The following is a 57,671-nucleotide window of genomic DNA, read 5'->3' as shown; positions in this document are numbered from 1 at the left end:
AAGATCGGGCTCGGGACTTCCGAGACTGAGATTTATAACGTCTGCTTTGAGCTTTGCAGCGTCTTCCATTGCCGCAAGGAGGGTATCGGACTCAACAGTGCTCATATATATACCGCTCATTTCGTCAACGGCGATACGTTCAAACACCTTCATCATTATGATCTGGGCGTCTCTTGCGATACCGGAGAGTTCAGAGCCTTCATCATCGCTTATCATATTTCCGGCCGCAATACCTGAAACGTGGGTGCCGTGGTAATCCTCAGGCTCATAGTAATCATAGGGAGTATCATCGGAATAATCTATAACATACGGCAGCTTACTGCTGATATAGGCCTTTTCAGGATCGATCCGTACGTTAAGATCATCTGATACGGCTATGATATCGTCCTTTGTGAGCTTGTTTTCCTTATCGTCGATAGGAGCGAACATACTATGAGATATGTCAAATTCCGAATCGATCACAGCGATGACCTCGCCCTCGCCGAAATAGCCTGTTGTCTCGCCGAAATAGCCTGCCTCTGCGAGATCGGGTGCGGTGTAGAGCTCGGGTTTCATAACGTTCACAGTCTCTGTTTTCGTTACACCTTTTACCCACCGGCAGGATCTTGCATCGTTCAGAAGGCTTTCAGGCAGCTCGCAGGAAAAGCCGTTCATGAGCACATCATAGCGGTAGTCTATTTCGAGATCGGGATAGAGGTTACGGAGAGAGGCTTCCGCTTCGCTGCTGATCTGACGGAGAGCTGCGGTCTTTGCTTCTGCTTCGGCAGTATCGAGATAATCAGTTCCCAGTTTTGCAGCTTCTTCTCCTGCAAGCACAGCGTCTCCGTTCAGACTGATAATGACAGGAACGAGCTTTTCTGCCTGCGCTGCATCATATTCAGCCGCTGCCAGTGCGGAAGCGAGTCCGCAGTTCATTACAGCGGAGCCCGAGAGCACCGCAGCAGTAGTCATGCTGAGTAAATGGCGTGTGAATTTCTTCATTTTTTCATCGACCCTTTCTGATTGGTATTTGGACATAAAGCGCTTAAAATGTACATTTTGAGTTTCTTTGTCTTTTGTGTGGAATGAATACCTCTATTTCCAACACACCTGATAGGGTAATATTTTTGCATATTTTTTTCAGAAAGCCATAGTTTTGTAATGTTGCATATATATGATGTGCAATTATTGTATGTTTTACCCAACTTGCTTAGCTTCTGTCAGTATACTCCTTAACGGCATAAAAGATCCCCTTTGAGTTTTCACACTTTTGTGTGTCTGCTCTAAGGGGATCATATCAAGATGTCCTGTGCGTTTTTAACCGGTGGTAACTGCTGCGGAAACAGAAAGCAGGCTTTGAACTGCGTCAAATATCCTGTGGGCTACATACGGGTCGTTCATGGTATAAAGGTGGATACCGTCCGCGCCTTCGGCTATGAGATCAGTGATCTGATCTATGGCGTAGGCGATACCTGCGTCACGCAGAGCGGTTTCGTTATGCTCGTATTTTTCAAGTACACGGACGAATTTCTTTGGCAGCTCAACTCCGCACAGCTTCACCATACGCTGTATCTGCCGCTTGTTGGTCACAGGCATTATTCCTGCTTCTATGGGTACATCTATCCCTGCGATACAAGTCTTTTCGCGGAAGTCATAGAAATAGTCGTTGTCAAGGAAAAGCTGAGTGATAAGGTGATCCGCACCGCAGTCAACCTTGTACTTCAGCCATTTCAGATCATCCACCGCATTTCTGCTTTCAGGGTGGACTTCGGGGTAGCAGGCAGCGATGATGTTGAAGTCGTAGTTCTCCCTGATAAATGTGATGAGATCGCTTGCATGGCGGAGGTCGCCGCCTGCTTCCGCACCGTCAGTCCTGTCGCCGCGGAGCGCAAGGATATTTTCTATGCCCGCTTCCTGCATACGGTCAAGTATCTCCCTTGCCTGAGCTTTTGTCAGGCCGATACAGGGCATATGAGCGACGCTCTCCACGCCGTATCTGTTCTGTATGTCGGAAGCTATCCGTATAGTCTTGCAGCCGTTCTTTCCGCCGCCTGCACCGTATGTCACGCTGATAAAATCAGGCTTTATATCGGAAAGCTGTTCAAGGGTCTGATATATCACTCTCTCGTCCGCGTCAGGTCTGGGAGGGAAGACCTCCAGCGAAAAAACAGTTTTCTGTTCAAATAGCTCAGCAGTTTTCATTTCGCACCTCTATTGCTGCGTTCACAAGATTTTTAAGGCTTGGAACAGTTTCTTCATTTCCTCTGGTCTTGAGTCCGCAGTCAGGATTTATCCACAGCTTTTTGGCAGGTATGCGCTCAAGCATCTTCTTGATCGCTGCCTTTATCTCTTCCTTTGACGGAACTCGCGGTGAATGTATATCGTATACGCCCGGACCTACTTCGGTGCGGAAATCGTTCTCCTTCAGCACGTCAAGTATAGTCAGATCGGACCGAGACGCCTCAAATGTGATGACGTCGGCGTCCATATCGTCGATATCTCTGATTATATCGGCAAATTCACTGTAGCACATATGAGTGTGTATCTGTGTTTCGGGCTTTACGCCGCTGTGTACGTATCTGAACGCAGGAATGGCCCAGTCAAGATAATCCGAGCGCCAGTCAGACTTCCTGAGAGGCAGCTTTTCACGGAGCGCAGCCTCGTCCACCTGAATGATACTGATGCCGTTTGCTTCAAGATCAAGGACCTCCTCGCGGATAGCAAGAGCTATCTGCAATGCGCTCTCCCTGAGTGAAATATCCTCGCGGGGGAACGACCAGTTCAGAATAGTTACGGGCCCCGTGAGCATACCCTTCATCGGCTTATCCGTCAGGGTCTGAGCGTATACCGACCACTTTACGGTCATGGGCTTTGCACGGGAGATATCTCCCCAAATAACAGGCGGTTTTACGCAGCGTGTGCCATAGGACTGCACCCATGCCTTTTCCGTGAAGATATAGCCGTCAAGGCATTCGCCGAAGTATTCCACCATGTCGTTGCGTTCAAATTCGCCGTGAACGAGAACGTCAAGTCCGATATCCTCCTGCAAGGCAACGCACTCTGCGATCTTCTTTTCGATGAAGAATTCATAATCGCTTTCGGATATCTCACCGCTGCGGAATGCCTTTCTCTTTGCCTTTACATCGGCTGTCTGAGGGAACGAACCAATTGTTGTGGCAGGTAAGACGGGCAGTCTGAAGCGCTCCTTCTGAATGCGCTCGCGCTCTGAAAAATCGGGGAAACGTACAAAATCCCCATCTGTCAGCTTTGTCACCTTTTCTCTTACGGCGTCGTTCCTGCCTGAACGGGTCTCGCTGTGAAGCGCCGAATTGCGGCGGTATTCTTCGGTCAGAAGAGGGTACTCCGAATCGGTTATCTTCTTCAGCCCGGCAAGCTCCGCCAGCTTTTCCTCTGCATAGGCGAAGTGCTTTTTATAGCTTTCCGCCAGCTTTGTCTCGTTTGCAAGAGTACAGGGAACGTGCAGGAGAGAGCAGGATGTGCTGAGTACTATGTCCGTGGTATGCTTTTTCAGCTCATCTATGACAAGGAGAGTTGAGGCATAGTTGTTGCGCCAGATATTCTTGCCGTTCACAACACCTGCGAACAGTACCTTATCCTTCGGGAAGCCGTTTGCGTTTATCAGTTCAAGAGTTTTTTTGCCCTCAACAAAATCAAGTCCGATACCGTCAAAGTCAAGAGAGCAGAGCTCCTTGAAGCAGTCGCGTACATCGCCGAAATATGTCTGTGCAAGGACCTTTACAGCGCCTCTGTCTGGCAGTATCCTTTCATAAAGTGCAGAGAAGAGCTGTATGTCCGCGGCGTTCATGTCCATGACCAGCGACGGTTCGTCAAGCTGGACCCATTCCGCTCCGAGTTCGCTGAACCTTTTCAGAAGCTGGGAATATGCAGCAGCAGTCTGCTCAATGAAATCCGACGCCTTTTTTGTGCCCTTGTATCTTGCCAGCTTCAGGAAGGTATATGCGCCGATGATGACGGGCTTTGTCTTCACGCTGCTGCCGAGAGCTTCACTGAACAGGTCAAAGGGCTTTGTGCCAGCAAGGCGGATATCTGTATCGTCATCGATCTCGGGCACCATGTAGTGATAGTTCGTATTGTACCATTTCTTCATTGCAAGGGCCTTGACATCGCCGTTTTTGCCCTGATAGCCCCTTGCGGCTGCGAAATATGTATCAAGCTCCGAAAGGCCGAGGAAGGTGTATCTTGCAGGTACGGCGTTCAGGAGAAAAGCCGTATCCAGCATACCGTCATAGAATGAAAAGTCGTTTGAGGGGATAAGATCGAGACCGCTGTTTTTCTGTAAGGACAGATTGTATGAGCGTATCTCTTTTGCAGTTTTTTCAAGCTCTTCTGCGGTTATCTCTCTGCGGAAGTATTTCTCGCTTGCGAATTTGAGTTCACGAAGATTTCCTATTCTCGGGTATCCGATGATTGATGTGTTCATTGCCTGTTCCTCCGGTATGATTTATTGCAAGGTCTATTATATCATATCCTTTGGCAATGTGTTAATATCAAAAAGAAATGCTGTGCCATAGCTAAAAGCTATGTCAGAGAGTAGTTTTCGATGTACTCTTTTAGGTGCTCCAGATATCTGCGGGTGATATCGTTCATGGGACGGTCTGTCGTGGTGATATAGCCTATTTCCATTGATTCATGGCTTTCAAGCGGGATAGATACTATATTGCTTCCGTTGAGATCCTCGCTCAGTACGCCGGAGGATATGGTGTAGCCGTCAAGACCTATCAGCAGATTGAAAAGCGTGGCTCTGTCAGAGACAACAATGTTTTTCGGACTTTCAGCCGTGATATGCAGCTCCTCGGCAAAGTAAAACGAGTTTCTGACGCCCTGGTCGTATGTAAGTCTGGGGAACGCTTTCAGGTCATCGAGTGTAACGGTCTCTCTGCCCACAAGAGGATTGTTCCTGCTGACAAAGACGTGAGGCTTGGCGGTAAACAGCGGCTCAAATCTCAGTTCCTCGTTTTGCAGTATATGACGGATCACCTCGCGGTTGAACCTGCTCAGGTATAATACTCCGATATCGCTTCTGTGGGTGCGGACGTCCTCGATGATCTCGGCGGTTTTCAGCTCGCGGAGAGTGAATTCATATCTGTCCCTGCCGTATTCCCGTACAAGCTCCACAAAAGCATTGACTACAAATGCGTAATGCTGTGACGACACAGCAAAGGCTCTGTTTGGGGGAGGGGCGGATTTGTATTCGTTTTCAAGGAGCTCTGCCTGCTCTACTATCTGGCGTGCATAGGACAGGAATCTCGTGCCTTCTTCCGATAGGTACACGCCTCTGTTGCTGCGGTTGAAGATGGTTATGCCCATTTCCCTTTCAAGCTCCGCAACGGATTTGGAGAGGCTGGGCTGGGCGATAAAGAGACGTTCCGCCGCCATTGTGATAGAGCCTGTTTCTGCTATCATAATGATGTATTTTAATTGCTGAAGTGTCATTGTGACCTCCCTGAATATCATTCTTTTTCCTTCTTAACGATATGTAAGATCAGGAATACAATAAATGCCGCGGCGAAGCCTGCTGCAAGTGTAAACAACAGACTCGGCATATCAATTGATATTCTGGTGCTGCCTGCATGGGTATCATGCGCCGTATCCATAGGATAGATCCTGGTCAGGAGCAGGCCGAAGCCGCATTGTTCTACACATTCGCCGCCGTATAACTTCTTTGCAAGTATGAATGTTCCGTCTGCAAAGTATGAGACAAGATTAATGATCGCTCCTGCCAGTTCGATGACCGAAGCGGTTATAAGTGATTTTAATAATATCTTCTTCATGCATCCTCCGTATATGGTATTTTCCCTAATTATATCACAAACCGTCTGAAAAAGCAACGCTCAGGAGCATTATTGCTCCTGAGCGCTGCATTATTAATAGCTTTTCAGATATAGGATCAGTTCTTATCCTCTAAAGATACTTCGGGGAAATTTATATTTGATGTGGTTATTACGTCCTCAGCCTCGAACCTGTGTATTTCAAGTTCGGGAGTAATATATTCATTCATGTTTATATTCTCCTTTTTTATTTGAGTTTATCGGCAGCTTTGCCGTAGATTATCAGTGCCTTCATAACATTTATGAGCTTCTCGTCATCGTATTGTTCCATTGCAAGCTTCGCATAGGAAAATGCGCTGAAATCGACTTCGGCATATGCTGAGCTTCCGTCTGTCGCTTCTGCTCTGAAGGTATGCATTCTGCCGTACATATCAGGTGAGATCTTGTCAAGGGTTATGGAAGCGATATTGCCTTCCTGAACAGCAAGAGCCTTCATGCCGTCAATGGTAAAGTCATAATCGCTTATGGATTTGCCCTCCTCAAGTTTGAATTTGACTGTAAGACTTATACGGTCGCTCATGCTCATTGATGCATAGGATGCTCTGAGGTCGCTGCCGAAGCTCCTTGAAACGAGCTTGTATTCATCTCCGAGAGAAGCGTCACCATTTACAGTGATATCGTCCTTTTCGTCAATTATTTCGCCTGTATACTCCTTCAGACGCTCAGCATAATTTATAAGCGAGTCAATGAAGTGAACAGAGTCCTCGTCAAGGATTTCCATGCCTTTAAGAGTGTTGAGGTAGTTTCTTACGCTGTATGTCAGCTCAGAACCCGTTGTACCGTCAGAATAATGTATCTGAAGTCTGAAATCGTTATCGATATATATGGGCTTGATTTCGCATCTGAAGGTATAGGTGCCGTCGCCGTTATTCGCAGCGTCGGAGAGTTTCTGTATGTATACCTTATCGTCTGAAAGTCTGAACTCGGCATAAGCTTCCTTATCTGCAGCTGCTTCGGGACTGAGAGCTGCAATGAGACTGATAGTTACGGTATCACCTATTGATGCACCGGCCTTGATGAAGGCGTCTCTGCCGTTTCTTATCTCTCCGCAATCGCTGCATCTGCCGCGGTTGTTGAAGTGGTGGTGGGTATCGGCATAGAATACATAGTAATTGCTGTGCTCGCCGGCTATGAATGGTTCAAATGCAATAGTATGCTCACTGTCTTTGAACCAGCCGCCGAATGAACACTGGTCATTGCCGAGCTGAGGCAGGCTGTCAATAACTGTTCCGTTTTCAACTTCCATTACCTCGCTTCTGCCGTCCCAGTAGTTGAGGCGTATCTTTACTGTGTCGCTTTCCGTGTCTCTGTAATCGTTCAGAGTGCCCTGAGTCTCAAATTTGCAGTTTTCAGCAATATTGAGAAGAGTATCGGGAACTATCCATACCTCAACATTTTCGTTAAAGGTGATATCTTTGTTAATGTTTATCTCGCCGAAGAGATACAGTCTGACAGCTTCATCGGAAGCATTTGCAGCTTCTGCTGCATCATAGATATTGTCGAAGTTTTCGCCTGTGCTGAGCATTGCTACTGCATCCTCGGGGAGGTACTCACAGCCCATGAATGCGCCGCATACTGAACAGAATGTAGCTTCAAGAGCAGTGTTTCCGTCGTGCGCAGGTGACATTACAGCGTGTCTGCCGCAGCATTCATGCTCGGGAACTGTTGCGAATGTTCTCTCTGCATTGATGGTGCCGTCTTCGTTTGTAAGGCTTACTGTTGCACAGATACCTGCCTTCTTGGGAGTTATTCTGATAAGGGCAGGACCGTCAAGGTAGATCTTGCCGTCCTTTTCGGTGTAATCGCCGTCCTCGATAGAAATATCGAATAGGTCGTATATACTCTCGGGAGCAGCCTTTACCTTGTGCTGTCCGGGTGCGCCCTTGGGTGCTGGAGTTGTGTCGTTAAGGATGATTCCGAATTCAACAAGACCGCCGGTGGTCGGAGGACTGTAGAAGTATTCAAGATCCTTTCCGATCTCCATCATTTCACTTATCGGCAGGCTGACATCCATATCGAACGCACCGTATACATCTCCAATGATACCGTTTGTGACATCACCTACATACTGTGCCTGCTGATACTGGTATTCGTCCTCTGAATAAGAATCTCTATCCTGTGAAAGAGCGAGCGCCTGACCGGCTGCAAATCCTGCACTGTATCCGGGGAGATTTGATAACGCACTCTGAATACCTGAGTTCATGACGCTGATAAGCATATTGCCGCTCTGATACTTCATCTTCATTTCATCAGAAATATCCTCATAAACTATCTCATAGGGTATCTCTGTAGTTGAGCCCGCCAGAGTAGTTACTGCTACATCTTTGAGATAATGCTCTGTCTTCAGATTTGCATAGAAAGAAGACATCATTGAGGCCAGCATATTTGGACCTGCAAGAAGGGGATTGGGGACAAGACTGGTCATAAGAACCGCAAAATCACTGAGGAGCTTGTTGTATTCTGTTGTGAGCTCAAGCAATGATCTCCATGAGTCCATTATGTATACGGTAGTAACAAGAGTGTCTCCCGGGTTCAGAACGGGCAGTGTGATACTGTCGTTCATGGGCGTATTGTAAAGCTCACCGCCGAATTCTCTTGAATCGGTTATATTTCCGTTTCTGTCCTGTTTATACAGAGTGCCATGATAGGACTGCTCAATTTGTTTTATAGTATGCTGGAGTCCGTAAATAGGCTTGGGAGAAACGTTTTTAAGCTCTATGGTAAGCTTGTAAGGCTCTCCGTAGTATGAATAAATAGGTGCATGGACAGTCATTTTAAGGGCATCTCCTGCATATACATGGAGGGGATTTTCTGTCTTGAATGTATATTCGTTGTAATTACCTGCATTGTTTCCTGAGAATTTTGCTGTAAGGTCATAATCACCTGCTTTATCACCTCTTGCGTACCATATAGCGTTCATATACTCACCGGGTTCAAGATCGCCCAGATGCTGAGTTATATCGCTGTTTACAAGGGTAAGACCTTCCGGCATGTCTATGGAAGCCTTGCAGTCCTTGAGGGTGAAAGCATCATTATTGACAACGATGAGCTGTACCTCATAGAATTCCTTGAGCCATTTGCACTCACCTGTGACTATCATGTACATTTCTTCGTCAACTAATGTGCAGTGTCCGATGATAGGAGCTTCTACTCCGTTGTATATTACTTTCTTTCTGACGACCTGGGTGTTGCCGTCTTCGTCCTTGGACACATAGTTGAGCATGAAGTACTGTTCTGCACCGAATGTAAGCTTTACCTCATACTTGTAAACGTGGTAATTAGCCGGATCGGTAACATCGATACCTGCCTCAATTATCTCGGGAAGAGACATTTCCTTGACTACGACTTTTCCGTCTATTTTCAGCTTGCGTGGCGGAACCTGAGACGGGATCGTAGTAGTTGTTGATGTAGTAGAAGAAGTTGTTGTAGTAGATGTGGTAGATGTAGTAGATGTGGTAGATGTGGTAGTCGTAGTAGTAGTAGTAGTTGTTGTTGTTGTTGTTGTTGTTGTTGTGGGTTCCGGATATGGCTTTGAAATGGGAGCGTCCCACTCGCAGATAAAGCCCATATTGTTTACATTGCTCATCCAGCCATTGTTGGGATTGTCATTCCATCTGCCGTTTGAACGGAATACCATTATACGGTCTTCGCTGCCGCCGTCATTGTCGGGCTGATTTGAGGACCAGTTTGTATATTCCATTGCTTCATCGGTTATCCACTTGAATACGCGGTCTTCTCCGCAGTAGCCGCCGACCCAGAGATATGCTTTTTCAGCATTGCTTGCCTGGATGACGCTGTTTACCAGTGTCTGCTCTTCAGGAGAAGTGATAACAGCCAGATGACCGCCTATGCTTTCGCAGTAAGCCTTTGCATCTTCCCATGAAAGACCTGTATTGAAGACCTGATACATATCCTTTTCATTATCGATAGTAAAGTACAGCTCTCCGTTTTCATTTACAGTCATTACGCCGTTTACGCCTGCTTTGGATATATAAGGAGATATATATCTTGTGTCAACATACTGTGACAGTCCGTTTGTTATAACGCCCGAAGTTTCGGAATAGATAGTTGTATCAGCGCCTGTTACAGAGCCTGTTATGTTTATCTTCTTCCCCTTGGGTATATATATACCGCCTTTTTTTCCTTTTATGGAGATCCTTCCCTGAAGGTTTATCGTAGTATCTCCTTTGATATATATACCATATTCATTTGCACTGCTTATATTACCGCCGGATATATTGATGGAACCTCTTGAACATTCTCCATAGATAGCACAACTGATATCAGAACTGATATCTGTACCGGAGATATTGAGATTACCGGAATAATTTCCGTTCATCCATATTGCACAGCCTACTGAATAAATACCTGTTGTGCTTTTGCTGTTTTTCTTGAGAGCACCGCCGATGAGGTCGGTAGTGCCGTAGCTTGATCTGAGAGAGAGGGGGTTGCTGTAATATGAGGTAACAGTGCCGCCGTACAGTGTGAAACAGCCTCTGCCGTTTACTCCTACTGTAGCGGAATCATTGCCTGTATCATTACCGTTGATGGTGCCGCCGTATATCGTAAGCTTACCATCAACATCGAGGAGAGTTCCCGATGATGTGGCATTCATGATACCGCCGCCGGCAGTGTCTCTTATGATAACTTCTTTGTCACAGTTTATTCTTTCTGCATTTAAGGTATGACCATTGAGATCAAGATCAAGGAACTTGTTTACACTTATTCTCGAAATTGTTACGTCACAGCCAAGCTTGTAGAAACCTGCTGTGGGAAGACTTGTCTCGTCGGTCCATATTTTGTACTTCGGAGCCTTTCCGTCCTTCTCCATAATGAAGCCGAAGTTCTCCATATCACAGAAAGAAGAACCATTTTCGCAGTTTGCATCCATATCATCCCATTTTCCCACTTGTGCTCCCCACGGGTCATAAGGATTGCCGAATAGTGAAACGGCTTTCTGGCTTTCGGTATTGGGAGCGCCGGGATTCCAGTTTGTATAATCAACAGCTTCGTCGGTTATCCAGCTGAAATCAACACTATTGTCTCTGAGCATACCGATCCAGTAATTGTTTTTGATCTCGGACTGTGCTCTTATGAGAGACTCGATCATTATCTGTTCCTTATCGGAAGTAATGACCGCAAGGTGTCCGCCGTTTTCTTCGCAGTAGATCTCGGCTTCCTCCCAGGTCATGCCCTTGTTTACAATCTGATAATTGGAAGGATCAGGATAAGTCTTCCATTCGAGTTCACCTTCAAAGGGAAAAACGAATCCGGTTGCTCCGGTGCAGAGCAGCGCATAGTGCTGCATTACTATCTCTGCATCACGAAGATCCACCTTGCCGCTGATGTCAACGTCTGCGGCGATAAGATTGATACCGCTTTCATCACCGGTGCGTGCATATTTTTCGATGATCGAAAAATCCTTTGCGTCGATAATGCTGTCGCCGTTAGCGTCGCCGCATATTATTTCGGGCGAATCTGAGATACCGGTGTCCGGATCACTTTCAGCTGCTGTAGCCTGCATTGGCATTACAGTTATGATCTGACTGAATGTCACGGCAGAAGCAGCAAGTAATGACAGAATTCGTTTGTTCAGGTTTTTACTAATATCCTTGTGCATAAAAAACTCCTTTCTGCTCTGTTATAAAGAGCGGTAAAATACATCCTGCCATTATTATTATATATACTTCTTATATATAAATCAACGGAATTGACAAAATGTATTTTTTCTTCGGGGAAATGCACATATTAAACGCGCCTGAGATAATCTGAATATAACTATCCGACAATAATATGGATTATTGTATACTCTGCGAAGACATAAAATTGTAAGCCTATGGAACGGCCATAAATATATAATATATTTAGTTTATCGTTAATGATAAAGCCCTTTCACATTACAGATCTGGTCTGTCCGTGAAAGGGCTTTTTGATTATACTGTGTTAAGGGTCAGATAACAGGCATGACCTGTTTATTGCGGGATCTAACGCATATTGCTGAATTCGTCGTCTGTCATCACGGTGAATAAAGAGTATATTTTCCCTTCATTCAGCTGAAGTACATTTTCGTTCGGATAAAGCAGGAATTCCACAGTGTCCTTTGGAGTATTGACGCTCAGTTTCACTGTTTCGGAGCTTCCGTATATGCCTTCGATCAAAGACAGCTCCTCGTCGCTCTGCGGGGACTTCAATGCTAAAATGTAATTATAGAGTTTTTCCTTCCGGCTGTCGTCAAGCTCAAATTCTTCATCATCTATGGTCATACTCTTTATGTCCTCCGCCGAGCCAATGGCGAAGACATTTTCAGCGATCCATTTCATGTTCTTGTCATCATTATCGTCAAATGAATAGCTTACAAATTTCCATTCGGTGATATCATTTCCGTCATCGCGTATCAGGGTCTTAACATCGTCCGAATCCTTCAGTTTATACCAGCTGACTGTCTCGTCGCTGAATTCATCGATCTTTTCGCCCTTTTCGTTTTTCAGCATAAAGTCCTTGAGCCGTATGAGTTCTTCCTGCTCATAAAACATATTGACGCCGTCGTGTGAGATACATACGCCCAGCTGCTCCTTGTTCCTGCCGGGCTTACCCGTGAGATATACGGAGCCTGCGATCAGGCACATACACGCTGCGATCGAACCGATCACAGCGATTTTTCTGCCTTTTCCGCTGCGCTTTGCCGCAGTATCATCCTGTATAGCTTCGCTTATGAATCTGTCATCTATGCCGTTGAGCATTTTGTTAACCTCGTTTCGTTTCATAATGATCACTGTTCCTTTCTAAAGGCCGATAAAAAATTTATATACGTTGAAAGGTTCGATATCTTCCCTTTGCTCTATATGTACGAAAACAGATATATATATTTTGGCTCCGGCCGAGAATTCACAGAATGTTAACAATTAAAATGGTTGACGTAACGATATTACCATGCTATAATGACGGTGTTATACGCGCGAATAACATCTTCAACAATAATCACACCACTACATCACAACAAACTAAGGAGAATTAAATGAAAAAATCAATTTCAACTATCGCATCAATGGTTTACGCGTTAACTATGGTCGCTCCTATGATGGCATCTGCCGAAACAGCAGAAACAGGCGGCGATCTCCTCATGGCAGCTTATTCGGCAGCAGAGGCTCCCGAGCTGGATGCAGAAGCAATGGAGCAGCAGCTGGAAAGCAATTCTATCTACACTGAGCTTTCGACAGCATTATCAGATGATGAGGAAACTCTTTCCTTTGATTATGCAGGCGGATATATCAACGAGGACAATAATCTCGTTGTTTGCGCAGCAGATGCTGTAGGCTCTGATGAAGATATCACCAATGAAATAGACAGCATTTGTACTACAGACATTTCTGATATAGTTATTGAAAGGGTACAGTATTCGTATGAAGACCTTCAGCAGGCAAGAGAGGAATTCGAGGCCGCTCTTGCAGAGCAGCTTGCTCAGGCTGAGGCAAACGGTGATACTGACCTTTATGAGTTCCTTTCATCGATCACATCAAATTCCATCGATGAGGAATTAAACAAGATCGTGGTTTATGTTCCCGGACTTGACGATGAAACACAGGCAGTTCTTGACGAGCTCTTCGATTGCGGCGATATCGTCGTATTTGAGAATGAAGACACTACCGATAACGAACTGAAGGTGACTGTTCGTCCCGGAAGAGCTATATATGGTATAAAGTCAAGAAACGGCAATTCCATTACATACAGCCGTTTCAGTATCGGATACAGAGCCCGCTACAAGAAGAACGGCACTATGTATTACGGCTTTACCACAGCAGCACACGGTACCCAGGGCTTAGAGTCCGGCAAGTATATTTATTCTTCAAATTCATTCAACAATTCCGATCGTATCGGCAACGCAATGATCGATCAGAATTCAGGAAGCTGTGACGCTGCATTTGTACGCCTCTACAGCGGAAATACTTTCTCCAACAGCTATGGCAGCTATTCATTTGTCGGATATAAGTATATGACAAATGTTGCAAAGAACTCAACTATCTATAAGGTAGGTTCAACTACAGGCCTGACAACAGGTACAGTAACATCCTCTGACTGCTCTGTTACGATCAGCGGAGTAAGCCATACTCATCAGGTAAAGTGCAAGATAAAGGCTGAAGGCGGAGACAGCGGCGGACTTTTCTTCACATACTTCAATCCTGACGGTGAGGGCGGATACCTCGTTGCAGGTACACTTGTAGGCGGTAACGACACTTACAATTACTATACAAAGTGCCCTTACATCCTCAGCGATATGGGCGTTGAGCCGTATTGATCCCATGACTAAAAAACGTGCTTTTTCAGCTGCATTACCGATAAGTATAATTCTTATACTTACAGCAGCAGTGATCTGGCACTGTTCTGCTAAGAATCCGGATGAAGTCAGACTTCATCCGGATATCAGCAGAATGATGGGATATCTCAATGTGGATAAATGCAGGATCACTGAGCTTAGCGGCCTGAACGAGATCGGAAAGATAGATGTTTCTGACAGCTCGGTAAGTCAGAAGGAAATAGATGATTATGTTGCCGATCAGCTTGATATGAACCGTTCATTCAGGGCTGACCCTTCGGCAAAGCAGATAAAGGAAAATGACTGTGTAAACTTTTCCCTCGTAAAATACGAGGGAGATGAAGAAATATTCTCAGGTGATGATGAATACCTGTGTATTGACGAGAACGATCAGTCGGTGGTTACAAGATCACTGACAGGACATATAAAGGGCGATACTTATGAGGTCCATGAGAATGTTGAGGGACATGATTATCGCTACGAAATTACTATAAAAAGAATAGGAAAAATGGTGGCTCCCGAGCTGAATGACGAGGTCGTCCGTGAGTATTTCAACGCGGATTCGGTCTCGGATTACCTTGCCAGCCTCCGGGATTCACTGAATAACGAGAATAGAAGCGCTGCTATATTAGGCGCACAGGACGACATTTTAGAGGAACTTATCGATAAGTGCAAATTCGATATGGATAAGCAACAGGTAACGGATTATTCTGTTTCTGTGGTCAACAGCTATGTTGATGAGGCTTATCTTTACAATAAGGACCTGAAGACGTATTATACAGAGGATCTCCATATGTCGGAGAAGCAGTTCTTTGACAGCTGTTATAAACAGGGAGAGGACTACATCAAGAAAATGCTGGTGGTCGGCGCTCTTGCGGAACAGGATAAGTGTTCCATAGACGAGAAGGAAGTGCTGGAAGCATTTGATCTCAGCAAGCGTCCCGACGATGAAGCGTATACCTATATGGAGTATCAATTGCTTACAAGCGCCGTTACTGCACCATACATAATAAAAGATGATGAATAATATTGATGAAATAAGCGATGATCTGATAATCGAACTCTACAGGAATGAGCCCGACAAAGCATTAAAGTTCACGGAAAACAAGTACGGCAGGCTGTGCCGCAGGCTCATTTCAAACTTTCTGCGCGTTCCCGAGGACGCCGAAGAATGCTACAATGATTTCCTGCTGAATATGTGGAGATCGGTGCCTGAACAGCAGCCTGACAATCTCAAGGCCTTCAGCTGCAGAGTAGCACGCAATCACGCAATGAAAAAGCTGGAATACAATCATTCGCAAAAGAGAGATTATCCCAGGACGTCTTTTGACGAGCTCTGCGAGTTCATTTCCGATGTGGGAAATGCTGAGGAAGAGTATGACGGGACTTATCTCAGGGAGCAGATAAACACCTTTTTATCGGGATTGCCCGAGCTTGAAAGACAAGTCTTTGTAAAGCGCTTCTTCTTTGGCTACAGCGTTAAGGAGATAGCCAGAAGCCTGGATATCGTTTCTTTCAGGATATCAAATATGCTTTTCAGGAGCAAAAAGCAGCTTCGTGCTTTTCTGGAAAAGAATAACTGTATCTGACAACAGATAAAAAAGGAGCAGGTCATATTGACCTGCTCCTTTCTGCGTTTATTTATTCTGTTAGCTTTTGTAGTTTACAGCTGCCTGATAGTAGTCATAGAGAGCGCACATTGCGTACACCTCCGAATCGTCATAGGGATCGTTTATAGCGTCGTTTGCGTAGGACAGAGCCGACGCCTTGAATGTAGACGTGCCGTTTGTGGTCTTGACTGTCACGGAGTAGGTATCGCCCAGCTTATGAGCAGAAATGCCCGGGATAGTCAGCACATAGTTATTGCCAACCTTCTTGGGAGTAACAGACTTTCCGTCGAGAGTTACCTTTACATTGCCCTTGTAGTTTGACTGTGGCTTGATAGTGATATTGAGAGACGTATCAGCGTCCAGTGTAAGTGCGTAGCTGATATTGCTGAGGTCTGCGCTTACGATCTTCTTGACCTTGGCCTTCTTGGAGAGCTTTTCCTTGTAGGAAGCAAGGTTCTTCTTATATATGGGTACCTTTGTATAGTTGGTTTCCATAGCGGTATGGTCAACGCCGAGAGTCCACGGCTTTCCCGAATTAACGGAGAGATACTTCTGCATATAGTAGCCGTAGTCGTTGATAGACTTTATAAGGCCCCAGAGCTTTTCGCCGTCGCCCTCGTTGAACTTCTGGAGGTAGGTTTCCGCAGTTGATGTAGTAGTAACTGTCTGCTCATTACCTTCATCGTCGTAGTAGTGGAGGGTAGCCTTTACGTCGTCGGCCATGGAGACAGAATTGAGCATACAGGTGAAGCCGTAAGCGGTCTTTGCCTGGTTCATATTCTTGGGGTTGAATTCTGCTGTCTGCTTCTTGTCGCCCACTTCAAATTCAACCCATGAAAGGTCGCGCCATTCCTCGTTGACGGATGACAGGTCAACATAGAAGTTAAGGCTGATAGCGCCGCCCAGTGTCATTGAGTTCGTGGTGAACTTAGGCGTTTCCACATCTTCCCATACAATATCCAAATACCAGATGAAGCTGCTCCTGAATTCGTAAGGAAGGGTCAGACCCTCGGGCGGGAATTGCTCTCCGGGGAGCAGAGTGCCGATACAGAAGGGGGCTTCATATCCTGCGAATTTCTTTCCCTTGGGAGCAGTAAAGGGGCATTTCGGTAAGGTAAAAGCGTCGTCCTCACAGAAATAATTGGCTGATTTTCCGCTTATGGGATCAACAAGGTTTATTTCGGCACAACTGTCGGTCTTCTTCCATGTGGCTGTAACAGTATTTATGCCCTTCTTTATAGTTATGGTCTGTCCGGGCTTGTAAGGTTTTGAGTCGTATTCCCAGCCGCTGAACATATAACCGGGATAGTACCATTCAAAGCAGCACTGGGGGAGCTTGTATGTGGTCACATCTGCATCCAACTGTATTGTTTCTTCATTACCGTAGCCGTAATCACCTTTTTTTAACTGGATAACGGGATAGTTTTCATAATCGTCCTTCCACAGGGCTTTTATCTCGGTATCCTTGTAGATATTTATATAGATTCCCACAGCACCTTTATCCCACTTATCAAACGTCTTGTATTTCGGTGGTGTAAAGGTACATTCGGGCAGCTCATAGTATCCTCCGGGGTTAATATAGGCCGTATCCATTGTGCCTGTGCCGCCGTTTGCATTGAAAGTAACGGCATAAAGGTTTTTCCATTCAGGCGTCAGCTCGAACTCGGTAAGGTCTGAAATATTGACAGACTCGCCGGGATATCCGGTAGTTTTTGACGTTCCCGGTATTTCAAATTTCCAGTAATAGAATTCCTTTCCCACAGGAGGAGTTAATGTGCATTGAGGAAGTACATAACTATCTTTAGTAATAGTAACAGGATCCATAGTACCTGTACCGCCGTTATTGGTAAAGGTTATGGTCTTGGGATAGTTTGCAAAAACAGCATATACATAATTCCAACCGGGGTTCAGAGATATAGTATCGCCGACATTATATTTTATGTCGTTGTAGCGCCAGCCGGTAAAGTATTTTGCCGCAGGCAGTTCATATGTAAATTCGGGCAGTTTATAATATTTTTGCCCCTCGGGAAGTGTCACATCATTTAGTTGAGTGTTATTTGCGCCATTAAATCTTATTTTACATTTCGCATCTTTCCACTGAGCCGAAAGGGTTATTTCAGAGATATTATTTCCAATCGGTATATTTTCTCCTGCATTATAATACTTACCATTATACAGCCATTTATCAAATGTCTTACCATTAGGAGGAGTAATTGTACATTCAGGAGCCGTAAAGATACTTACTTCAAAAGGAACAGCAATCGGAGACATATTGCCGGTGCCGCCGTTGGCATAGAACGACACTTTGGTGTAACCCCTTTTCCATTGTGCCGAAAGGCGAACGTACTCGGTATTATTTCCAATTTCTAAATACTCGCCGGGACGGTAAAAATATTGATCTTCACTATACATCCATTTATCAAATACCATATAATCAGGAGGAGTAAATGTACAATCAGGTGCCATAAAGCTGAGTGTACCAGCAGGAATAGTTCTACTAGGCATACTTCCTGAACCTCCGTTAGCGTCGTAATACACAAAACAAGAACGGTATACACCTGCGTCCGCAATAAGACCGTTATCAAAAAGATTAAGACCGCCCACATTTGCAGGCAGAGCTCCCCCTAAAAGAGCAAAAGACAGCGCCGCCGCCGCTGCTTTTTTCCATAGATCTCTCATAAAAACATCTCCCTTTAAATTATTCGGATATAACGTATATCCGTACATTAATACTATCATATACAGGCAGAAATGTCAACCTATTCCGAAAAAAACTGTATTTTTCTGTAAGATGATATTATATTTAAAGACTTTTTAAACTATTATATGCTACGATATTATTAACAAGAAAGGCGGACGACTGTCCGCAGAGAGGGGGAACGGCATGGAAAAGGGAAAGGGTATAATGCTTGGTATAGCCGCTGTATTGCTTATTTCAGCTCTCAGCCTTTTCGCAGCTGCCATAGTCTGCGGCAGTGCTGCGGCTCTGTATTTCGGTATCGCACTGGCTGCGGCTGCTGTGTTTGCTGGCCTGACCGCCGTCTTCGGCAGGCAGATACCGCTGATATGTCTGTGCCTGGTTCTTCTGGCAGCAATTATTGTCTCCGCTTCGGGCTTCAGCAGGTTCCGCTCTCCCCGTGTGGGAGTCTGCCTCCCCGTGGCATATTTGTACTGACACAATAAGAAAACGCCCCGACGATAACCGTCAGAGGCGTTTTTTCACAGTCCCGGCAAAGAGTGGCCGCAGTTTATAACACCTGCATATGCTTCAGATACTCCTCATAGCCCTTGCTGGTGAGGTCGATAAGACGGAAATCCTTTTTCTGAGCAACATACAGCACCTTAATGAGGTCGCGTGACAGAAGTATGTGCAGAGCGCTGAAAATAGCCTCTCTGGTGCATTTCTCGGATTCATGCTCCTTTATGAATTCACCGAGCCAGACGTTTTTGTCCTCAGAGGTGTCTATGTTTATGAGCTCGCTGGGGCTGATACAGTCCTCCTTGAACTTCAGATTCCTGAATATATAGTCCATGATGTTCCAGTATGCGTCTTTATTAAGTATCATAACAGTCACTCCTTTGTTTGGGAATTACATATAAAGTGTTTATTTACGAACATTATATCACATTAATCTGCTTTTTTCAACCCTTATGCCGAAAAAATCTGTCATTATGAGGAGCTCCTGCGGTCTGCGGAGCTCCTTTCTTGACTCATTGAGCCGCTGATAGTATAATTATAGTATAAACAGCGTAAATCTGCACTGAAAAATATTTTTGAAAAAAACTGCGACATCTGCCGCATTTCTTTCGTATAAATAACAAATGGAAATATTTCCTGCCGAAAGGAGGAACTATGGAAAACGGTATAAGTAGCTACAGCCGTTTCCTCTCAGGAGATAAAGATGCAATAGATGAAGTTATCCGCGAATACAAGGACGGCCTTGTGTATTTCCTGTACAGTATCATAGGAGATATGGGACAGGCCGAGGAAGCGGCCATAGATACTTTCGTAAAGCTTTACGTTGAAAAGCCTGCCTTCAAGGGCACAGGGAGCTTCAAGACATGGCTTTACACCATCGGAAGAAACAAGGCCATAGATATAAAGCGGAAATTTTCGAGATTCAGTTCAGTCTCCCTTGACAATGCGTATGATATCTCTGACGGGGAAAATATAGAACAGAAGGTCATAGATGATGAGCGGCGTGCCGACCTGCGCAGGCTCGTCTCAAAGCTCAGACCCGAGTACAGTCAGATACTTTACCTCATATTCTTTGAGGACTTTAAGAATGACGAAGCGGCTGAGATAATGAAAAAGAACAGCAAGCAGATCAGGGATCTGCTTTACAGAGCGAAGAGCGCTCTGAAAAAAGAAATTGAAAAGGAAGGAGCAGTGTTCTATGGACTATAAGACCATGGCGGAGATAGTGAAGTCCCGCGGCGACCGTATACTTGAAGAAAGACGTGTCCGCAGGATCCGTATCAGAAGGATAACATCAGGCGTTGCGGCAATGTGTGCAGCTTTGATAATAGGCTTTGGTATATGGCACAGCAATACTGCCGGGGATCCTTCATCGGTCAATTTCAACGGAGAGACAACTGCCACAGCAGCGGAGAACACCACTGAAGCTGCCACAGTTACCTCTGACAGCAATTATACAGTAACAACAAAAGCGGTCACATCAGCTTCGGCTGCTGCCACAGTCACCGCAGTGACAGCAAACACCGTATCAGCTGCGTCAGCGGCAGCAACGGCAGCACGCCCCGTACAGACTGTGCGGGTGTCGGCGCAGGCCGCAGTCACCACCACAGCTCATAAAAACATCAGCACCAAGCCTGTTGTTACTGTTACAACAACGACACCAACAGAAGTAATTACAGAAACACACAGGAGGGTATACTATATGAATAAATTAACAGCAGGATTTGCTGCAATGCTTGTAGCTTCCGCAGCAGCTCCAAAGCCTGTCGGCGCAGTCAACGATACAGGCATGAGACCTGTTCCTTTTGAGCTTATGAGCGTACAATACGATATCAATGATTTTGATTTCGGCAAATGGCGCAATGATGAGGGTATTATTGATATAAACGGGGATGAAAAATTTGATGTTAGCGATATTTATAGTCTTTATTGTCTGTCATGCGGCGATGATGCTGCTGTAGCAGAAGGCGTAAGGACAGATCTCAACAATGACGGAGTTTTCGATGAATATGACGTAAATCAGCTGGTATATTACTACACCTGCTACAACAAGGTGGAAAGGGATATACTTGATACAAAGAAATACGGCAAGGACTTCGTTGATTACTTTATCGAAAAGACGGAGGCATTCCACGGCCTGTATGACATCTTTGCGGATACTCTGGCAGAAAAAAAGCCTGATCTTGATGTCGACGGAAACGGCAGCTTCGACATGGGCGACTTAATGGATATTTACATCTTCCACAAGCTCTTTAACGAGCCCTCTGTGGTATACGAAGATATGGATCCCGAGGCTCTTTCCTACGCCGAAAAATTAAAGGTATACAATGAACTGACAACGTACAAATTCCCATCAGACTCCGAGGCAAAATGCCTTGATCTGTTCAGCACTATCGGAGATGACAGCATAGTTGCTCCCATATTTGCGGATTACCTTATCAGGTATTACCTTGCAAACAATGAGTTCAAGCCCGAGTATTCCGATCCCACCTATTATGAGGTTTTGCGTGACACAAGATACGACGAGAGGATAACCTATTCCGCAAGGTATAAGGACGCATTCCAGTCCTTCCAGAATGCTGTTGAGAACACCGAATGGGAAATGGGACTTCCCAGCTCGGATGTAAGAGCTAATGTTGATATGACAAATATCGACGCAGAGTATGCAGTCTACAAACAGAAGGTACAGGCAGGTCTGCTTCCCGAACCCGATCTGAACCTTGACGGCAGGGTGACGTTTGTGGATCATCAGGCCTGTGACGACATATTCAACGGCTGCCGTTACTATCCCGATGGACGTTACAGCAGGGAGATGATAGATAATTTCCTTATTAATTTTGACCTTAACGAAAACGGTATCAGCGGTGACGCCGCAGACTGCAGCATAGCACAGATATATATATGCGAAAAGCTTGGTGTAAAGACAAAGAAAGAAAAAGAATATGAAGATTTCCGCACTGCATGGATAAACGGAGAGGTCTCCAATTATCCTTGGCCGGGAACCAACTGCCTTGACGGCACAAGATATCCTCTGACAGATCCCGACGACCTGTTCAGTCTCTGCTACAATTATGTTTTCGCATTCACATACTCCTCAAGCGAAGTCCGCCAGATGAAGTATGAGAACTACTATGTCAATGTTGAGGCGGGTACAGTACCTGCACCGGATGTTGATATGAACGGCGTTATCGATGCGAACGATTATATCTTTGCCGAGAATACACTCTACTCACAGACTCATACCTCAGAGAATATCAATACAGTTCCTGACGCGATAATGGACAATTATATCGCTAACTTCGATCTTGACGGTAGCGGCGTCAGCGGCGACGCAATGGATACGACACTGATACTTGAATATGTCTCAAGAAAATGCGGTATAGACACAGCTGATCTGGAGACTATGGCATGGAACGCACGCGGACAGTATGCAGAAACTCCTGTTGAGTCCGTGGGTACCACAGCAGGTCCATTTGCCAATAATATCGTGACCACAACGACTACAGCAACAGCATTATCGGAAAAGACAGGCGATGCAAACTGCGACAGCGACCTTGATCTTTCAGACGCTATCCTTGTAATGCAGGCTCTTGCAAATCCCGATAAGTACGAAGTCAAGGGCACATCGAAGAACCATATCACTTCCCAGGGAAAGAAAAATGCAGATGTTGACAAGTCCACCGCAGGACTTACGGCAAACGACGCCCTTTGCATACAGAATTACCTTGTAGGCAATTCAAAGACCCTGGCATAAGACGGTTTTAATATCCATATAAAAGTAAGGCCCCGGGGCATTTCCCCGGGGCTTTTGCTGTACATATGAGATTTTTGCTGCCATTGTCAGCTATCATTTTCAAGCAGCTCACAACATTCTTCTTGTGTGATCTCTTGGCCGTTAACAGTGAATATTCGCGTTCTTCTCCAGATGAGCAGCTTCTGTGGGTTCGGTGTATTGGCTGTTTTCATAGGGATCGGGAACGGTCCTTGACGGATCAAGCAGGTCTGCGATCTCTTTGGCCCTTTCAGCTGTGAAGTCTCCGCTGATGGTGAACCTGCCGTCTGTGATGGAGGTGTAGACTGTTGGGCTGAATATACATTCTCCGTCTATCCATATTGATATCGGGATATCCGTACCTGCAAGCTCGGCGGTAGCTTCGCTGAATACAGCAGAGCCTTCCTGATCGAATTGTACCGTGATTAAATATTCGGCCGGATCCGTGCCGGCTAATATCATCGGTTCGGCAGAATAGATGTTTTTGCCTGTGAGAAGTATCTCGCCGTCAGGACTGTCGCCCTTGCGGAAGAACACTTCGTGCTCCTCAACGTATTCGGTGACGGGCTCGGAGATGCCTGTGAGCTGTGAATTTCCGCCCTTGTTGTTTCTGAGCAGTACAGCTCCTCCTGCGATACCTCCTATGAGAGCGAGGCAGGCAGCGGCAGTACCTGCATATTTCAGTATCGAACGACGGCGGCTGTAGGGCTCCGAGCCGCTGACGGTATCGTTGTCGGTGGCAGCTTCGCTGCTGCTGTTATTATTTCTGCTGTCAAACTTTTTTATGCTCATTTCGCGGATCCTGTTCTTGTCCTGTTCGGTCACAGGAGCAGCGCACTCGGAGATATCCGCGATCTCATTCATATCGGCGTTTTCAAGTATGCCGAAATCCATATCCTTTTTCATGCCTCTGCCTCCTTCAGGTTGATATCAAGAGCGGTGAGTTTTTCCTTCAGCTTTCTTAGCGCTCTTGTGCAGCGTACCCTGACTGCTGCGGGCTCCATAGAGACTATTTCCGCGATCTCTTTTGAGTTCAGACCGTAGTAGTACTTCTGCATGACTATGGCCGTATCGGGCTCGCCCAGCTCCTTTACAAGGCGCAGCAGTATGCTGCGGAGCTCTGACGCTTCGGTATTACTTATGATATCCGTATCGTCTGCGATACTGTCTGCGTCGGAGCCTTCCATGGGAACGGTCTTTCCGTTTTTTGCGGAGATACTGCGGAAGCAGCTTACAGCCCTTCTTGCGGCGACTGTACCTATGAATCCCTTCATATCGCCGCTGTGGGAAGTTTCGGTGCTGAAATGCCCGAAAACGTCCGCAAAAACGTCGCTGACGCATTCCTCGATATCCTCTTTTGACGCACAGCTTCGCAGCTTATTGAAAACTATGGCGTAAACATAGTTGAAATACTCGTCAAAAATCTTGTTCTGTGCCTCCCTTGACGACTTTTCATACAGTATGCGGTATTCTTTATCTGTCATGGAGACATCCCCCCCTTATGTGAAAAAATATGCGTTTTCCGCATTCATAGTGTTTACTCGCAGCATGATGAGAAAGTGCAACACATTTTCAGAAATTTTTTTCCGGAGACGTATACCTGTAAATGATAGCATATCGCACAGCTGTTTGTCAATACAGCCTGATCTGTCTTTTCCATAAACAAAAAGCCTGTATCGCGGCCGAAGCCGTTGTACAGGCTTGATTTTTAAACAGAGGTTGATTCTGTAATTAACCATTCGTTTACAAAGGAGCGTTGCATAATTCAGAAAATCTATTGATTTTGGCTTCCTTTGTTGGTATAATTAAAGAGTAGATATCACGGACAGATCAAACCATACGGAAGCGGGCAGGGATCGCCTGCCTTAAACCACAGGTCAATGGAGGATCAGCATGAAATACTCGGTAGTAATGTGTACATATAACGGAGAAAGATTTATTGCGGATCAGATAAAAAGCATACTTGCTCAGACTCATAAGGTCGATGAGATACTGATCTTTGATGACAGGTCTTCGGATAATACGGTCAGAATCGCCGAGGAGCTCCTTGCGGAGAGCGGCATATCTTACAGGATAACTGTAAACGAGGTAAATAAAGGCGTTGCCCGCAATTTCATCGACGGAATGAAATGTGCGGCGGGAGATTATATATTCACCTGCGATCAGGATGATGTATGGAAAAAAACAAAGGTCGAGACATTTCACCGACATATACTTAAAACGGGAAAGATGCTGTATTTCAGCGACGGAATCGTTGTTGACGAGCATCTGAACAGAACGGGTTCGCTGTGGAAGTCGGTGAAATACGATCAAAAAAGAGAGGATATCTCTGTTACGATGCTGAAGAAGGATATAGTCACAGGAGCCGCTATGGCCGTATCACACAGGCTTGCCGAAATGATCGAGGATATTCCCGAAAGCATACTTCATGACAGATGGTGCTCCCTCATTGCAACAGTGAATGATTCGATAGAATGTATAAGAGCCTGTACCTTCTTTTACAGGCAGCACAGCAACAACGTTATCGGAGCCAAAAAGCTTAGCTTCTCAGAGTGGATCAGAGAAATGGGTATATTCAACAGTAAAAAGCAGGCCGAAAAGCGTCATCAGAAAGCTGATGTTTTTTGCAGGCTGAAAAAATACTGCAATAAGAATAATTATGCCAGAGTGGCGCAGCGTGCCGATTTCTGGTATGGCTGCGACAGGCTGCCCGTTATCGGCAGAAAAAAAGCAGTGGCATTTATATTCGGAAATTCTCTGAACGGCAATTACTTCAGATATCGTACAGGGCTGATTTCAGCGGCAAGAGATCTGTACTTCGTGGCTGTGACATCGGGCAAGGCAAAAAAAGCGTGATACTCCCGGAAAGGATTCGATGATATGAGCAGCAAACTGAAAAACAAAAAGTTCGTTGTCACCATCTCCTACTGTGATTACACCACAGGTACGGGAGGTACGGATAAGTTCATTCTTTCACAGCAGCGGCTTCTGAATGAGCACGGTATCTCCGTCCTCCATATCTGTCCTGATCCCGATATACTTAGGGGAAGACTGCATTCTGACAAGATCTGGGTATTAGTGGCAGACGGCAGATATTATACAATGACAAACACATTCGGAGTCATAAGATATATGAAGGCTTTCATAGAAAGCGGGTCTGAGCTGATCGGAGTTATCCTCCATCATCTTAACAATTCCTCGGTCAGAGAGCTGCTGAAGATACTGAAAAGCACCGATGCGAAGGTATATATGTATCTTCATGATTATTATACTGTCTGTCCCGAATCGGGACTGACAAGAAATTATCGTGAATTCTGCGGTATATCATTCCCGGATGAACAGAAGTGCCGCGGATGCAGCTGCCTGAAGGATACGACTGTCAGACGCACAGCTCAGATATCCGGGCTGATCAAAAGGATAGCCCACCGAACAATATTTATTTCGCCGTCACAGTCCGTTCTGGAAAACTGGACAAAGGCATATCCCGGAATGAAAAGCCGGACTGTGGTAATTCCGCATCAGATACCGATGGGCAAATACAAGGAAAATATGGCTCCGATAGGTGAAAGTGAACCTGTGCGGATAGCATTTGTAGGCTATCAGGCGCCTCATAAGGGCTGGGAGGAATGGAAGGAAGCCGTCAAAAGAGCTCATGAAGCAGGCTGCGGCTATAAGTTCTATCAGATGGGGAGCTGTAATGAAAATATCGGTTTCGTACATAAGGCAGACATTGATTTCAAGAAGGATATCGCTGCGATGACAAAGGCGCTCAGGGCTAATAGGATAGACTGCGCGGTATTGTGGTCGCTGGTTCCCGAGACCTACAGCTTTACACTGTACGAAGCATATTCCGCAAACTGCTTTATACTGACAAATGATCTTAGCGGAAATATCGCAGCAACAGTAAAGGAAAAGGGTAATGGCATCGTATCGCGGGAACGCCGCGGTCTTTCGGCTTTACTGCTCGATGAAGCCGGATTGAGAAAAAGGATAAACTCCTTCAGGGAAAAAAAGGGATACGGTCCGCTTTATCTGAAGGATAATGATGAGATCGTAAAGATCCTGCGTGATGATGAGAAACAATATTATGTTCACGGGAACAGGGGGACTTGGCGGGATCATCTGTCTTACCTGTTTCTGAAAGCGTATTCGTTATATACATACTTCAGGAGGAAAAGCTTGAAATGAAATGTGTGATCGTTACTTTCCATAATGTATACAACTTCGGAGCTGTCCTGCAGGCCTATTCCTTGAAAAGCTATCTGGAGAACAGGGGAAATACCGTGGTTTTTGCCGATCTTAGAACGCAGAAGATCAAGGAGGGCTACAGGCTCAATCCCTTCAGACGTCCTGTTGGTTTAAGAACGATATGCAGACGTATGATCCGCGAGCTGCCGTTTCAGCTTCCCCAGGCTCTGGCGTTTGAAGGATTTGCTCGCAGACATATGGGGAAAACGATCGGCGGCGATAAAAAAAGCATTGAGAAATACCGTCCCGATATTGTTATTGTGGGAAGCGATCAGGTATGGAACAACGTTTTGACAGGAAACACCGATGTTTACTACCTTCCGCGGCTCGATAAGAGAGTAAAAAAGATATCCTACGCAGCAAGCTTCGGCAAAAAAGGACTGACAGCCTATCAGAAAAAATGTATAAAGGAGAATATGGGCAGCTTTGATCTTATATCCCTGAGAGAGGATAACGGTATCAGAGAGATCGGACAGCTTGCATCAAAGGAAGCAAGAGTCGTTCTTGATCCCGTATTCCTGGGTGACAAGAAGTTCTGGTCGGAGCTTTCCGACAGCTCCGCAGTACGTCCTGAAGGAGACTATATCCTTATATACTCGCTGGCATTCGATACCGGAGCTGTAAAGACTGCAAAGCGTATCGCCGCGAAGCTGAAGCTTCCTGTTATGATCATTCATCCCACGGGAGCAAGACAGCCTTTCAGGGGAAAACAGCTTTACAATGTGGGACCCTGTGAGTTCCTGTATCTCATCAGGAATGCTGCTCTGGTGATAACGGATTCCTTCCACGGGACGGCTTTCTCGCTTATTTTCGGCAAAAAGATCTGCTGTACCCGTGATATGAACGATCCCAGGATAAGCTCGCTGATGAGCCGTATAGATCTGCCCGAAAGCTGCATGACCGATATCTGCGGAGCAAGGGTATTTGACTTTTCAAGGTCGGAGACAGGCGGACTGACTCAGATAATAAGGGAATCGGAGAGCTTTCTGGACAGCGCTCTGAAATAGGCTGTGTATCCGAATGCAGCAGCATTATTTTTTGACATATCAGCAAATAAGACCGACTGGAGAACAGTCGGTCTTTTCTTATACAGTATGTTACGGCGGGGCAAAACAGTCGGAGATTCAGTCCTTGAACGGACAGACTCCGATACAGGCGCGGCAGTGCAGACACTTTTCTTCGTTGATGACAGGGTATAAGAAGCCTTCTTCATCGGGCTGCATAGTGACAGCCTGAGCAGGACAAACCGCCGCGCAGGCTGTACAGCCGCAGCATTCCTGTTTCTTTTCAAATAAAACTATCTTTTCCTTATTCACCTGATGATCCTCCGTATTTTACCTACAGCACGCTTTACAAGCATTTTCGGCGTTCTGTCCGCACCGTACCTGCCGTATTTCCTTGCGATATATCCAAAGCTTTTTGTCCTGTATTCCTGCCAGAACACATCTCTGTCCTCAGGCTCTGGAAAGGGCTCTTTAAGACAGGGCTGCATAACATTTTCTATATCAATGGGCTGGAGCACCATATTATCGCCTGCCTTATCAAGCAACTCCTGCCCGTTTTGAGAATTGACGAGCATCAGTGATATGCCTGTGTTGTCATCGAGCTCGGGTGCGATCTTATCTATGCCCCAGCAGTCGGCGATGGTGATATCGCCCTGCCGTTCCAATGACTTGAAAGGGCAGCTAAAGCAGGAAGGCCGTAAAGGATGATGTCCGTAAAAAACATTGGCATATACATTGCTGCTTACTTCTGTGCCGTCTTCAAAGCTGATTCTTTCAAAATGGCTGTGCCAGCCGTGGCCTTCCTTGTTTCTGAAAACAGCATCGGTTATTCTGCGGCGTTTGCGGGACTGCTGCCATTTCAGATAGCTTTTCCAGACCGCGGGACTTGGAACGCCGTGGCAGATGATATCCGCACAGTACAGCCGCTCTCCCTTATCTCCTATAAACTTTTTCAGACCTGCCGTCTGACAGGGCGTTCCCGAAAACAGTACAGTCCTTCCTGCGGCAAGGTCGGCTTTTATCTGACTGAAAGTGCTTCCCAGGTCGCTCTGAACGTATTTTGAACCTCTCATAAGGTCTCTTTGCGCTTTATTATCGGCTCGCATATGCACCGCCCTGAATGTCCTGTCAAGAACGCAGCCGTAGACAACTCCGCCCATATCAAGGATAACATCCGAAAGAGCAGTAAAGGCTCCCCCTGACTGCGATGCACTGACGATATTCCTGTCATTGTGTATTGCTGCATAAACACCGTATATCACTTTTCGGCACCTCCTGCCGTCAGTTATTTCCCTGAATTTTTCTCTGGGATATTATTGTTTTTACATATTTGAGCATTTTCGGGTTTGCGATGATGTTCAGCACCGCTCCCATAAACGTGAAGGCAGCAAGACAGATCGCGGACCACATCAGAAAAGTGCCGAATCCGTTTATCCTGAAGTCGATAAGCTTCTCTGTCAGAACTGCACAGCCGAAAAGCAGATAATTGGCCAGAAGGATCTTCACGGTTTTTAAGTATGACCTCCTGATGACCTTTTTATCGGATATATAAATGCACCATACCACTTTTATAGGCAGGGCGATGACCGTACCTGCAACGACTCCGTATATCCCGAAAAAATGCACCAGTATCAATGAGGCGATTATATTTATGACAGCCTCCATCACGGAGATATAGCTTGTTTTTTTGGCGTATCCCGCAAGACCTGTAAGGTTTCCCGGGACATATCTGCTCCAGGAAAGGAGCTGTACCAGAGAAAAAAGCACCGGCAGTGCAGGATAGATATAATTGATATCGTTTATTCCGCGGGTGTAAAGTCTTACAAAAGGCAGGCACATGACGGTGGATACGCACATCATGATAGTCATAGCGCCAAGGAACACAGAGTAGTATGCGTCGTGATACTTCTCGTATTCCTGTATGTTTTCGTTGTACGTCCGCCCGAGAAGGAAGCTGACGTTTGCGTATACCTCGTTGAGGAGCAGTGCCAGATTGGCAAATATCATATTGTAGACGTTGTATACGCTTGCAAACTCCGCACTGAGGAAGACCGAAAGGATTATCATGTCCGTTGAGGAAAAAACGGTCCATGCGATCTGTGTTACAAGGAAGGAATTCCTGTCCCTGAGGGGAGGGGCATTGTCGGCTTTTTTTATTATGAGCCAGCCGTAATGCTTTTTCATATATTGCCTGTATATCACTACTCTCAGCAGAGCTATCACTATACCGAATGCCTGAAGGTACAGGATATCAACTCCCATAAGCGAGAGTACTATTTTCATAAGGTAAACAGCCAGCTTATTAACCAGCGACACCGCACTGATGAAATAGCCTCGTCCGTCTGCGGTGAGCAGAGCGTTATATGATTCGATGAACCGCAGTGATATTACCGAAGCCGCACCTTCCAGCAGTATGATGAGAAAGACCTCCGTCTTATCTATCGAGGTCTTCAGGATAAAAGGTCCCACAGCGGAAAACAGAAGCACACAGATGCCGTAATAGGCAGCTACTCTGTTGAAGTATCGCTGTGTAACGGAAATGATACCTGATACGGCATCGTGGTCGCTGTTTTTTATCGGAGGATATAAAGCGTTTACAGAGGATTGATTCACGCCTGCGCCAAGCAGAGCAATAAATACAAATATCTGTCCGAGGGTAGCGAGCAGACCGTTCATCTCAGAGCCGTAGCCCGACATTATCATTCGCGGGACTATTATTCCCACGAGCATTACAAGAAACTGGCCGCCGAATCCGAACAGGGCGTTTTTTATAACAGCCTTTCTTTTGTTCATAGACTGATCTCCATTCAATTATGTATAGGCTCCCGCATCGCTTTTGTCACGTCAGCCCAGAACATACATACCTAAAGTTCGTATCCATGAGCTTTTATGTATCCCTTTTTTCAGGTAAATTTTCAGCCTTCCGGACTTGCTGCGATGCCTGAGCGAGCCGTAGACCGCAACGAGGGAATCCTTGCCAAGTCCGTAAATACGGGCGAATTCCTCTGCCTGCACCCAGCTCACATAGAGCGAATGGCGCACGAACTTTCTTCCCTTGCCGTTTATCCTGTTCCAGATCATTTCAGGGCCCATTTTATTTGCGCCGAGGGTATTGGACGAATGCTGTCTGTACAGCATTGTAGGTCGGCTGATGAAGCACATCTTCCCGAAGGAAGCCGCTATAAGAGCAGCCCACCAGTCGTGCATCACCATTTTGTCTGTTCCTTTCGCCTTGACGAACATATCTCTGAGAGCTCTGTTGACCGTCATGGTGCAGCCTGTGACCACGTTATGAGCCAGCAGATGAGACAGTCTGCGGTCGCGGCAGTGGAGTCTCTGGAACCTGTCAGAGCTCTCAGACAGGATATCCAGCTTCTCATCAGCGATCTTCTGATCCGTGTAGACCAGACAGGGGATATCCCTGTCTGTTTCCAGCTTCTCCATGCACCTCAGCGAACGTGCTATCTTGTCAGGTAGCCATACATCGTCCTGATCGCAGCACATATAGTATTCCGCCTCAACGGAACCGAACAGGAAGCAGAAATTCTTGCAGGCACTTCCTGTCGGTTTTCCCTCTATGACGGCAAATCTGTCGGGAAAACGTTCTGTATATTCATTTATCAGCTCTACAGAGCCGTCGGTGGAGCCATCATCGTGGATAAAGCATTTCCAGTCCTTTGAAGTCTGAGCAAGCAGAGAATCCAGCTGCTCCCGCAGAAAGTCTGCGCCGTTATATACTGCCAGCAGCACAGCTGCCCTTTTATTGCATATCATTATTGATTTCCCCCAGAAAAACTGCGGCATATCTGTCGCAGATGTATTCCCAGCTGTATTTTTCCTTTATCCGTGTTACGGCCTTTGCCCCGAGCTTTTCTCTCTCCCGGGGCGGCAGAGCGTCTGACCTGTCTATCAGCGATGACAGAGAGCCCTTCTTTTTTGACCAGTATAATGCCGCGTCAAGAGCCACCTCGCGGTTGAAGCCCACACCAAGCAGGAGGTTGAGTTCTGTGCTTGCCAGAGCCTCAAGCAGGCTGGGATTGGTACCTCCGACCTCATGTCCGTGAAGATAGGCATAGGCTCTCTCCCTGATACCCTTGAGGAGCTCCTTGTCATATACCGTTCCCACGAAGTGTATCCTGCTGTCTGCGGAAAAGTGCAGCTTGTCTTCAAGCTCTTCGTAAAAGCTGCTGTTCTGATTGGTTATCACGACCAGCGCCTTATCCGTATGAGAAGCCATGAATTCCCTTAGCATGGTCTCATAGTTGTTTTCGGGGACGAAGCGTCCGACTATGAGATAATAGCCGTTGGCTTCAAGACCGTGCTCCTTCAGCCAGCTGCCGACCCTCTCCGCAGTATATGTGGAGGAGCGGGCTGTGTCGGCTCCGTAGGCGATGTACACGGTTTTCGGCGAGCTTCCGCCTGAGCCGCGCCGGTCGTAGCTTTCGTGTATATACTTTTCTATATTGACAGAGTCGCAGATAACAAGATCGGCCTGCTTCACCATGAGCCCCTCGGAGAGCTTCCAGTAGCGGCGCACGGGAGCGCTCCATTTTGCGCGTTTCCATTCGTGACCGTCGGGATTGATATACAGCTTTGCACCAAGGCGGTGGAGCTTCCTGCAATAGGGAGCCAGAAAGGGGCCTATACGGCAGGCCATGATGTATACCACAGCGTTTCTGATCCTTTTGCGCTTTATTATATCTATTGCCTTTTTCAGAGAAGCAAGATCGTACACTACAGCCTTTGCAGGCCCCAGCTTTTCGGGGACGTTTATCCTGAAGCAGCGTGCGCCGTGGTAGATGAACAGCTTGTCCGTCAGCTGTTTTGCGCCTTTGAGCTGAGAAGGCTGTATGCTTCCCTCGCCGTTTGCCTTGCAGGCCGCATAATAGACAAGTCTGCCGTCATTCTGATGATATTCGGTAAGCCTGTCGACAAAAGTCTCATATCCGCCGTAGGCTCCGGGGGATTTTGCACCTATAAGGAAAACATATTGCTGCTTCACTTGAAAAACTCCTTTATCTTCCGCACTGCTGCGGAGCGTAAACCTATACTATATAATTATAGCAAAAAAAGCGGGCAAAATCAATATTATTTGTTGATAAATCTGCACAATTGCCATTGTGACATTTGTGCATGGGCTTTTTCCGGTATCATCAGGACAGAGCATTACAGTCCCGCCCTGTGAGGTATCCCTTATGTAAGCTGTGCAAATATGAAGGTAAGTTGCATTTCTGAGGGGGTAAGTTGCATTGACAGACGGTCGGGATATATGTTATCATATATATGATACGGACAGACTGAGTTCGTGTGAGGCAGTCGGGGAGCGGAAGCCTTGATCAGACGATATTATACGTTCTTCCGTTTATAAGCATCATGTAATATGATACAATCAGGTAAACACACAGTGAAGGAGCTGATCGTGCGTGGATGAAAACAGAATAGAGATCACATGGTATGGCACAGCTTCTGTCCGGATCGCAGGAGGCAGTACGCAGCTCCTGATCGACCCGTTTTTTCCGTTCCCCGACAGCAAGATAAAGGTTCCCCCGGACGCTTATGACCATTGCAGCCATATACTCATTTCCCACGGGCATTTCGATCATATCGGCAGCATCAGGGAGATAGTAAGCTCCGATACCAGTGTTTACTGCACAAAAACGCCCTATAGGACTCTTTGCAGGAGGGGTGTTGACAAGCGTAATCTGAAGCAGATAAAGGCGGGCTCGGTCATCACCGTGGGAGACTTTAAGATAACCGCATACAAAGGCAAACACATCAAGCTGAACGCCTTTGATATACTGAAAGCCATTTTTAATATGCGCGTCATGAGGAACAGGAAGGGCTTTTTCGGAAAGCTGTTCAGTTTCCTGTCCTGCACCGAAAAGAAGGAATCCCTGTGTTATCTGGTGGAGGGACTGGGCAGGAGGATATTCATACTGGGAAGTCTTGCTCTGGCAGAGGATATAGATTATCCAAAGGGAGCCGATATCGCGTTTTTCCCGTATCAGGGACCTGATGAGCTGTGCAGGATAGCGGTTGATATATACGGAAGGCTGAGGCCCGAAGCAGTTCTGCTCACTCATTTTGACGATACCTTCCCGCCCTTCAGCGCTGAGACCGACACCTCGGATTTTGAGGAGCGTATGAAAGACCGCGCGGCTGTATACAAGCTGCGGCACGGCGGTACGCTCGACATATGACAAGACTGAATACAGATCCTAACGAATAAACTTCATAATCGGAGGACGATAATGAGAATTATAATCGAAGCGCCTCAGCCCGGCGACGAAGATGTGGTCATCGTCAGGTGTTCGTCGCCTGATCAGCGGCTCATCTCGATGCTGCTCTCGTTCCGGACCGCAAATACGGAGCTTACGGGCTATCTGGACGAAAAGATCGCCCGTCTTGACTATCGGGACGTATACTATTTTGAGGCAAATGAGAACCGTGTTTTTGCATACTGCAATTCGGACGTATATGAGGTCAAATACAAGCTGTACGAGCTTGAGGAGCTGTTTTCTCCTCTGGATTTTGTACGGTGTTCAAAATCCATGATAGTGAATATGGAGAAAATAGAATATCTTTCGCCGCTTTTCAGCGGCAAGCTGGAGGCGCACCTGAAAAACGGCGAGAAGATAGTGATCTCCCGTCAGTATGTACACAGTCTGAAGGTAAAGCTCGGTATTGAGGAGGTTGAATGATGATAAAGGAATTTTTTATCTCATTAGTGCATTATTTTGTGGATATCACCACAGCTGTCCTGATAGCGGCAGCAATATACCTGACTGCCTCGGGACAGCAGATGGACAGTATTATCCTGTGGGAGATACTGCTCAGCGGTTTCATCACCGCTCTGCCCACAGCCATACTGCTGTGTCTGGACACAAAGGGCGTAAAGACTTCGCTGATACTGTGGGGAACACATTTTTTTCTGATATTCTGTATAACGCTTCTGCTGCTGAAGATGTTCGGCTGGTGCAGGATAACTCCCTTGTCTGCTCTGCTGTCATTTCTTGCAGTTATATTCATCTATGTTTTTACAGGCTCGGTGCATTACCTTATAGACAGAAAGCACACGACGCTGATGAACCAGCAGCTCAGAAAGCGCTATGAAAAAAAAGATCAGACCGAAAAGAAAACAAGCTGAGATATAACGACGGGTGAATTCAAATGAAGTTCAGGATAAAGCATTTTTCGGGAATATTCGATGTCGGGATAGCTGTTCCCTGGATAGTTGCCATAGCTGCAGTTGCTCTGTTCTTTTTTCTGGAACTCAATATCACATATGAAGCTCCCACGAAATTTGTGCTGCGTCTGCTGGCTGTATGCGGGATCGTTGAGATATTATTTATTGTCCTGCGGATAGCTGAAGCTGTCTGCGGTGCTAAAATAATCATAGAAGACGATCATGTTTATGTGAAAATGCTGCTCAGGCGGAGAAAGCTTTACTTCGATGAGATAGCGGACACGAAGTACAGGCATTACGAGGCCACAAGGGATAACCGCGGACGCAAACAGCGTTCGGGTTCTCTGCTTTACAAGCTAACGGCTTCCGACGAGAAGACACAGGTCCGTTCAGAGCTGACCTTTTACCTTCTCACGGGAAAGCCCTTCCGTCTGAATGACGAGGCGACAAACTATGAATGGAAGCAGAAAAAATGGATAACAGATCCGGGGCTTGATCCCGATGAGGACGTAAAGCTCTATCAGGCATACAAGTGCTACTGCCATTCCTACCGCAGGTACTATGATACCCTGCGGACGGCGGGTACCGACATATAGTTCACATATTAAAACAGGCAGCCCATAATCGTGGTGCTTATATAGAAGTTTATGCGTAATTATCGGGGACAAACCTTTCTGAGGAAAGGTTCTTTCCCCGAACCCCTTTTCCAAAGACTTTATAACTGAATTTAGCCCGTACAGGGCGCTCTCCACAAAACGTGAGATCCGGTAATAACCGGGGAGCGCCCTGTAAGGGCTAAATTTAATGCTAAAAGTTTTAGGAAGGGAGTTTGAGGGTGACTCCCCGCAGTGCGGGGAGATGTCACGCAGTGACAGAGGGGACGCGCCTCCGTCAGAGGAACCCTTTTTCAAAAGGGTTTCCCTCAATATCACCCGTAAAACAGCTATATGAGTATAGCGATTGCAGACTGCCTGTTTTCTGTTCAGGATATCGGATCGATCTCGGGATTGCTTGTTGTGATAACGTCCTCGGAATCGAATTCAACTATCTCTATTTCGGGTGTAGTGTAGATATTCTTCATTACTCTGACTCCTTTTCTGCTTAAAAAGCTGATTTGTATGCTTCAGCGCTGGTGCAGTACTGATACAGTGCGTCAGCCATTGCCTTGTTCTTGCCTTCGATGCCGTTTTTCTTTACAAGGTAGGACCATGAAAGGGGCTTGAAGCTATACTTTGTTGTGCCGTATTTTATGCTGATATCCGATGCAAGGGCAGTGGGATTGATATCCGCAACTTCAAAGTAATAGCTGCCGTTGCTGCCCTTCTTGGCTTTAAGCTCCTTCGTGCCGTATGAAGCGGAGGCGTCGGCGGGCAGATCCTTGATGTAGAGTCTTGCGGCCAGCTTTGAGTTGAGTACAAGGGAAAGTGCGTCGTCTGCACCTTTGACGGGCTTGAAATCGTCTGTATAATATTTATCGGAGCAGTCAGCTACAGAGGGCATAGTACTATCGTTGAAATATGCCTTTGTGACTTCACCGTATGTCTTTGTGGCGGATACCAGCTCTGCAAGTACCTCATTGCTGCTTGTATCTACGTTTTTAAGGTATTTGTTTACCGAATAGGTATACTTGCCGGCCTGTTCCCAGCCTTCATCGCTGCTGCGCTCAAGTACAGCAGTTATCTTCTCGTCCATGTGGTCTGCGGAGACATTGGCGGTTGCACAGTATACGCCCTGCTTCTTGGAGAGAGAGACAGCCGAGCTATTCTCGTCGCAGATGCCCGAGAATGTAACACGGTAGTCTGTAGCTTCAGCGTCAGTCACCCCACTGACAAAGAAATTGATTCCCAGATCGTCGCTGAGAGTGAGCGAAACATCAGTGAATTCGCCTGCCTGCAGATTAGAGAAGGCAAAGCCGTTCTGATCCGCATAGTTTTCTGCATATGAATCGTCATTTGCGCTTATAGTCAGATCGGGACAGAGCATGAAAGCCGAACGGTCAATGTACGTCAGACTGTCGGGCAGCTTTATTTCCTTCAGGTTTGAACATAGAGCAAATGCCTGGAATCCGATATTTGTTACGCCTTCGGGTATTACGATCTCTGTCAGTGACGAACATCCCAGAAAGGCACGGGGATCAATGCGAGTGACGCTTTCGGGGATAGTGACAGCTCTGAGGGCCTTACAGCTTGTAAACATTGAATTGCTTATGAGCGTTATGTTTTCTGGAAGCTTTACGGTTTCCAGTTTTTCACATCCGAAGAAGGTGCTTCCGCCTATATCGGTGACGCTGTCGGGAAGAAAGACCTCCGTCAGACCTGCACAGCCATTGAATGCCTGATAGCCGATCTTTTGTACACCGTCGGGAACAGAAACAGATGTCAGTCCTGTACAGTTATAGAAAGCGTTCTCGCCGATGCTCGTTACGCCTTCGGGTATGGAGATATCTGTCATAGTGCGGCAGTTGGAAAACGCCATATCACCGATGACCTTCACGCTGTCGGGAATGTCTATGCTGCCTGAAGCAGCTGTTCCGTCTATCAGAATACTATTGATGATGACCAGCGGATTGTCGGCCTTCATGTTGTTTAGCCATGCTGTATCGCTGAAGGCGTTGCCGCCGATGCTGGAAACGCTGGAAGGGATAGTAATGCTTTCCAGTGCTGAACAGCTTGAAAAGGTGCCGGTGCCGATGCTGGTGACAGTATCGGGGATAGAGATGCTCTCAAGACTGATGCATCCTGTGAAGGCACCGCTGTCAATGAGATTCAGACCTTTTGAGAGAGCGACGCTTTTCAGGGCGATACAACCGTTGAATGCGTTGCTTCCGATAGTTCTGATACTGCCGGGCAGTGTTATGCTTTCAATAGTTTTACAGTCGAAGAATGACCAGCTACCGATCTCTGTTACGGGCAGTCCTTCGATCTTTTCCGGTATGATCAACTCAGTGTCAGAGCCGTTCCATTTTTTGATGGTCACGCTTGTACCGTCAGCACTGATCTCGTATGCAAGATCCTCCGGTACGGTATCTTCCGCACAAGCTGTCAGAGCAGGGCTGAGCAGAGGCATAGTCTGGGGCAGAGCGCTCATTGACAGAGCGGCGGCTGCAAGAACGCTGAGTATACGTTTTCTTGAGATATTCATTTGATAACCTCCCGTTTTAATATTTGGTATTCCTGATATGATCCTTTTTTATATTATATCCGAATAAAGCGAAGGTGTCAAGCAATTTCCGTCAGATATCATCTTCTGAGTGAAAAGATCAAAAAACAGCAGTCCCTCCTTCGGTATCATACCGCAGGAGGGACTGCCCACTATACTGCATTATGCTTTTATGGATATTATCATTCCGGCAATTCCACTGAAAAGCGTCTGTCCTGAATATCCATTACGATTGGAGGAGGCGGTTCTTTATGATAAGAGCGTCCATATTGGTAAGGCCGTTGCCGTCAACGTCAGCGCGGAGCCTTCCCTCGCTTGTGATGTGGTTGGCGTCGGTGCCGTCCACGCCGTACCTGGAGGGATTTGCCAGGGACTGCATTATCAGCAGTACGTCCGAGAGCTCGGTCCTGCCGTTGCAGTTTGCGTCGCCGCTGACGAATTCGTCGGCTTCCGTGGACTCTGTATTCAGAGGATAGTTCTTATAGCTCCTGATGTTCTCGACGGAGCTCGTTACGGAGCCCAGGTCATCTCTGCCGATATAGCCTGTATAGACCAGGCATCTCTCTTTGAAGAACTTCTCCATGTTATTGTCGAAGACCTCAAAGTACTGAGCGCCGCGGTGAGCCATATAGTAATCGTCCATTGCCCTGTCCATATCATCCTCATTATCATACTGCTTTTCCAGTTCGCTGAGGATATACATCATCATACAGTCTGATTCCATGGTATCACAGCTGATGCCATTGTGATTGAAGTCGAAATTGTTATTGAAGTTGTCGCGCACCTCCTGCGGGACATCGAGGACGATATCAAGCTGAGGATAGCGTCTAACCATAGAGCCTATGTAGCTTGTGTCATAGGGTGTAAAGTACTCGTATCCCAGATTAAATAGCAGGTTGTAGTCTGCCACGTCTATGCTGCCGCTGAGGTCGATATCGGGCTCCGGCAGAACGCCTGATTTTACGTTTTTATAGTACTCGGGGAAGGCAGCGTCTATCTCATCCTTTGTGAACCAGAAGCCCTCGGGAGGTTCAATGCTGTTATTGGCAGATGAAGGACCGTACTTGATGGAGAAATTCTCATAATAACCGAGAACGTTGAAAAATTTGCCTGAGAAACCGTTCATCTGACGATAATATGTATAACCGTTTTCTACATAATAGAACGGGTCGAAATATTTCTGGTCCACCTCATTGTATGTCAGATAATACTCGGCAAGATACTGAACGATATCATCGGAGTACTTATCGCAGTAATTGGACAGTGTATCACATAATGTGAATGCCTTGCCCCATTCTTCCTCGGATTTGAAAGAGTCATAACTGTCAGCCAGGTTTATCCTGTAATAATCGACGCCCGTCGGATAATAAAGGCTGTCAAAGAATGATCCTCTCTCGCAGTTGGAATGATTGTCAGCGAATACTGCTGTCAGTGCTATATCTTCCATATCGAAGATGCCGTCCGAGTTTATATCCGGATCCACATATCCGCCCTCGATGAGCTGCTTTACAAATGCGCGGTCCCTTCCCGTATAGTGAGAATGACGTCTCAGATCTTCGATGAACTCGTGCATCGGAGACTTCCTCACGCCGTACATATGACCCAGGCTTGCCTCGGTGCTGTAGTGCGAATCCGGATCTGTCTTTTCGGCGTCAGCCTTGTCTATCAGCCTGTAGGTTTCGCCGTCGTCGGTAATGCAGAGCTTTGTCCTCTGGAAATCCCACATACTGAGTATATCGCCGTCATGCCTTATAACGTCATAGGATATAGGATCGCCGTAAATATCGGGACAGTTGTCTATATAGAAATTAGTATCCATCAATTCAAGCTGAGGCGGTGCAACATATTCAAAATAGTAATCCATCAGACTGTCAGTGTAAAGGGAAAGCTTTTCCTTGTGTACTTCCTTTTCGCCTGTTTCTTTGTTTATGTATATGCGGTCTCCAAGAACACCGTTTGGTACTGCCTTATACTTTTCCCATATATAATCGGGAACGGTGGAACGTGGAACAGCTCCATACTTCTCATCTGCGGCACGCATATCTGCACGGTAGTATGCGTATACGTCGAATATATCGAACTTACCGTCGCAGTTGAAGTCGATATCCACATCATATTCTTCTATGAAAGCCTTGGCGTCCATAGCTTCGCTGAGGTTTTCGTTTATAGGCTCGAATGTCTGAGCCTGAGCGTTTGCAGCCGTCACATTTGAGATAGTGAGCAGTGAAGCAAATAGTGCAGCGTATTTTTTCATAATAAGACTCCCTTCGTATTCAAAGTCGTTTTCCTGTTCAGGAGCTTTGTCTGTGCCTGATGCTCCTGTAACAGCCGTCGTACCCGAAGCAGCATGAGCTGCTGTCTGCGAAGCAGCGCCTGTCAGCACAGTGCCGCTGACGGACGTTGCCGCTGTAACGGTATGAGCGGTGGTATGTATCGTGATTGCAGGATCGGAGGCCGCAGACTGTGCCGATGTCACCGTGCATTGAGTTGTTGCAGCAGGTGTTGTCCCGGCAGTAGTCGTGACCGTGATCGTATTGCTGTCTGAAAGAAGAGGGTCCTTTACATAGCCGGCGCTGCGGAAAAGAGCAGAGCCCGATGTTCCCACTGCCAGCAGTATAGCGGCCGCAGAAGCCGCAAAGGCGTAGTATTTGTGTATAACAGGCTTTTGTTTGCAGTCGGCATCCTCGATGAGGTCGTCGTCGATATAGTTTATACCCTTGTAAAGCTTCAGATCACTCATCAATATAACCTTCTTTCTGCAAAAATGCCTTCAGTTTTTTCCTCACCCTGAAAAGATATGTAGCCACAGTACTGACGTTCATATCATAAAGTGCCGCGATCTCCTCCACTGTATCCGAGTACCAGTATCGCCGCACGAACACCCTGCGGTACTTGTCGGGCTGAGTCCTGAGGAAGCCGCTTATTGCCTTTCCCAGCTGTTCGTCCGTAATTCTTTCTTCAATGTGCTTCCCGTCGGGGATACATTCTGCCAGTTCGTCCAGCGACACTGAAAAATCAGAGTTCCTTTTCGCAGCGGTATTGTATTTATGCCTGTTTATAGCGCAGTTCTTAACGAGCCTGCAGAGATATGTCCTGAGATTATCGGGTCTTTTGGGCGGTATGGAACGCCATACGTCCATATAGGCCGAATTAACGCATTCCTCCTGATCCTCCTTCTGAGACAGGATATTCCCTGCAATATAGAAACAGAGCTTTTCATAGCTGTTTTTCAGCTCCTCCACAGCCTGTTCATTTCTTTCAAACAGTAACCGTATAATTGACGCGTCATCCAAAGGTCCAGCCTCCTTTCGTGAGGTCCTCTGTTAATAAAGACAACATTGCGGATCCGATATTTCACATTTTTCCAAAAAAATTTTCAGAGGAGCTTTTTTGCCGCGGAGCTGCTCATTTCAGCAGTATCTCTCTCCTCATCACGCAAAGATCGAATACGTCGAGGACATTGTCGCTGCACAGGTCGGCGGCCTGCCATTGGTGAAGCTCGGCTCCGTCCGCAGCCGCAAGCCATTTCTGGAACATGACCAGATCGGAGATATTGAACAGGCCGTCTCCGTTCACATCGCCTCTGACAATGGCCGGGATCTCAGTGTCGTCCTTGGTGAACACCTTCAGTAAAACGCCGCCGTGGTTTTTTACTGTTGTGGAGTCGGTCCAGCTGCTTTCTCCCTTATCGTTGTGGATCATATAATAAGAGAGTCCCGAGTTGTCGGCATTCCTGTCAAAGAACAGGGTAGTTGAAGGGTGAACGCCTGTTTTGACAACTGCGGAAAAGGTCTGCCCCTCGGATACCTGACAGGGAGCTTCAAGCTTATAGGTGTGATATCCCGCGTAATGCTCGGTGCCGCTGAAATGCGCCAGCAGACGGCCGTCTCTTGGCTCTGTATAGCCCTCGTCAAGAGCGTAAATGCTTATCTCATAGGGCAGATCGGCCTCATGGGTCATTATGGACACCGCGGCGAGGTTCTCGTCCTTTTTTGCCGTGTAGATATTGGAATATGCCCAGCCCTTGTTTCTGACTGTGAATGCAGCATAAGCTCCGCCGCAGCGCTGATAGATGCCGTCGTAGTTGTCTGTGGGCTCCATATCATACTGTATGATATCGTGAACGGACTTGTCATAATAGGATATATAGGTATAGCCGTCTATACCCGCCGTGGTATTCGGGCCCCAGCTGTTCTTGCATATCCATGCGCCGTCGGCAGGAGGAGTCTCGATGAAATGCTCCTTGGGGAAGTTATCGTCCCAGCCGCACAGGCAGACCGCATGGCCTCCGCCGTTAAGGTCATCGGGATTGTTCTCCGACCTGAAGTCCCATTCTGTCTGGTAGTAGCCGCCGTATCTTGAATAATGCTCGGGCTTGCCTATACTGAAATAGGAAAGATGCATGGCGCCCTTTTCCATAAGGCGCCTTTTGATATCGTCCCTGTCCTCGGGATCGATCATTATTGCATTCTGCAAATGAGCCACCGAGGCATATCGCAGGGACTCGTCTATCGGCACCAGATCTTCACAGTCTGGTATCATGGAAGCGGGCACGACGCCCTTCCAGCAGGCGAGGGTGCCGATCATCTTCCAGAAGTCGGTGGCACGCTGATAGCCCTCTGTACCCAGGTTCACGCCGTCGCCTGCCAGGGGATCATCGGGGGCATCGGGGCTGCCCTTGCCAAAGGTGAACCATGAATAATGCTGTTCCGCAAGATCAAGGGAGGAATCGGCCATTCCGTGCTTTATCATGTTGGATTCGATAGCGGCGGTGGAGGCGAAAATGCAGCAGCTGCCGTAGTATTGATGCTTGACCGAGGTCATCGCCCCCTCGTCGCGGAGATCGAAGCGTGCAGGAAGCTCTGTCTGTTCTGTACTGTCAGCTGCTGAGGACGGTGCTGCTGCGGAGCATAAAAGTATGCAGGATACAGCGGCGGAAATGAGTTCTGATAGTATAGGTCTGATGTTCATAACAGGGGTACCTCCTTCATTTTTTTAAATTATAGCATAGTTTCCCGCAGAAAACAATGATAAGGGGCACACATCCTCATATATGCACCCTGCAGAGCACAAAATTAACAATTATTCACTTTATTTCCGCCTCCGTATATGGTATCATAGTATAACAGAGTAACGGGCAGCTGCCCGATGGTGACGCATATTACGGAGGCGATGACATGGATATGAAAAAGCTGACGGCCACAGCAGCGGCTGTGATATTTGCGGCGTGCAGCCTGCCGCTTGCAGAAGCGGCAGCTTCCGATCCCATTCCCTCACTGCTTGATGTGAGGAAATTTGTGATAAATGATGAGAACTTCGTCCATCTCAGCAAGGGCACATACCTGCGCGATGTATCATATCTCTTTGACGATCAGGACAAGATACCTGAATATCCCGACAATTTCAAGGTGTCAGGGGATGTGCTGAAGGAGACCTCCACCAGGAACTGGACTCCCAATCAGCAGATGGAGTACGGCCCTGCCGCATTCTATATGGACATGGGTGCCAACTATGTCATTACGGATATAGCCTTTCTCGATACCAACGGAACTCCCACATGGACCGTTTCCGACGGAGAGCCCTTCAGCTGGCGCGATATCGCCGAGGTGAACATGGATACCTATAACTCCTGGAGGATAGTCCATCTGGATAAGCCGAGGAGTACAAGATACCTGCATTTCAGCTCTGACTACTGCGACAGCGGCGTCAGCGAGCTGGCGGTATACGGTTACAGGGAGTCGGAGCTGTCAGATAAACAGAAGGCAAGGACAGCTCCTGTACCAAAGAACGGCGGCAACTCCGACAGCGGCATACCCGCAGGCAGACGTGCAGGCTTCAACGCCTTTATCGACGACCCCATGACCGCTATGATGGCGGCGGGCACTATCCGCGAGTACCATAATCTCAGCTGGCTTCTTGACAGCGACTGCAAGGTGAAGTTCACCCAGGGCTCATGGGGCGATATGGACAGCTATTATTCAGCCCTCCATGCACGGGGAATAAACATCATACCCTGCTTCCAGGGAGGCAGCACCGCCATTTCAGGCGGCGAAAAGGCAGACGAGATACCCGTTCCGAAGGGTGCTGACACCCTCGATCCGAAAAGCTATGCCGTCCACGCACAGGCCATGTATCAGGTGGCCGCACGCTACGGCAGCAACAAGGATATCGACATAAAGACCATAAATATCACCGACGCTCAGGAAGTAAAAACAGGTCTGGGCTATCTGACGGCTCTTGAGAACTCCAACGAGCCCAACAAGAGCTGGGCAGGCAAGGCCAATTACTTCACGCCCTATGAGCTGGCAGCCATGTGCTCTGCGGACTATGACGGCCACGAGGGAACTATCCCCGATGCGGGAGTACATACCGCAGATCCCGATTTCAAACTTGCCATGGGCGGACTTGTAGGTTATTCCACCATGCTCCGGTATCTGGACGAGATGAAGCTGTGGTTCGATTACAATCGCAGCGACGGCAAATTCGCAGTCGACATCATAAACGTGCATATAGGTCCCGACAGTGACGATATCGAAAACGGCAGCTATGCGGAGACTATCGACAGCCTGAATAAATGGATAGAGAAGAACGCTCCAGGTACCGAGCTATGGATATCCGAGTTTGAAGTGCCCATGTCCGACTGTGAGACCGAGGGAGTGGACAACCATGACAATGAGAAATATCAGCTGAAATACGCTCAGAGAGTGGCAAGAACATATCTCAGGGCGCTGTGTACGCCGTCCCTCAGCTATATCACAAAGTTCCAGCTCCGTGACGAGGGAGAGGGAGTATACTACAACTCGGGACTTGTCACTCAGAAGGGGAAATGGCATAAGAAGCTTGCATGGTATTACCTCTCATGTATGACGGAAACGCTGAAAAACGCGGCCTTTTCGGACTATGACAGCGATAACGGACGGTATGTATACACCTTCAACGATAATGGCAGCATAATAAAATGCGCCTATACCACAGGCGAAGCAGGGAAGTATGAGATATCGGCCGACGGCATGAGCAGGGCTTACCTGACAACTCCGCAGACGGGGCTTGCAGAGGGCTTCACAGAGGAGATAGCCGTTAAGGACGGCAGGGTCACCGTAGAGCTCAGCGGTACTCCTGTATATATCAGGTTTACGGACAGGCCGCAGGTGCTTATCGGCAGCAGGTATTCACAGCTCCGGCCTGCGGAGATAAGCCTTTCGCGGGACAGATCCACGGAGGTCTGCGACCTGACGGCCGCGCCTGCTGACAGCACTCTCGGCAGAGCGTACCGTATGTTTGACGAGCCCGATACCATGCCCGATCCCATATGCGGCGATACCGCGGCAATGCCTGAAACGGCGGTGGGAGGCTCGGCAGTGACGGCCTATGCCTTTTTTGAAAAGCCATGCGTGTTCAGCGGCTTTGCGGTGTTCGATACCTACGGAACAGGCGGTATATCGGTATACGACGCCTATACGGACAAGCTGCTGTGGAGCAATGCTCTTGACAGTTACATGAGCCGCTCGGTGACACTTACGGAGGATACAGCTCCCACGGACTGCGTGAAGATAGTCAAGGAGGGCGGCGACATGAACGAGCTTGCCTTCTATGGATATGTCTCGCCTTACAGGGACTGGGACGCCGACAGGGACGGAGCAGTCGATGTTTTTGACCTTGTACTTATAAGGAAGAGCGCCATTGCAGGCAGCGGTTATACCGTTGCCGATGTGGTAGGCGTTTCGAGATTCCTTCTCGGAATGGCCTGATATACATATCCTGTATATCAGAAAAGCGGCATAAAGCGCTGAGATAAGCCGTTTATGCCGCCTGAATAAAAACGGACGGCAAATTACCTTGCCGTCCGTTTTTTATTGATCCGTCAGATTCTGACACAGGGTAATGGCGATTATGTCCTCGGAGTAGCTGCTTTTTACGAAGTAGTCAAAGGTCTCTACCCTTCTGTAAACACCGTCGTCGCCCAGCTGACGTGTTATGAGGTGTATTTCCTGCTTGCCGTTATAGTATTCCCTGATGAGGTTTTCTCTGCTGAATGTTGCTCTGAATATCTCCCTGTCGTCGGGGTGCATACTGCCTGTGCCGCGTTCGATGAGCTCGTCGAATATGCCTGCCGACGGACAGGAGGTGATGGTAAAGTTCTGATACACCATAGCGTAGTAGGTGTTCCTTGTGAGATTGCTGAATATGATAAGGGGATAGCGGCGGAACACTACCTCTATCAGCAGGTTTATGGCGCTTGCAGGGCTCTGTACCTGAAGTATGTCTGCGGGCTCTTCCGGCTCTGTATGCGAGCGGCACAGGGATAAGTAGTCCTCCTCGGGCATGGGCTTTGCAAAATAATATCCCTGTATCTTGCTGCAGTCGCAGGAGCGCAGGAAAGCCAGCTGCTCCTTTGTCTCCACTCCCTCGGCAACTGTCTTGAGGTGCAGCCTGTGTGCGAAGGAGAATATGCTTTCAAGGACTATCCGCTCCTTTTCGTCCTCGCAGTTGTGACTGAGAAGAGACTTGTCTATCTTCAGCACATCGGCGGGGACGTCCTTGACGAAATTCAGTGACGACATACCTGTGCCGAAATCGTCGATAGCAACGGTAAAGCCTGCATTGCGTATGGAGGTTATCCATTCAAAGAGCCTGTTCTCCTCGGCCACAACAGCCGATTCCGTTATCTCTATCTCCACAAGAGGGTGGGGGAGCTCATACCTGTCCACCATATCCGTAAGCTTCCCTGCGAAATCCGCCTCACGGATATGCTTCCGCGAGAAGTTTACGGATATGGGAAACTGCGGCATCATATTCTGTTTTTCGAGAGTTCTGCAAACAAGCTCCATGACCTGCCAGTCTATTTCCATGATAAGGTCGGATTCCTCTGCAACGGGAATGAAATCTGATGGCAGGACGACTGTACCGTCGGGCTTTATCCAGCGTACAAGTGCCTCTGCGCTTTTCAGCTGACCCGTCATTGTGACATAGAGCGGCTGAAAATAGACGCAGATCTCGTTATTGTGCAGTGCAGACCTTATCTCCTCTGCTGAGTATCTCATACGATCCCCCCTTTATCTTCGGGTGAAGAATTCTGTCGATGTGTATATGCGATAGATGTATTTTTATCTGTAGCTTCCGTGCTTCTGCTTGAACATCTTCTTTTCCTCATACATAGCCTCGTCCGCACGCTTGAACACCAGCTCGTAGGTATTGTTGTCGGAAGCATATTCCGCAAGGCCAACGGCTGCGGAGTATCTTGTCCAGGGCTCATTCTCCTCATGTCCGAAGGTCTCGGCATAGGCTTCACGGAGCTCGGCGGTGAGCCTTGCCCTGTTGCTGTAGTCCTGTCCCTGAAGTATGGCGGCGAATTCGTCCCCGCCTATGCGGAACACGGGAGAATGCTTGAAGCATTCGCATATCATGTGGCAGCAGCCTTTGATATACAGGTCGCCTGACTTATGTCCGAAATCGTCATTGATGTATTTCAGGTTGTTCATATCAACCATGACCACAGCGAATTCGGTATTGCCCTCGCTGATCTGTCTGTTGAGCTCGGCCACCTTCCTTATGTATGCAGCCTTGCTGCCCACGCCTGTCAGAGAGTCTCTGTATGCCTCCTGACTGATCTGACCGATCTGCTCGTCACGGGCCATCAGCTGCTGTTCCTCCTCCGTAACGTCCTGTATACGGAGATACGATCCGTCCAGATGACCTTTGTTGTCCTTCAGGTAGTTTTCCTCAAGCACATAGAACCGCGCATTTTCGCCTTCTCCGACCCTGCGCTTCGTGATATGCTCGTCGGGCTTGCCTGTGTTCCCGAACATTTCCGTAAGCTTTCCTGTTATCGTGTAATAATTGTTGTCCTTTTCGCCCACAAGTTTAAGTCCCTGATCGTTTGCCCATATGCAGCTGCCGTCGGAATCGAATACATAGAAAGCGTCCGACAGACCGGAGACGATATTGGAAAGCACGCGGTCAAGGAGCCTGAGCGGTCTGTAGCGTATGGCGAAGAAAAATATTATCACCCCGAAAAATCCGTAGCCCAGCATTGAACGGTCTATGGGATACTGTGAGAATATGTAGTAGGTCTGCATCAGACCTACCACCACCATGGTCATGAGTATGACCGCATAGCGCTCGCGGTTTATTTTCGGAGCTTTTACGGTGGCATATACGAATATGAGTATAACGCCGATAAAGACCAGATAGTCCACCACTCGGTGTATAGTCTGTCCGATGTGAGGCACAAGCTTGTAATAGGCTGCATTTTCGACATCTACCGCCTGGATATCGAAGGCGTGGCCGAAGAAGGGGTTCAGTATCATCTGCACCGCGTCAGCAGCAAGGGCTGAATAAACGAAGGCGGGCTTGTATTTTATGCTTTCCTTGCCGTGACAGTAAACATTGGTAAAATTGACCAGAGCATACATGACAAGATCCATGCCGAGATAATAGAAGTAACAGCCGATCAGCGCCGTGAGCTTCATGCTTGTTCCCACAATGAGCAGATTTCCCAGTACGGGAGGTATCAGTGCAGCTTCGAGAAAAGCCACCGCGTCGCGGGTATTCTTGTCCGAACGGCGGGCGAGAACGGTACAGATCAGCAGTGCCAGGATCAGTATGAGATACAGTACGGAAAAGGTCAATCTCATAAGTGCCCCCCTTTCTGAAGCGGATAAAAGGCGTTTGACCGCTTCCTTATGAATTGATCCGATGTATTGATAATTTTCCCTGCACTTTGTTTTGCCCTTCAGGGTAAAATGAGCTTGACATAAAGAAATGTGAGGCGCAAATCTTTTATTTCATACTGAATTTGCGCTCCCCGGACGAGGTCCGGGGCAATAACCGCCATAAGGCGGTTATTGAGTATACATTAATTATAACATATTTTTTGCTGTTTTTCAATAGAATTTGTGTGAATTAATCAATAGCTGCTGGAATTGCTTTCACACATCAGCGGAGCTTATGGAGCGGCGCGGAACGAAAAAGCCGCGAAGCAGGCTACTCCGCGGCTGATAATTATGTGTTTTGTCATTATTCCGCATTTTTCAGTGCAAGTACCTTTGGTATCCTGCGTATGCGGATAAAGTCCAGTATCGTTATGATAAGATATGCTGCGAATACCAGCAGGAACTCCTTTACGAAGCCCGATGGCGGCAGGATAAATGCGAACCAGCCGCTCATCTTCATCATGATGAGCTTCCAGAATAAGGACATGAGCTTGTAGCCCAGGTACATTGCCAGGAATTCCGAGAAGAATACCACGACAGCTGTCGGTATCAGGTAAAGGGAGGCTATCTCGCCGTTTTCGTAGCCCAGTATCTTGGTCATGGAGATAGAACGCTGGTTTTTCTCAATGATTATCTTCGTAAGCAGATAGAGTATTATAGCTGCCACTATGAAGCATACATACTGGAAATACAGCATATAAGAGCCCATTGATTTATCCAGCTGATCCGCCACCTTTATCATATCCTGAGATGTTATCTCCTTGGCGATATATTCGCCGTCTATGTCGGTGATGGCAGTATCTGCCATATATCCGCTGAAGTCTCCTTCCTTCTTTTCAAAGACCCTGTTGAACTGCTCGTTGTCCATGAAAACGGACACGCCTGCGGAATAATCAAAGATACCGCCCACTGTCCATTTATAGTCCTTATGCTCGTATTTTTCCGAGAGGGTAACGGTATCGCCCACAGCCACATTATACTTGTCTGATTAGCTTGCGATATATATACCGAGTTTTCGGCGATGCTGCCGAGCTTTACATATCTGCTGCCCTTCTCTATGCCGTAGACCGAGACCTCCTCGTTGTAGACATCGGATTTTCTCTCCAGTGATGTTATGGAGAAGCGCTCTGCGCCTGCGGCTGCGGTCTCGATGAGATTTCCGTCCTCGTCCTCGGTTGAGCTGAGAATGAGCTGATCCTCGGCAAACATCATATCGCCCATAGAGTCCTGATAATAGGACAAGGTCTCGGGCATACCCACTGCCATTGATATAAGCAGCATAACGAAGGTTATACCCACGAAAAGCATGATATAATTGGGGATATTCTGGAGGAACACCCTTATCCTGAAGCGCTGGAAGAACTTCCATTTCGGCAGCCTTATGGCCTTTTTCCTTGTCTTGCGTTTCAGGTCGTGTCTCAGGAACCTGAGCGGCGACAGCTTCAGCGTCCTCGTGATGACAACTGCGTTTATGACCAGCATGAGGATTATAGGCACGATGGTAGTCTTTACAAATGCCTCGGGAGTCCACAGCGTCTTGAAGCTCGGCAGACTGTAGCTGCTGTAGTACATATCCGCAACGGTGTTCTTGAAGAAGGTGTATCCCAGTATATTGCCGATAACAGCAGCTATGACCACTATTATCAGGGGAGCGCTCATGTAGTATCTCAGCATCTCGCCCCTTGTATAGCCCGAAGCCCTGAGAGTGCCGATAACTGAGGCCTCCTGTTCAAGGGTGGTGCTGATAGTCACCGCGAAGATGAATGCAAGCACAGCTGTGAGTATGTACAGCAGCACTCCGCCCATGGCCTTATCCTTGCCGAGATCGTTCTCGGCAAACGTCATTGACTGATTGGCATATGCGGGAACATAGTCCGTTATCTCGGTATCCTCCGTGTCGGAGGCTGCGGTCTGGGTTATGAGGGCTTTCAGGAAGTTTTCGGACATATCCTTTTCCTCAAACTCGTCGGCAGGCTTTTTATTGTAGGTAAAGCCGTAATTTGCGACGGTATTTGCGCGGATTCGCTTAAATCCCTCGTCAGTGGTCATTCCGACGTCAAAGGTAAGAGCGTCGAACATTGTATCGGTATTGCTCTCGTAAAGTGCGGTGTAGTCCACAAAGGCCGCAAGTCCCACGACCTCATACTCGACGCCGCCTGCGGAAACGGTGTCGCCGATCTTTATCTTTGCGTTGTCGGCGTGCATACGGTCGATGATTATTTCGTTTTCGTTCTGTGGAGCTCTGCCCTTGTTGATATTGTATAGGTCTATATCCCTGCGCGGGCCGTAAACGCGGATAGTTCCCGAATAGCCGTTGTCCGCGGGGAGCTTCTCCGCCGTGTCCTTGAAGAAAAGCTCGTATACCGTAACAGGAACGTCATCGGCGGTCTCGTTGAGTCCGTAACGGTCGGCAAGCTCGGTGTATTTCTCGTCGATCTCCTTGTCGATCTCTTTTCTGGCTTCGTCCTTGGCGTCGGAGACAGCCTTGCTGTAGTCCTCGGAGTCCATGGCTTTTTTCAGCCCTTCCTCATAGGCCTTATCGTAGTTTTCGGCAAGTGCGGTCTCATAGGCGGAGCTTATCAATTCCTCGCGCTGAGCCGCAGGGATATCGGCTCCCATAGCCTTTGCGGCTGCTGCCTGCTCGTCAACGGCGGCTGTGACCTGCGCTTTTATGGCTTCCTTTACCTGCTCTGCCACCTTTTCCTCCGTGGCTTCGGATACGGCCTTTTCCACCTCCTCGTCAGCCTTGTCGTAGGCACGCTGACGGTATACGGAGACTACGTCCGCACGCTGCCCCGTTCCGATAGCCTTCAGAGTCTTCTCGTCGGCTTTCTTTGAGAGCGTGAAATGACCGTCCTCACGCTTCAGGGTTTCCACGTTTTCGGAAAGGGTGTTGAGCATACTGTTATTGGCAACATACATACCCGAAACGAAGCCGATAGTCACTATCAGCATCAGGCTTATCATCAGATAGCGTTTCCTGTCGCGGAGCATATCCTTCCATACGCGTCTGCGCAGGGGATTTTTCGGCCTTTTGCCGAATGATACCTGCTTTTTCATTTTGTCCGCCCCCTTACCACTCTATCTCGGCAGCGGTGAGCTTATTCTTGTTGATGTCGTCATGTCTTATCCTGCCGTCGCGGAGCTTTATGACATGGTCTGCCATCTGTTTTATGGCCTCGTTATGAGTTACCATGATTATGGTATTGCCGTACTTACGGTTTACCTCCTCTATGAGCTGCAATATCTCCTTTGAGGTATTGTAGTCGAGAGCTCCCGTGGGTTCGTCGCAGAGGAGGATATCGGGGTTCTTTACAATGGCGCGGCCTATGGAGACTCTCTGCTGCTGACCGCCCGAAAGCTGATTGGGAAGCTTGTGGCGGTGCTCGTAGAGTCCCAGTATCTTCAGGAGCTCGTCGATATCCAGAGGCTTATCCGAGAGATATGCGCCTGTTTCGATGTTCTCCTTTACGTTGAGGTTGGGTATCAGGTTATACATCTGGAACACATAGCCCAGATGCTTGCGTCTGTAGCGGGTCAGGCCCTTTTCGTCCATTTCTTCGAGCTTGTCGCCGTTTATTGATATTGCGCCTTCGTCTGCGCTGTCAATGCCGCCAAGTATATTCAGCAGCGTGGATTTTCCCGAGCCCGAGGGACCGAGAAGCACACAGAACTCGCCCTTTGCCACTGTGAAGTCAAGACCCTTCAGTACCTCCTGGCGGGTATCTCCGCTGCCGAAGCTCTTTTTCAGTCCGCTGACCGAAAGGAATTTCTTATCTTTTTTGCTCATAACATTTACCCCCTGTGTCATAACTATATCAGTCTTATGTTCGCGTGATAAGTTCATACGAACATATGAGTGTCTATTCATATGTTAGCATATTCTTTTACATTTGTCAAGTGGGTTTTTCTTATTTCGTCAGGTTAACTATTTATAACAGTTCATGGGAACTTATTTTTATTAGTGTGGTCTAACTTGTATTATGAGCTGGCTTTTTCACCATTGCAGGTACATATTGACTGTTCTGCTTATCCGTGAGGCCTTCTGTAAGAGGGGCGGAAAAGGGCGGAATTCAAACGAAAACCGTTTAATAAGCGAAAAAATCTTTTTAGGTTCTGCGTATTGCACAAAAACGGTTTGCCGCAACTGTGGAATATTACAACAGAACAGCTGCACGTACTCTTACTGAATTGACTTTGCGGAAGATATATGTTACAATAAATCAGCGCCGTTTTCGGCACGAAGATCTCAGAAACGGGTGACTTGCAATGAAAAAGGAATACAAGAACAATACGGAATATGAAGCAGCAGTGGAGCGCATAGAAAAAATGGAGAAGGCCTTTGACAGAGCTCAGGCTGCGGGTGCGAAACTGGAAAAAGCTCTGGAAGCGTATTCAAAGTCGCTTGCGGATATAAAGACCCTCGGCGGTTATTACGGCGGACAGTGGAAGAAGGACTTTGCAGCCGACGAGAACGGTGAACTGCCATCAGAGCTGAAAAGGGGAGTTCTCTCCGAGGACGGGCTGTGGAACTTCTTCGATGACAGCAGAGAGCTGGCTGAGGAGCTGAAAAGGCTCGGCGAGGAACTGGGAGCTTTGCTGTAAATAGATGCCCCTTGCGCTTAAACGCTATACTCATATAGCAGCTATACGTGTGATATTGAGGGAAAAACTTTTGAAAATGGTTTCTCTTACGGAGGCGCGTTCCCTCTGTTACTGCGGGGAGTCACCCTCAAACTATCTTCCTAAAACTTTTAGCATAAAAATTCAGCCCGTGCAGGGCGCTCCACACGAAATGTGAATTCCGGAAATAACCGGGAGAGCGCCCTGACCGGGCTGAATTCAGTTATAAAGTCTTTGGGAAAGGTTTTCCCCGATAATTACGCATAAACTTCCATATAAGCACCACGGTTGGCACAGGTGCTTTTTATGCTCTTTTGACGCGGCGCAGAACTGCTTTTATCATCGGCAGAAGCGACTTTGCGGAAATTGCTGCCATGACCGCGGTCATGACTGCCAGTATTACGATATATCCCTTCGGACGGAATATGGCCGCGGCACACATCCCCAGCAGCAGAGCCGTTCCCGAAATACTTGTGACAAGGCTGAACCTGAATGGTACGAAACGCCTTGCGTCTATCATTCTTATGATGAAGCATACAAGATAGCTGATGAATGTGGCAAGAGCCGCTCCCTGTATGCCCAGCCGCGGAATGAGCAGAAGGTTCAGGACTATATTTGACAGACCTGCCGCAAGTATGGTCACAAATGCGTTTACCGTGTGCTTTGTGGCGGTGTATATGCTGGCGAGGAAGAGGTCGAGACAGGTGAACACCGCCGCCGTGATAAGCAGGGGCGTGTAGATACAGGCTCCGCGGTATTCGGGGTACACGCTGTAGTTTATGAGAAGCGCCGATACAGGCTTTACCAGAAGTATCAGGCCTGCCGCTCCGATGTACAGCACCGCCTCATAGGCTCCGTAGACCTTTTCGTAAAAGACGTTGCGGTCCTCGGAATCGTTCTCGGTTATTGCCGACATATTCCACGCCTGAAAAAAGATGGTGGACAGCATGGAAATGAGGTTGGGTATCTTGGTGGCGGCGGAGTATATACCTGCGGGGGACTCGCCCTTCATACCGCTTATGAAAAGCTGGTCGGAAAAGCCCGTGAACGTCCACATTACGGTGGTAGGTATGAGAGGGAGACAGAACAGCAGCATGGACTTGCCCAGCTGCGGACTGAACGCCCTGCGGTCGATGTACTTACGCAGGCCTGCCGTGATGAACAGGAATACCGACGAGCACAGATCCGAGAGTATCACCGATATCATGAAGCCCTTTACGCCCATGCCCAGGTGGCTGATGAATATGATGTTGAAGATCAGCAGCCAGAAGGTGGTGAGTATGCCGTCAAGGGAGAACAGCTTCACGAGCTCCCGAGCCCTTACGAACTGGGAGCACTGTGCTCTAAGGGCAGATGTGGATATGTATATCATCAGCAGAACGGTATAGCTTCCCACTGATGAGAAAAACGGTATATACTGTATGAAAGGCACCACTGCCGCTGTGAGTAGAAGTCCCGAAAGAGTCAGCGCAGATGAAGTGGTGAATACCTTTTTCTTGTCGGTGCTGCCGTCAAGACCGAAGCGTATGACCGCCTCGCCCATGGACAGGGTGAATACGGGTATCATGAACAGCGCCAGGGTCTCGATGAGGTTCTTGGTGTAGAGCTGGGGCGGACTGATGTGCTTGGTGTAGAGATTGTTCAGCAGCAGCGATATTATCTTGGAGCTGAAGCTGCCGATGGTGAATACCACAGTGTTGAATGCAAGATTTTTGTATTTATTCATTGTTATATAAGCCTGAAACGGCGGGGATTATTTCCCTGCCGCTTTCTTTTCTTTTCTGTATCCGAAGCAGCGCTGGTTCTTCTTTGTGAGGCACATTCCCACGGTTATCCAGAAATAGGGCACTATATTTACCACGCTGCTGTTGAAGCAGGCCTGTGCCGCATATCCGAAGAACATACCCAGAAGGATCCAGTTGATGAAGCGCTCCTCCTTGTCGTCGTTGTGAATGACGTTTCTGATGCCTGTAACGGCTGTGTATACCATGAGGGTAAGGTAGGTGATGAGCTGGAATATACCCTGCGTCACAAAGTAATGGAAATACTCGTTGTGTCCCTTGCCCTGTGTCGGCATACCCTTGTAATAGCTGGGACTCTTGAAGAACACGTCCCTGTAGTTGTCGAGACCTACGCCGAACAGCCAGTGTCCGCGGACTCCCTCCAGTCCGTATCTCCATATATACATTCTGCCTGTGGCGAGGGCGTCGGTATTGGAATAGTCGCTTGCCTGACTGATCTCGTTGCTTGTCTGGCTGATCTTGCCTGTGATCTTGCCGCAGACCAGTATGACGAAGGCGACAACGGCGGTCATGCCTGCAAGGAGAAGGCCGAAGCGCTTCAGTATGCTGAGGAACTTTTCCTTTTCAAGTCCCTTGAGCTTCATGACGGCAAGGGATATGACTATGAACAGCAGATAGGCGAATATTCCCACCCATGCAAGCCTTGCTTCGGCACAGAGGAGAGTGTAGAAGCTGAGGAGCGAAATGATATAGGCGGCGTTCCTTGTGACCTTGTTGGAGGTGTAGAGGAATACTCCCGAGGTGCAGGCGAAAAGGAGAACGCTGAAGCCTGCGTACCAGTTGGAGTGCTGTGTGAGACCGTAGCACCTTCTGAGCTCCATGATGAGGCTGGAGTCGTAATAGCACTCTCTCAGGTATATGCCGCAGGTCTGCAAGACGGCGAAGGTGGTCTGTATCACGGTGACAAGTATGAAAACGTTGATTATCTTCTTGCGCATCTGCTTGTCCTGTATCATGGTGCCTGCCAGCATGAGACTGAAGTAGCCGAAGAAGTTTGAAAGCCATTCGTCGTAGAAGAAGCCGTGGAAGGTATCGTATCTGTTCTGGGACAGCATGGCCGATACAATAGCAAATACGAACAGCAGAAAGTACAGAAGGTCACTGAGGTAGTATTTTATTTTCTGGTGTTTCAGAAAGTGGACGATGAAGGCAAAAACTCCCAGATAGCCTGCCATCTCCACGATGATGGGCTGGCTCATAAATCTGTTGGAGTGCATCTCGTCGAATATCTCGGACACGGGGAGAGATATCATAACGAATACTATGTAATAGAAGAAGAAGCGCTCTGATGTCAGGGCTTCGAGAAAGCCTGACAGCCTTTTTTTGATATCCTGCATGATAGGTACCTCTTTATATAATGTTTGCGGCAGTCCGATGACGGAGCCGGATACTTTTATATTATACATTATACAATAGGATTAGTCAATAAAAAATGAAGCGGCTGACCGGCGGCAATGGGCAGGGGAGTTCCGTGCGGTGAACGTCATAAATAAAATCGGACAGCAATAAATGGTTAGTGAACGGGCTGAAATAACGCTCTGAGGGCGCTTGCAATGACTGAGCAGGGTGCTGTAATGGTAAAATAGCTATGGGAGACTAAATGCTTATTTTGTATTTATGATGACATTTCAGGCAGCGCCGGTCTGCGCAAAAATATATAGAAAATGCTCAAAAACACCAATTTTTCGGTAATACTAATAGTGTAATAATGTTTACAATAAATGACAAATAGTATAATATCCACTTAAACGTCATTTTGTCCACCCAGTCTTTTAATATTAAGCTGACATCGAATTTTTAATTTAATAAACTCCGCAATTTTTGGTCAGCATTTTTCATTAACGCAACTAAAGCCTTGTGTTCTGTACACAAATAGTTTATTCTATATTTAAAAAATATAGAGCTTTTAGCTCAATGGGGATTACTTTAATCATAATTTTGCCTAAAAAACAAAGGAGTGATTGAAGTGAAATCAAAAACAATCAAAAGGATCATCAGTTCAACAGTCTCAGCGCTGATGATCGCATCGTGTCTGCCTATGGCGTCCTCAGTCATCGCGGCTGACGAGCAGGGCGGCTTCGACATGAGTCAGTTCGGAGGCGGTATGGGCGGCTTCGACATGAGTCAGTTCGGCGGCGGCGGACAGGGCGGCTTCGACATGAGCCAGTTCGGCGGCGGCGGACAGGGCGGCTTCGA

General features: G+C 47.4%; 43 protein-coding genes (1 of these 43 running past the window's edge). 16 read left to right on the top strand and 27 right to left on the bottom strand.

Features of this window, described 5'->3' with window-relative positions; translation table 11 throughout:
* The 7 genes from Q0Y65_RS11350 to Q0Y65_RS11320 form a co-directional block, all read right to left on the bottom strand.
* On the bottom strand, positions 1–981 hold the 5' end (the start) of the coding sequence (locus tag Q0Y65_RS11350) for a S8 family serine peptidase (RefSeq protein ID WP_297959837.1). 3,987 nt of this gene lie to the left of the window's left edge; only the first 981 of its 4,968 coding nucleotides appear in the window; the start codon lies at positions 979–981; its stop codon lies beyond the left edge, outside the window.
* 315 nt (positions 982–1,296) lie between these two features.
* A complete protein-coding gene (metF, locus tag Q0Y65_RS11345) occupies positions 1,297–2,181 on the bottom strand; it encodes a methylenetetrahydrofolate reductase [NAD(P)H] (RefSeq protein WP_297959835.1) in 885 nt (294 codons plus the stop codon).
* Complete coding sequence (metE, locus tag Q0Y65_RS11340; RefSeq protein WP_297959833.1) at positions 2,168–4,441, bottom strand: 5-methyltetrahydropteroyltriglutamate--homocysteine S-methyltransferase; 2,274 nt, start codon at positions 4,439–4,441, stop codon at positions 2,168–2,170. The genes metF and metE overlap by 14 nt, the downstream gene beginning before the upstream one ends.
* Positions 4,442–4,539: 98 nt before the next feature.
* Positions 4,540–5,475 (bottom strand): LysR family transcriptional regulator, encoded by a 936-nt coding sequence (locus Q0Y65_RS11335; RefSeq protein WP_363293549.1) that lies wholly within the window; start codon positions 5,473–5,475, stop codon positions 4,540–4,542.
* On the bottom strand, positions 5,472–5,792 hold the full coding sequence (locus Q0Y65_RS11330; protein ID WP_297959831.1) for a hypothetical protein: 321 nt from the start codon (positions 5,790–5,792) through the stop codon (positions 5,472–5,474). Before Q0Y65_RS11330 ends, Q0Y65_RS11335 begins: the two co-directional genes overlap by 4 nt.
* Positions 5,793–6,036: 244 nt before the next feature.
* Complete coding sequence (locus Q0Y65_RS11325; protein ID WP_297959829.1) at positions 6,037–11,469, bottom strand: lectin-like protein; 5,433 nt, start codon at positions 11,467–11,469, stop codon at positions 6,037–6,039.
* A gap of 364 nt (positions 11,470–11,833) precedes the next feature.
* Positions 11,834–12,613, bottom strand: a complete 780-nt coding sequence (locus tag Q0Y65_RS11320) for a hypothetical protein (protein WP_297959827.1) — start codon at positions 12,611–12,613, stop codon at positions 11,834–11,836.
* 251 nt (positions 12,614–12,864) lie between these two features.
* Here Q0Y65_RS11320 and Q0Y65_RS11315 point away from each other — a divergent pair, with 251 nt between their 5' ends.
* From Q0Y65_RS11315 to Q0Y65_RS11305, 3 genes are all read left to right on the top strand, one after another.
* Positions 12,865–14,142, top strand: coding sequence for a hypothetical protein (locus Q0Y65_RS11315; RefSeq protein WP_297959825.1), 1,278 nt, complete (start codon positions 12,865–12,867; stop codon positions 14,140–14,142).
* A gap of 133 nt (positions 14,143–14,275) precedes the next feature.
* Positions 14,276–15,187 (top strand): hypothetical protein, encoded by a 912-nt coding sequence (locus Q0Y65_RS11310; protein ID WP_297959823.1) that lies wholly within the window; start codon positions 14,276–14,278, stop codon positions 15,185–15,187.
* The gene (locus Q0Y65_RS11305; RefSeq protein ID WP_297959821.1) at positions 15,180–15,749 is read left to right on the top strand and encodes an RNA polymerase sigma factor; all 570 of its coding nucleotides are present in this window, start codon (positions 15,180–15,182) and stop codon (positions 15,747–15,749) included. The genes Q0Y65_RS11310 and Q0Y65_RS11305 overlap by 8 nt, the downstream gene beginning before the upstream one ends.
* Before the next feature lie 60 nt (positions 15,750–15,809).
* On the opposite strand, the gene Q0Y65_RS11300 is transcribed toward Q0Y65_RS11305, so the two are convergent.
* Positions 15,810–18,449 carry a hypothetical protein gene (locus Q0Y65_RS11300; RefSeq protein ID WP_297959819.1) on the bottom strand — a complete coding sequence of 880 codons (2,640 nt, stop codon included), beginning with the start codon at positions 18,447–18,449 and terminating at the stop codon, positions 15,810–15,812.
* A 205-nt stretch (positions 18,450–18,654) separates the two neighbouring features.
* Between Q0Y65_RS11300 and Q0Y65_RS11295 the strand changes: the two genes are divergently transcribed.
* Complete coding sequence (locus tag Q0Y65_RS11295; RefSeq protein WP_297959817.1) at positions 18,655–18,945, top strand: hypothetical protein; 291 nt, start codon at positions 18,655–18,657, stop codon at positions 18,943–18,945.
* Positions 18,946–19,018: 73 nt separating this feature from the next.
* Here Q0Y65_RS11295 and Q0Y65_RS11290 read toward each other — a convergent pair whose 3' ends face one another.
* Positions 19,019–19,336, bottom strand: coding sequence for a hypothetical protein (locus tag Q0Y65_RS11290; protein WP_297959815.1), 318 nt, complete (start codon positions 19,334–19,336; stop codon positions 19,019–19,021).
* A 287-nt stretch (positions 19,337–19,623) separates the two neighbouring features.
* Between Q0Y65_RS11290 and Q0Y65_RS11285 the strand changes: the two genes are divergently transcribed.
* Together Q0Y65_RS11285 and Q0Y65_RS11280 are read left to right on the top strand one after the other, a co-directional pair.
* On the top strand, positions 19,624–20,178 hold the full coding sequence (locus Q0Y65_RS11285) for an RNA polymerase sigma factor (protein ID WP_297959813.1): 555 nt from the start codon (positions 19,624–19,626) through the stop codon (positions 20,176–20,178).
* Positions 20,168–22,723 (top strand): hypothetical protein, encoded by a 2,556-nt coding sequence (locus Q0Y65_RS11280; protein ID WP_297959811.1) that lies wholly within the window; start codon positions 20,168–20,170, stop codon positions 22,721–22,723. Before Q0Y65_RS11285 ends, Q0Y65_RS11280 begins: the two co-directional genes overlap by 11 nt.
* 141 nt (positions 22,724–22,864) lie before the next feature.
* Here Q0Y65_RS11280 and Q0Y65_RS11275 read toward each other — a convergent pair whose 3' ends face one another.
* Together Q0Y65_RS11275 and Q0Y65_RS11270 are read right to left on the bottom strand one after the other, a co-directional pair.
* On the bottom strand, positions 22,865–23,647 hold the full coding sequence (locus Q0Y65_RS11275) for a SecDF P1 head subdomain-containing protein (RefSeq protein ID WP_297959809.1): 783 nt from the start codon (positions 23,645–23,647) through the stop codon (positions 22,865–22,867).
* Positions 23,644–24,225, bottom strand: coding sequence for an RNA polymerase sigma factor (locus Q0Y65_RS11270; RefSeq protein WP_297959807.1), 582 nt, complete (start codon positions 24,223–24,225; stop codon positions 23,644–23,646). Before Q0Y65_RS11270 ends, Q0Y65_RS11275 begins: the two co-directional genes overlap by 4 nt.
* A 409-nt stretch (positions 24,226–24,634) precedes the next feature.
* On the opposite strand from Q0Y65_RS11270, the gene Q0Y65_RS11265 reads away from it, so the two are divergent.
* Genes Q0Y65_RS11265 through Q0Y65_RS11255 form a run of 3 tightly spaced genes read left to right on the top strand, consistent with a single transcriptional unit; the run spans position 24,635 to position 27,996 of the window.
* Positions 24,635–25,597, top strand: a complete 963-nt coding sequence (locus Q0Y65_RS11265; RefSeq protein WP_297959805.1) for a glycosyltransferase family 2 protein — start codon at positions 24,635–24,637, stop codon at positions 25,595–25,597.
* A gap of 24 nt (positions 25,598–25,621) precedes the next feature.
* The gene (locus Q0Y65_RS11260) at positions 25,622–26,929 is read left to right on the top strand and encodes a hypothetical protein (protein ID WP_297959803.1); all 1,308 of its coding nucleotides are present in this window, start codon (positions 25,622–25,624) and stop codon (positions 26,927–26,929) included.
* Positions 26,926–27,996, top strand: a complete 1,071-nt coding sequence (locus tag Q0Y65_RS11255; RefSeq protein WP_297959801.1) for a polysaccharide pyruvyl transferase family protein — start codon at positions 26,926–26,928, stop codon at positions 27,994–27,996. Before Q0Y65_RS11260 ends, Q0Y65_RS11255 begins: the two co-directional genes overlap by 4 nt.
* A gap of 117 nt (positions 27,997–28,113) precedes the next feature.
* Here Q0Y65_RS11255 and Q0Y65_RS11250 read toward each other — a convergent pair whose 3' ends face one another.
* The 5 genes from Q0Y65_RS11250 to cps2T are packed head-to-tail and all read right to left on the bottom strand — an operon-like array spanning position 28,114 to position 32,995.
* Complete coding sequence (locus Q0Y65_RS11250) at positions 28,114–28,305, bottom strand: 4Fe-4S dicluster domain-containing protein (RefSeq protein ID WP_297959799.1); 192 nt, start codon at positions 28,303–28,305, stop codon at positions 28,114–28,116.
* A complete protein-coding gene (locus Q0Y65_RS11245) occupies positions 28,302–29,255 on the bottom strand; it encodes a Coenzyme F420 hydrogenase/dehydrogenase, beta subunit C-terminal domain (RefSeq protein ID WP_297959797.1) in 954 nt (317 codons plus the stop codon). Before Q0Y65_RS11245 ends, Q0Y65_RS11250 begins: the two co-directional genes overlap by 4 nt.
* Positions 29,256–29,274: 19 nt before the next feature.
* Positions 29,275–30,786, bottom strand: coding sequence for a polysaccharide biosynthesis C-terminal domain-containing protein (locus tag Q0Y65_RS11240; protein WP_297959796.1), 1,512 nt, complete (start codon positions 30,784–30,786; stop codon positions 29,275–29,277).
* Positions 30,787–30,837: 51 nt separating this feature from the next.
* A complete protein-coding gene (locus Q0Y65_RS11235) occupies positions 30,838–31,767 on the bottom strand; it encodes a glycosyltransferase family 2 protein (RefSeq protein WP_297959794.1) in 930 nt (309 codons plus the stop codon).
* Positions 31,754–32,995 carry a beta 1-4 rhamnosyltransferase Cps2T gene (gene cps2T, locus Q0Y65_RS11230; RefSeq protein WP_297959792.1) on the bottom strand — a complete coding sequence of 414 codons (1,242 nt, stop codon included), beginning with the start codon at positions 32,993–32,995 and terminating at the stop codon, positions 31,754–31,756. Before cps2T ends, Q0Y65_RS11235 begins: the two co-directional genes overlap by 14 nt.
* Positions 32,996–33,416: 421 nt before the next feature.
* Between cps2T and Q0Y65_RS11225 the strand changes: the two genes are divergently transcribed.
* From Q0Y65_RS11225 to Q0Y65_RS11210, 4 genes are read left to right on the top strand one after another with little or no spacing between them, the layout of a single operon-like run.
* Entirely contained in the window at positions 33,417–34,193 is a 777-nt protein-coding gene (locus tag Q0Y65_RS11225; protein WP_297959790.1) for an MBL fold metallo-hydrolase, read from the top strand.
* Between the two features lie 51 nt (positions 34,194–34,244).
* Positions 34,245–34,694: a LytTR family DNA-binding domain-containing protein gene (locus tag Q0Y65_RS11220; RefSeq protein WP_297959788.1), complete on the top strand. Its 450-nt coding sequence runs from the start codon at positions 34,245–34,247 to the stop codon at positions 34,692–34,694.
* Positions 34,694–35,140 carry a DUF3021 family protein gene (locus Q0Y65_RS11215; RefSeq protein WP_297959786.1) on the top strand — a complete coding sequence of 149 codons (447 nt, stop codon included), beginning with the start codon at positions 34,694–34,696 and terminating at the stop codon, positions 35,138–35,140. The genes Q0Y65_RS11220 and Q0Y65_RS11215 overlap by 1 nt, the downstream gene beginning before the upstream one ends.
* Before the next feature lie 23 nt (positions 35,141–35,163).
* Positions 35,164–35,775, top strand: coding sequence for a hypothetical protein (locus tag Q0Y65_RS11210; protein ID WP_297959784.1), 612 nt, complete (start codon positions 35,164–35,166; stop codon positions 35,773–35,775).
* A 505-nt stretch (positions 35,776–36,280) separates the two neighbouring features.
* Here the strand turns inward: Q0Y65_RS11210 and Q0Y65_RS11205 are convergent.
* The 4 genes from Q0Y65_RS11205 to Q0Y65_RS11190 form a co-directional block, all read right to left on the bottom strand.
* A complete protein-coding gene (locus tag Q0Y65_RS11205) occupies positions 36,281–38,320 on the bottom strand; it encodes a leucine-rich repeat domain-containing protein (RefSeq protein WP_297959782.1) in 2,040 nt (679 codons plus the stop codon).
* Between the two features lie 244 nt (positions 38,321–38,564).
* Positions 38,565–41,078, bottom strand: a complete 2,514-nt coding sequence (locus Q0Y65_RS11200; protein ID WP_297959780.1) for a hypothetical protein — start codon at positions 41,076–41,078, stop codon at positions 38,565–38,567.
* Entirely contained in the window at positions 41,071–41,631 is a 561-nt protein-coding gene (locus Q0Y65_RS11195) for an RNA polymerase sigma factor (RefSeq protein ID WP_297959778.1), read from the bottom strand. Before Q0Y65_RS11195 ends, Q0Y65_RS11200 begins: the two co-directional genes overlap by 8 nt.
* Before the next feature lie 112 nt (positions 41,632–41,743).
* Positions 41,744–43,309, bottom strand: coding sequence for a lectin like domain-containing protein (locus Q0Y65_RS11190; RefSeq protein WP_297959776.1), 1,566 nt, complete (start codon positions 43,307–43,309; stop codon positions 41,744–41,746).
* A gap of 206 nt (positions 43,310–43,515) precedes the next feature.
* Between Q0Y65_RS11190 and Q0Y65_RS11185 the strand changes: the two genes are divergently transcribed.
* Positions 43,516–46,086, top strand: a complete 2,571-nt coding sequence (locus tag Q0Y65_RS11185; RefSeq protein ID WP_297959774.1) for a hypothetical protein — start codon at positions 43,516–43,518, stop codon at positions 46,084–46,086.
* 102 nt (positions 46,087–46,188) lie between these two features.
* Here the strand turns inward: Q0Y65_RS11185 and Q0Y65_RS11180 are convergent, their stop codons facing one another.
* From Q0Y65_RS11180 to Q0Y65_RS11160, 5 genes are all read right to left on the bottom strand, one after another.
* Positions 46,189–47,379, bottom strand: a complete 1,191-nt coding sequence (locus Q0Y65_RS11180; RefSeq protein ID WP_297959772.1) for an EAL domain-containing protein — start codon at positions 47,377–47,379, stop codon at positions 46,189–46,191.
* A 63-nt stretch (positions 47,380–47,442) separates the two neighbouring features.
* Entirely contained in the window at positions 47,443–48,972 is a 1,530-nt protein-coding gene (locus tag Q0Y65_RS11175) for a sensor domain-containing diguanylate cyclase (RefSeq protein WP_297959770.1), read from the bottom strand.
* Between the two features lie 382 nt (positions 48,973–49,354).
* The gene (locus Q0Y65_RS11170) at positions 49,355–49,918 is read right to left on the bottom strand and encodes an FtsX-like permease family protein (protein WP_297959768.1); all 564 of its coding nucleotides are present in this window, start codon (positions 49,916–49,918) and stop codon (positions 49,355–49,357) included.
* Complete coding sequence (locus Q0Y65_RS11165) at positions 49,831–52,110, bottom strand: ABC transporter permease (protein WP_297959766.1); 2,280 nt, start codon at positions 52,108–52,110, stop codon at positions 49,831–49,833. The genes Q0Y65_RS11170 and Q0Y65_RS11165 overlap by 88 nt, the downstream gene beginning before the upstream one ends.
* 13 nt (positions 52,111–52,123) lie before the next feature.
* The gene (locus Q0Y65_RS11160) at positions 52,124–52,840 is read right to left on the bottom strand and encodes an ABC transporter ATP-binding protein (protein ID WP_297959764.1); all 717 of its coding nucleotides are present in this window, start codon (positions 52,838–52,840) and stop codon (positions 52,124–52,126) included.
* Between the two features lie 479 nt (positions 52,841–53,319).
* Here Q0Y65_RS11160 and Q0Y65_RS11155 point away from each other — a divergent pair, with 479 nt between their 5' ends.
* Entirely contained in the window at positions 53,320–53,655 is a 336-nt protein-coding gene (locus Q0Y65_RS11155; RefSeq protein ID WP_297959762.1) for a DUF4298 domain-containing protein, read from the top strand.
* Between the two features lie 322 nt (positions 53,656–53,977).
* Here the strand turns inward: Q0Y65_RS11155 and Q0Y65_RS11150 are convergent, their stop codons facing one another.
* Positions 53,978–55,399 (bottom strand): polysaccharide biosynthesis C-terminal domain-containing protein, encoded by a 1,422-nt coding sequence (locus tag Q0Y65_RS11150; protein ID WP_297959760.1) that lies wholly within the window; start codon positions 55,397–55,399, stop codon positions 53,978–53,980.
* Positions 55,400–55,426: 27 nt separating this feature from the next.
* A complete protein-coding gene (locus Q0Y65_RS11145; protein ID WP_297959758.1) occupies positions 55,427–56,812 on the bottom strand; it encodes an O-antigen ligase in 1,386 nt (461 codons plus the stop codon).
* Positions 56,813–57,441: 629 nt separating this feature from the next.
* Between Q0Y65_RS11145 and Q0Y65_RS11140 the strand changes: the two genes are divergently transcribed.
* Positions 57,442–57,671: hypothetical protein (locus Q0Y65_RS11140; protein WP_297959756.1), on the top strand; the 230-nt coding region annotated here is incomplete at its 3' end.

The sequence above is a fragment of the uncultured Ruminococcus sp. genome, from assembly GCF_947301925.1.
Classification (GTDB): Bacteria; Bacillota; Clostridia; order Oscillospirales; family Ruminococcaceae; genus Ruminococcus.
This window is presented reverse-complemented; position numbering and strand designations above follow the sequence as displayed.

Excerpts from the sequence above, each read along its gene's own strand:
- Q0Y65_RS11150 (WP_297959760.1), bottom strand. The coding sequence starts at position 55,399 with ATGAATAAATACAAAAATCTTGCATTCAACACTGTGGTATTCACCATC.
- metE (WP_297959833.1), bottom strand. The coding sequence starts at position 4,441 with ATGAACACATCAATCATCGGATACCCGAGAATAGGAAATCTTCGTGAA.
- Q0Y65_RS11170 (WP_297959768.1), bottom strand. The coding sequence starts at position 49,918 with ATGGACAACGAGCAGTTCAACAGGGTCTTTGAAAAGAAGGAAGGAGAC.
- Q0Y65_RS11270 (WP_297959807.1), bottom strand. The coding sequence starts at position 24,225 with ATGACAGATAAAGAATACCGCATACTGTATGAAAAGTCGTCAAGGGAG.
- Q0Y65_RS11240 (WP_297959796.1), bottom strand. The coding sequence starts at position 30,786 with ATGAACAAAAGAAAGGCTGTTATAAAAAACGCCCTGTTCGGATTCGGC.
- Q0Y65_RS11210 (WP_297959784.1), top strand. The coding sequence starts at position 35,164 with ATGAAGTTCAGGATAAAGCATTTTTCGGGAATATTCGATGTCGGGATA.
- metF (WP_297959835.1), bottom strand. The coding sequence starts at position 2,181 with ATGAAAACTGCTGAGCTATTTGAACAGAAAACTGTTTTTTCGCTGGAG.
- Q0Y65_RS11260 (WP_297959803.1), top strand. The coding sequence starts at position 25,622 with ATGAGCAGCAAACTGAAAAACAAAAAGTTCGTTGTCACCATCTCCTAC.
- Q0Y65_RS11255 (WP_297959801.1), top strand. The coding sequence starts at position 26,926 with ATGAAATGTGTGATCGTTACTTTCCATAATGTATACAACTTCGGAGCT.
- Q0Y65_RS11160 (WP_297959764.1), bottom strand. The coding sequence starts at position 52,840 with ATGAGCAAAAAAGATAAGAAATTCCTTTCGGTCAGCGGACTGAAAAAG.
- Q0Y65_RS11185 (WP_297959774.1), top strand. The coding sequence starts at position 43,516 with ATGGATATGAAAAAGCTGACGGCCACAGCAGCGGCTGTGATATTTGCG.
- Q0Y65_RS11280 (WP_297959811.1), top strand. The coding sequence starts at position 20,168 with ATGGACTATAAGACCATGGCGGAGATAGTGAAGTCCCGCGGCGACCGT.
- Q0Y65_RS11180 (WP_297959772.1), bottom strand. The coding sequence starts at position 47,379 with ATGAGATACTCAGCAGAGGAGATAAGGTCTGCACTGCACAATAACGAG.
- Q0Y65_RS11275 (WP_297959809.1), bottom strand. The coding sequence starts at position 23,647 with ATGAAAAAGGATATGGATTTCGGCATACTTGAAAACGCCGATATGAAT.
- Q0Y65_RS11315 (WP_297959825.1), top strand. The coding sequence starts at position 12,865 with ATGAAAAAATCAATTTCAACTATCGCATCAATGGTTTACGCGTTAACT.
- Q0Y65_RS11310 (WP_297959823.1), top strand. The coding sequence starts at position 14,276 with ATGATGGGATATCTCAATGTGGATAAATGCAGGATCACTGAGCTTAGC.
- Q0Y65_RS11325 (WP_297959829.1), bottom strand. The coding sequence starts at position 11,469 with ATGCACAAGGATATTAGTAAAAACCTGAACAAACGAATTCTGTCATTA.
- Q0Y65_RS11145 (WP_297959758.1), bottom strand. The coding sequence starts at position 56,812 with ATGCAGGATATCAAAAAAAGGCTGTCAGGCTTTCTCGAAGCCCTGACA.
- Q0Y65_RS11265 (WP_297959805.1), top strand. The coding sequence starts at position 24,635 with ATGAAATACTCGGTAGTAATGTGTACATATAACGGAGAAAGATTTATT.
- Q0Y65_RS11335 (WP_363293549.1), bottom strand. The coding sequence starts at position 5,475 with ATGATATTCAGGGAGGTCACAATGACACTTCAGCAATTAAAATACATC.
- Q0Y65_RS11165 (WP_297959766.1), bottom strand. The coding sequence starts at position 52,110 with ATGAAAAAGCAGGTATCATTCGGCAAAAGGCCGAAAAATCCCCTGCGC.
- Q0Y65_RS11205 (WP_297959782.1), bottom strand. The coding sequence starts at position 38,320 with ATGAATATCTCAAGAAAACGTATACTCAGCGTTCTTGCAGCCGCCGCT.
- Q0Y65_RS11330 (WP_297959831.1), bottom strand. The coding sequence starts at position 5,792 with ATGAAGAAGATATTATTAAAATCACTTATAACCGCTTCGGTCATCGAA.
- Q0Y65_RS11295 (WP_297959817.1), top strand. The coding sequence starts at position 18,655 with ATGGAAAAGGGAAAGGGTATAATGCTTGGTATAGCCGCTGTATTGCTT.
- Q0Y65_RS11285 (WP_297959813.1), top strand. The coding sequence starts at position 19,624 with ATGGAAAACGGTATAAGTAGCTACAGCCGTTTCCTCTCAGGAGATAAA.
- Q0Y65_RS11200 (WP_297959780.1), bottom strand. The coding sequence starts at position 41,078 with ATGAGTGATCTGAAGCTTTACAAGGGTATAAACTATATCGACGACGAC.
- Q0Y65_RS11300 (WP_297959819.1), bottom strand. The coding sequence starts at position 18,449 with ATGAGAGATCTATGGAAAAAAGCAGCGGCGGCGGCGCTGTCTTTTGCT.
- Q0Y65_RS11305 (WP_297959821.1), top strand. The coding sequence starts at position 15,180 with ATGAATAATATTGATGAAATAAGCGATGATCTGATAATCGAACTCTAC.
- Q0Y65_RS11215 (WP_297959786.1), top strand. The coding sequence starts at position 34,694 with ATGATAAAGGAATTTTTTATCTCATTAGTGCATTATTTTGTGGATATC.
- Q0Y65_RS11235 (WP_297959794.1), bottom strand. The coding sequence starts at position 31,767 with ATGATATGCAATAAAAGGGCAGCTGTGCTGCTGGCAGTATATAACGGC.
- Q0Y65_RS11175 (WP_297959770.1), bottom strand. The coding sequence starts at position 48,972 with ATGAGATTGACCTTTTCCGTACTGTATCTCATACTGATCCTGGCACTG.
- Q0Y65_RS11190 (WP_297959776.1), bottom strand. The coding sequence starts at position 43,309 with ATGAACATCAGACCTATACTATCAGAACTCATTTCCGCCGCTGTATCC.
- Q0Y65_RS11155 (WP_297959762.1), top strand. The coding sequence starts at position 53,320 with ATGAAAAAGGAATACAAGAACAATACGGAATATGAAGCAGCAGTGGAG.
- Q0Y65_RS11290 (WP_297959815.1), bottom strand. The coding sequence starts at position 19,336 with ATGATACTTAATAAAGACGCATACTGGAACATCATGGACTATATATTC.
- Q0Y65_RS11320 (WP_297959827.1), bottom strand. The coding sequence starts at position 12,613 with ATGAAACGAAACGAGGTTAACAAAATGCTCAACGGCATAGATGACAGA.
- Q0Y65_RS11220 (WP_297959788.1), top strand. The coding sequence starts at position 34,245 with ATGAGAATTATAATCGAAGCGCCTCAGCCCGGCGACGAAGATGTGGTC.